This window comes from Photobacterium ganghwense, assembly GCF_003025595.1.
Taxonomy (GTDB): Bacteria; Pseudomonadota; Gammaproteobacteria; order Enterobacterales; family Vibrionaceae; genus Photobacterium; species Photobacterium ganghwense.
Genome location: NZ_PYMI01000004.1, coordinates 57672 through 115051, shown reverse-complemented (window position 1 = coordinate 115051; position 57380 = coordinate 57672). Strand labels below are relative to the sequence as shown.

General features: G+C 48.2%; 55 protein-coding genes. 23 read left to right on the top strand and 32 right to left on the bottom strand.

Features of this window, described 5'->3' with window-relative positions; genetic code table 11:
* Positions 1–8: 8 nt before the first annotated feature.
* From C9I92_RS14855 to C9I92_RS25590, 6 genes are all read right to left on the bottom strand, one after another.
* Positions 9–1415, bottom strand: a complete 1407-nt coding sequence (locus C9I92_RS14855; RefSeq protein WP_047885818.1) for an amidohydrolase — start codon at positions 1413–1415, stop codon at positions 9–11.
* A 198-nt stretch (positions 1416–1613) separates the two neighbouring features.
* The gene (locus tag C9I92_RS14850) at positions 1614–2975 is read right to left on the bottom strand and encodes an MATE family efflux transporter (protein WP_047885817.1); all 1362 of its coding nucleotides are present in this window, start codon (positions 2973–2975) and stop codon (positions 1614–1616) included.
* Between the two features lie 8 nt (positions 2976–2983).
* Positions 2984–3712, bottom strand: a complete 729-nt coding sequence (locus C9I92_RS14845) for a hypothetical protein (RefSeq protein WP_047885816.1) — start codon at positions 3710–3712, stop codon at positions 2984–2986.
* A gap of 281 nt (positions 3713–3993) precedes the next feature.
* A complete protein-coding gene (gene msrQ, locus C9I92_RS14840) occupies positions 3994–4623 on the bottom strand; it encodes a protein-methionine-sulfoxide reductase heme-binding subunit MsrQ (protein WP_273859680.1) in 630 nt (209 codons plus the stop codon).
* Positions 4623–5636 carry a protein-methionine-sulfoxide reductase catalytic subunit MsrP gene (msrP, locus tag C9I92_RS14835; RefSeq protein WP_047885815.1) on the bottom strand — a complete coding sequence of 338 codons (1014 nt, stop codon included), beginning with the start codon at positions 5634–5636 and terminating at the stop codon, positions 4623–4625. The genes msrQ and msrP overlap by 1 nt, the downstream gene beginning before the upstream one ends.
* A complete protein-coding gene (locus tag C9I92_RS25590; protein WP_146149696.1) occupies positions 5599–5949 on the bottom strand; it encodes a hypothetical protein in 351 nt (116 codons plus the stop codon). The genes msrP and C9I92_RS25590 overlap by 38 nt, the downstream gene beginning before the upstream one ends.
* A 22-nt stretch (positions 5950–5971) precedes the next feature.
* Here C9I92_RS25590 and C9I92_RS14830 point away from each other — a divergent pair, with 22 nt between their 5' ends.
* The 3 genes from C9I92_RS14830 to C9I92_RS14820 all read left to right on the top strand — a co-directional run bounded on the left by C9I92_RS14830 (position 5972) and on the right by C9I92_RS14820 (position 8420).
* A complete protein-coding gene (locus C9I92_RS14830; RefSeq protein WP_242551903.1) occupies positions 5972–6610 on the top strand; it encodes a hypothetical protein in 639 nt (212 codons plus the stop codon).
* 121 nt (positions 6611–6731) lie between these two features.
* On the top strand, positions 6732–7580 hold the full coding sequence (locus C9I92_RS14825; RefSeq protein ID WP_047886320.1) for a patatin-like phospholipase family protein: 849 nt from the start codon (positions 6732–6734) through the stop codon (positions 7578–7580).
* 132 nt (positions 7581–7712) lie between these two features.
* A complete protein-coding gene (locus tag C9I92_RS14820) occupies positions 7713–8420 on the top strand; it encodes a peptide-methionine (S)-S-oxide reductase (protein ID WP_047885814.1) in 708 nt (235 codons plus the stop codon).
* 85 nt (positions 8421–8505) lie between these two features.
* On the opposite strand, the gene C9I92_RS14815 is transcribed toward C9I92_RS14820, so the two are convergent.
* A complete protein-coding gene (locus C9I92_RS14815) occupies positions 8506–10377 on the bottom strand; it encodes a PhoX family protein (RefSeq protein WP_047885813.1) in 1872 nt (623 codons plus the stop codon).
* A gap of 663 nt (positions 10378–11040) precedes the next feature.
* Here C9I92_RS14815 and C9I92_RS14810 point away from each other — a divergent pair.
* A complete protein-coding gene (locus C9I92_RS14810) occupies positions 11041–12618 on the top strand; it encodes a BCCT family transporter (protein WP_047885812.1) in 1578 nt (525 codons plus the stop codon).
* Positions 12619–12719: 101 nt separating this feature from the next.
* Here C9I92_RS14810 and C9I92_RS14805 read toward each other — a convergent pair whose 3' ends face one another.
* Entirely contained in the window at positions 12720–13472 is a 753-nt protein-coding gene (locus C9I92_RS14805) for a 3'-5' exonuclease (RefSeq protein WP_047885811.1), read from the bottom strand.
* A complete protein-coding gene (locus C9I92_RS14800; RefSeq protein ID WP_047885810.1) occupies positions 13472–15352 on the bottom strand; it encodes a DUF294 nucleotidyltransferase-like domain-containing protein in 1881 nt (626 codons plus the stop codon). The genes C9I92_RS14805 and C9I92_RS14800 overlap by 1 nt, the downstream gene beginning before the upstream one ends.
* A 100-nt stretch (positions 15353–15452) precedes the next feature.
* Here C9I92_RS14800 and C9I92_RS14795 point away from each other — a divergent pair, with 100 nt between their 5' ends.
* Both C9I92_RS14795 and C9I92_RS14790 read left to right on the top strand, forming a co-directional pair.
* A complete protein-coding gene (locus tag C9I92_RS14795) occupies positions 15453–15947 on the top strand; it encodes a GNAT family N-acetyltransferase (RefSeq protein ID WP_107193897.1) in 495 nt (164 codons plus the stop codon).
* 230 nt (positions 15948–16177) lie between these two features.
* Entirely contained in the window at positions 16178–16933 is a 756-nt protein-coding gene (locus C9I92_RS14790; RefSeq protein WP_047885808.1) for a metal-dependent hydrolase, read from the top strand.
* A 384-nt stretch (positions 16934–17317) separates the two neighbouring features.
* Here the strand turns inward: C9I92_RS14790 and C9I92_RS14785 are convergent, their stop codons facing one another.
* The gene (locus C9I92_RS14785) at positions 17318–18235 is read right to left on the bottom strand and encodes a GGDEF domain-containing protein (RefSeq protein WP_053061864.1); all 918 of its coding nucleotides are present in this window, start codon (positions 18233–18235) and stop codon (positions 17318–17320) included.
* A gap of 304 nt (positions 18236–18539) precedes the next feature.
* Between C9I92_RS14785 and C9I92_RS14780 the strand changes: the two genes are divergently transcribed.
* Positions 18540–19574, top strand: coding sequence for an AbrB family transcriptional regulator (locus C9I92_RS14780; protein ID WP_047886318.1), 1035 nt, complete (start codon positions 18540–18542; stop codon positions 19572–19574).
* 304 nt (positions 19575–19878) lie between these two features.
* Here the strand turns inward: C9I92_RS14780 and C9I92_RS14775 are convergent, their stop codons facing one another.
* Both C9I92_RS14775 and C9I92_RS14770 read right to left on the bottom strand, forming a co-directional pair.
* Positions 19879–20178, bottom strand: a complete 300-nt coding sequence (locus C9I92_RS14775) for a putative quinol monooxygenase (RefSeq protein ID WP_047885807.1) — start codon at positions 20176–20178, stop codon at positions 19879–19881.
* Positions 20179–20222: 44 nt separating this feature from the next.
* Complete coding sequence (locus tag C9I92_RS14770; RefSeq protein WP_047885806.1) at positions 20223–20585, bottom strand: MerR family transcriptional regulator; 363 nt, start codon at positions 20583–20585, stop codon at positions 20223–20225.
* Positions 20586–20814: 229 nt separating this feature from the next.
* On the opposite strand from C9I92_RS14770, the gene C9I92_RS14765 reads away from it, so the two are divergent.
* Entirely contained in the window at positions 20815–21771 is a 957-nt protein-coding gene (locus C9I92_RS14765; RefSeq protein WP_047885805.1) for an IS110 family RNA-guided transposase, read from the top strand.
* Between the two features lie 59 nt (positions 21772–21830).
* Here the strand turns inward: C9I92_RS14765 and C9I92_RS14760 are convergent, their stop codons facing one another.
* The 5 genes from C9I92_RS14760 to C9I92_RS25585 form a co-directional block, all read right to left on the bottom strand.
* Positions 21831–22214 carry a phosphotransferase gene (locus tag C9I92_RS14760; RefSeq protein ID WP_107193876.1) on the bottom strand — a complete coding sequence of 128 codons (384 nt, stop codon included), beginning with the start codon at positions 22212–22214 and terminating at the stop codon, positions 21831–21833.
* 6 nt (positions 22215–22220) lie between these two features.
* Positions 22221–22796 (bottom strand): hypothetical protein, encoded by a 576-nt coding sequence (locus tag C9I92_RS14755; RefSeq protein ID WP_047885804.1) that lies wholly within the window; start codon positions 22794–22796, stop codon positions 22221–22223.
* Between the two features lie 158 nt (positions 22797–22954).
* Positions 22955–23185 (bottom strand): hypothetical protein, encoded by a 231-nt coding sequence (locus C9I92_RS14750; protein ID WP_207104245.1) that lies wholly within the window; start codon positions 23183–23185, stop codon positions 22955–22957.
* A 175-nt stretch (positions 23186–23360) separates the two neighbouring features.
* Positions 23361–23819, bottom strand: coding sequence for a GNAT family N-acetyltransferase (locus C9I92_RS14740; protein WP_047886317.1), 459 nt, complete (start codon positions 23817–23819; stop codon positions 23361–23363).
* A gap of 61 nt (positions 23820–23880) precedes the next feature.
* Complete coding sequence (locus C9I92_RS25585; RefSeq protein WP_053061862.1) at positions 23881–24411, bottom strand: hypothetical protein; 531 nt, start codon at positions 24409–24411, stop codon at positions 23881–23883.
* 95 nt (positions 24412–24506) lie between these two features.
* Between C9I92_RS25585 and C9I92_RS14730 the strand changes: the two genes are divergently transcribed.
* Positions 24507–25520 carry an IS110 family RNA-guided transposase gene (locus tag C9I92_RS14730; RefSeq protein WP_047885803.1) on the top strand — a complete coding sequence of 338 codons (1014 nt, stop codon included), beginning with the start codon at positions 24507–24509 and terminating at the stop codon, positions 25518–25520.
* Positions 25521–25894: 374 nt separating this feature from the next.
* Here C9I92_RS14730 and C9I92_RS14720 read toward each other — a convergent pair whose 3' ends face one another.
* On the bottom strand, positions 25895–26968 hold the full coding sequence (locus tag C9I92_RS14720) for a hypothetical protein (protein ID WP_047885802.1): 1074 nt from the start codon (positions 26966–26968) through the stop codon (positions 25895–25897).
* Positions 26969–27578: 610 nt separating this feature from the next.
* Here C9I92_RS14720 and C9I92_RS14715 point away from each other — a divergent pair.
* Positions 27579–28478, top strand: coding sequence for a VirK/YbjX family protein (locus C9I92_RS14715; protein WP_047885801.1), 900 nt, complete (start codon positions 27579–27581; stop codon positions 28476–28478).
* Positions 28479–28744: 266 nt separating this feature from the next.
* Here C9I92_RS14715 and C9I92_RS14710 read toward each other — a convergent pair whose 3' ends face one another.
* The gene (locus C9I92_RS14710) at positions 28745–29650 is read right to left on the bottom strand and encodes a hypothetical protein (RefSeq protein ID WP_169776038.1); all 906 of its coding nucleotides are present in this window, start codon (positions 29648–29650) and stop codon (positions 28745–28747) included.
* Between the two features lie 577 nt (positions 29651–30227).
* Here C9I92_RS14710 and C9I92_RS14705 point away from each other — a divergent pair.
* On the top strand, positions 30228–30506 hold the full coding sequence (locus tag C9I92_RS14705) for a hypothetical protein (protein WP_047885800.1): 279 nt from the start codon (positions 30228–30230) through the stop codon (positions 30504–30506).
* A gap of 144 nt (positions 30507–30650) precedes the next feature.
* Here C9I92_RS14705 and C9I92_RS14700 read toward each other — a convergent pair whose 3' ends face one another.
* The 5 genes from C9I92_RS14700 to C9I92_RS14680 all read right to left on the bottom strand — a co-directional run bounded on the left by C9I92_RS14700 (position 30651) and on the right by C9I92_RS14680 (position 35851).
* Entirely contained in the window at positions 30651–31589 is a 939-nt protein-coding gene (locus C9I92_RS14700; RefSeq protein ID WP_047886314.1) for a hydroxymethylglutaryl-CoA lyase, read from the bottom strand.
* 7 nt (positions 31590–31596) lie between these two features.
* Complete coding sequence (locus C9I92_RS14695) at positions 31597–32448, bottom strand: enoyl-CoA hydratase-related protein (RefSeq protein ID WP_053061860.1); 852 nt, start codon at positions 32446–32448, stop codon at positions 31597–31599.
* An 11-nt stretch (positions 32449–32459) separates the two neighbouring features.
* Positions 32460–34091, bottom strand: coding sequence for a carboxyl transferase domain-containing protein (locus tag C9I92_RS14690; RefSeq protein ID WP_373689512.1), 1632 nt, complete (start codon positions 34089–34091; stop codon positions 32460–32462).
* 72 nt (positions 34092–34163) lie between these two features.
* The gene (locus tag C9I92_RS14685; protein WP_047885798.1) at positions 34164–35333 is read right to left on the bottom strand and encodes an isovaleryl-CoA dehydrogenase; all 1170 of its coding nucleotides are present in this window, start codon (positions 35331–35333) and stop codon (positions 34164–34166) included.
* A 131-nt stretch (positions 35334–35464) separates the two neighbouring features.
* The gene (locus C9I92_RS14680) at positions 35465–35851 is read right to left on the bottom strand and encodes a MerR family transcriptional regulator (protein WP_047885797.1); all 387 of its coding nucleotides are present in this window, start codon (positions 35849–35851) and stop codon (positions 35465–35467) included.
* Positions 35852–36123: 272 nt separating this feature from the next.
* Between C9I92_RS14680 and C9I92_RS14675 the strand changes: the two genes are divergently transcribed.
* The 7 genes from C9I92_RS14675 to C9I92_RS14645 all read left to right on the top strand — a co-directional run bounded on the left by C9I92_RS14675 (position 36124) and on the right by C9I92_RS14645 (position 44233).
* Entirely contained in the window at positions 36124–37332 is a 1209-nt protein-coding gene (locus C9I92_RS14675; protein WP_047885796.1) for a thiolase family protein, read from the top strand.
* A 112-nt stretch (positions 37333–37444) separates the two neighbouring features.
* Positions 37445–38947, top strand: coding sequence for a CoA-acylating methylmalonate-semialdehyde dehydrogenase (locus C9I92_RS14670; RefSeq protein WP_047885795.1), 1503 nt, complete (start codon positions 37445–37447; stop codon positions 38945–38947).
* Between the two features lie 155 nt (positions 38948–39102).
* Positions 39103–40263 carry an acyl-CoA dehydrogenase family protein gene (locus C9I92_RS14665; RefSeq protein ID WP_047885794.1) on the top strand — a complete coding sequence of 387 codons (1161 nt, stop codon included), beginning with the start codon at positions 39103–39105 and terminating at the stop codon, positions 40261–40263.
* A 150-nt stretch (positions 40264–40413) separates the two neighbouring features.
* On the top strand, positions 40414–41196 hold the full coding sequence (locus C9I92_RS14660; RefSeq protein ID WP_047885793.1) for an enoyl-CoA hydratase: 783 nt from the start codon (positions 40414–40416) through the stop codon (positions 41194–41196).
* A gap of 33 nt (positions 41197–41229) precedes the next feature.
* Positions 41230–42528, top strand: coding sequence for an enoyl-CoA hydratase/isomerase family protein (locus tag C9I92_RS14655; protein WP_047885792.1), 1299 nt, complete (start codon positions 41230–41232; stop codon positions 42526–42528).
* A gap of 11 nt (positions 42529–42539) precedes the next feature.
* On the top strand, positions 42540–43442 hold the full coding sequence (gene mmsB, locus C9I92_RS14650; RefSeq protein WP_047885791.1) for a 3-hydroxyisobutyrate dehydrogenase: 903 nt from the start codon (positions 42540–42542) through the stop codon (positions 43440–43442).
* Between the two features lie 32 nt (positions 43443–43474).
* On the top strand, positions 43475–44233 hold the full coding sequence (locus C9I92_RS14645; protein WP_047885790.1) for an SDR family oxidoreductase: 759 nt from the start codon (positions 43475–43477) through the stop codon (positions 44231–44233).
* A gap of 26 nt (positions 44234–44259) precedes the next feature.
* Here C9I92_RS14645 and C9I92_RS14640 read toward each other — a convergent pair whose 3' ends face one another.
* The 3 genes from C9I92_RS14640 to C9I92_RS14630 form a co-directional block, all read right to left on the bottom strand.
* Positions 44260–44367, bottom strand: a complete 108-nt coding sequence (locus C9I92_RS14640) for a hypothetical protein (protein ID WP_047885789.1) — start codon at positions 44365–44367, stop codon at positions 44260–44262.
* 303 nt (positions 44368–44670) lie between these two features.
* Positions 44671–45186 (bottom strand): NUDIX hydrolase, encoded by a 516-nt coding sequence (locus tag C9I92_RS14635; protein WP_047885788.1) that lies wholly within the window; start codon positions 45184–45186, stop codon positions 44671–44673.
* A 57-nt stretch (positions 45187–45243) separates the two neighbouring features.
* Entirely contained in the window at positions 45244–46170 is a 927-nt protein-coding gene (locus tag C9I92_RS14630; protein WP_047885787.1) for an alpha/beta fold hydrolase, read from the bottom strand.
* 202 nt (positions 46171–46372) lie between these two features.
* On the opposite strand from C9I92_RS14630, the gene galE reads away from it, so the two are divergent.
* On the top strand, positions 46373–47389 hold the full coding sequence (gene galE / locus C9I92_RS14625; RefSeq protein ID WP_047885786.1) for a UDP-glucose 4-epimerase GalE: 1017 nt from the start codon (positions 46373–46375) through the stop codon (positions 47387–47389).
* 194 nt (positions 47390–47583) lie between these two features.
* Here galE and C9I92_RS14620 read toward each other — a convergent pair whose 3' ends face one another.
* The gene (locus tag C9I92_RS14620) at positions 47584–48195 is read right to left on the bottom strand and encodes a DUF2238 domain-containing protein (RefSeq protein ID WP_242551902.1); all 612 of its coding nucleotides are present in this window, start codon (positions 48193–48195) and stop codon (positions 47584–47586) included.
* Positions 48196–48670: 475 nt separating this feature from the next.
* On the opposite strand from C9I92_RS14620, the gene C9I92_RS14615 reads away from it, so the two are divergent.
* Positions 48671–50017, top strand: coding sequence for a DEAD/DEAH box helicase (locus C9I92_RS14615; RefSeq protein ID WP_047885785.1), 1347 nt, complete (start codon positions 48671–48673; stop codon positions 50015–50017).
* Positions 50018–50099: 82 nt separating this feature from the next.
* On the opposite strand, the gene C9I92_RS14610 is transcribed toward C9I92_RS14615, so the two are convergent.
* Genes C9I92_RS14610 through pdhA form a run of 3 tightly spaced genes read right to left on the bottom strand, consistent with a single transcriptional unit; the run spans position 50100 to position 53333 of the window.
* Complete coding sequence (locus C9I92_RS14610; protein ID WP_047885784.1) at positions 50100–51272, bottom strand: dihydrolipoamide acetyltransferase family protein; 1173 nt, start codon at positions 51270–51272, stop codon at positions 50100–50102.
* Entirely contained in the window at positions 51269–52252 is a 984-nt protein-coding gene (locus C9I92_RS14605; RefSeq protein ID WP_047885783.1) for an alpha-ketoacid dehydrogenase subunit beta, read from the bottom strand. Before C9I92_RS14605 ends, C9I92_RS14610 begins: the two co-directional genes overlap by 4 nt.
* Positions 52245–53333, bottom strand: a complete 1089-nt coding sequence (gene pdhA, locus C9I92_RS14600) for a pyruvate dehydrogenase (acetyl-transferring) E1 component subunit alpha (RefSeq protein WP_047885782.1) — start codon at positions 53331–53333, stop codon at positions 52245–52247. Before pdhA ends, C9I92_RS14605 begins: the two co-directional genes overlap by 8 nt.
* A 397-nt stretch (positions 53334–53730) precedes the next feature.
* Here pdhA and C9I92_RS14595 point away from each other — a divergent pair, with 397 nt between their 5' ends.
* From C9I92_RS14595 to C9I92_RS14585, 3 genes are all read left to right on the top strand, one after another.
* Positions 53731–54189 carry a hypothetical protein gene (locus C9I92_RS14595; RefSeq protein ID WP_047885781.1) on the top strand — a complete coding sequence of 153 codons (459 nt, stop codon included), beginning with the start codon at positions 53731–53733 and terminating at the stop codon, positions 54187–54189.
* 372 nt (positions 54190–54561) lie between these two features.
* On the top strand, positions 54562–54996 hold the full coding sequence (gene trxC, locus C9I92_RS14590) for a thioredoxin TrxC (RefSeq protein WP_047885780.1): 435 nt from the start codon (positions 54562–54564) through the stop codon (positions 54994–54996).
* Between the two features lie 71 nt (positions 54997–55067).
* Positions 55068–56045: a cation diffusion facilitator family transporter gene (locus tag C9I92_RS14585; protein ID WP_242551900.1), complete on the top strand. Its 978-nt coding sequence runs from the start codon at positions 55068–55070 to the stop codon at positions 56043–56045.
* Positions 56046–56223: 178 nt separating this feature from the next.
* Here C9I92_RS14585 and C9I92_RS14580 read toward each other — a convergent pair whose 3' ends face one another.
* Positions 56224–56499 carry a nitrogenase-stabilizing/protective protein NifW gene (locus C9I92_RS14580; RefSeq protein ID WP_047885778.1) on the bottom strand — a complete coding sequence of 92 codons (276 nt, stop codon included), beginning with the start codon at positions 56497–56499 and terminating at the stop codon, positions 56224–56226.
* Positions 56500–57380 lie beyond the last annotated feature (881 nt).

The following is a 57380-nucleotide window of genomic DNA, read 5'->3' as shown; positions in this document are numbered from 1 at the left end:
GCTGCGAATTACTGAACGACTTCGCCGCTTTCAATCACAGTTTTACGTACGGTATCTGCAAACTTAAGTGCTTCATCGCGAATCGCTTTTTCATCTGCTGTCAGCAACTGGCGATCCTGCATCAGTACTTTCCCGTCAACGATGGTGTGTTTAACATTCGTCGCGTAGGCGGAATACACCAGTGCAGAATACGGGTTGTAAACCGGCACCATGTTCGGTGCTTTGGTGTCCACCACAATGATGTCAGCCAGTTTGCCTGGCTCCAGAGAGCCAATCTTGTCTTCCATGTGCAGTGCACGTGCTGCGCCTATGGTTGCCATCTCAATGACTTTTACCGGCGGCATGGCTGCCCGATCTTTGTTTACCAGCTTGTGGACTTTTGCCACTTGGTTAAATTCGTCAATGGTGCTGATTGTATTTCCGGACATTGGCCCATCCGTCCCCAGACCAATACGCAGTCCATCATCAAACATCTTCAGTGCTGGTGAAACACCTTTGGCAGATTTAATATTGGCACTCATATTGTGAGCCACGCCAACATCATGCTGTTTAAGCAGAGCAATATCGCTGTCGCTGACGTTGATAACATGCGCACCCACCAGGTTAGGTGTCAGTGCGCCAATGTCAGCCATGTACTCAACCGGTGATTTGCCGCCGCTGCGCTCTGCAATCACCTGATTTTCACGCTCAGACTCTGCCAGGTGGATCAGCACTGGCACGTCATATTTTTTCGACAGCTCAGTGATTTTCTTCAGCGTTTCTGTGGTGTTAGTGTAGGGTGCGTGAGGAGCAAACGCCGGTGTAATACGCGGGTGATCTTTGTAGGACTCAATAAAATTGACCGCGTACTGAATGCCTTCATCTGCATTGGCGGCATCAGCAACCGGGAATTTAATCACCGTTTCACCGAGAACTGCCCGCATGCCAATCTTGTCGACAGTCTTGGCAACCTCATCCTCGAAATAGTACATGTCGGCGTAAGTGGTGACACCACCTTTGACCATTTCCACGTTGCCTAATTGAGCACCGATTCGCACCATATCACGTGACACCAGTTTGCTTTCCAGCGGGAAAATATAACGGTGCAGGCGATCTGGCACATCATCCGCCATTGAACGGAAAACGGTCATTGATACATGGGTGTGAGTATTGATCAGGCCGGGCATGACAATATCGCCATCGGCATCAATCGTTTGGCTGGCTTCATACTCTTTGAGATCACTACCGTCGGTAACGGCTACGATCTTATTGTCTTTTACGGCAACCAGACCATGTTCAAAGACGTTCTTCTTCTGATCCATGGTAAGTACCGTGGCGTTTTTAATCAGAAGATCGACTTGTTCGACGGCGAAAGCAGAGGCACTAGACAGGGATGTCGCGGCGAGAGAAACAGCAAGCAGGGTTTTCTTGAACATGAATGACTTTCCAGACATTGATTAGCTTGCGCAGCATGATACCTGATGTCACTAACTTGAAAATCAGTATTCAGTAAAGGCAAGTCATTCTGTGATTGAGGTCACTGGATATTAAGAAGGTGGTCAATAGTTAAACTACAGACCACCATTTTCAACATGGCAAACGTTTACCTGTGGTTAAGCCGTCAATAATTGCTTTTAACCCATCGACAAAGCCGGTTGAGGGCGAGCCTGTTGCCTTAGCTGAAAAAGCATCCAGACAGCCAGTGTGGTACTGCACAGTGGCAGGGCTATCCAGACACCATTGACTCCCCAGACTCCGGCCAATGCGAAAATAAACAAAGTGATCAGGATGAGTTTTCCGCCAGTCAACATTGTGGCCGTTTTAGCCTGATTGATTGACTGGAAGTAAGTCGCGCCGACCAGCAACATGCCTTCCATTGGTAACCCCCAGAAATAGAGTTGCATGCCTTCGATAGCGACTGGTTGCAGGGCAGCGTTATCACCGGCAAACAGGTAAACCACCCATTCCGGCATGCTGTACAGGAAGATGACTCCCAGCAAAGCAAAAGTGATGGTCGTACCAAAAGCCAGATTACGGGTTTTTGTGACGCGATCATGCAGTCCGGCCCCGGTGTTGTAGCTGGTAATTGGCTGAGTGCCGAGCGCAATCCCTTCAAAAATCAGGTAAAAGAATGCTTCGGTGTAACTGATCACCCCGTAAGCGGCCACATGGATGGGTTTCCCAACCCAGAGCAGTGCTTTGTTATGAAGGGTCAGGACCACGGACAGATAGAGGTACATCAGAAGGCTGGAAAAACCCAGTCGTACAATCTGCGTACAATGTTGCCAGCGCAAACGCAGGGTATCCCAGCCAATTCGCAGTTCGCTTTTTTCAGAAAAGAAATGTTGTAAGCACAACCAGGCAGTAGCCAACTGCGAGAGCATGGTCGCGATGGCAGCACCGGTCAGCGCCCAGGGGATCACGACAATGAACAACCAGTCGAGTATGACATTCAGTACCCCGCCAAAAATCATGATCAGCGTAACCCGGTTTGGCTGGCCGTCGTTTCGTAATAGTGCGGAGAAGGCCATCGACAGAATGGCAAAGGCTCCCATGGCGAAATACCAGAACAGGTAATCCTGCGCCATTTGCAGAATTTCCCCTTCGGCACCCAGCCAGATGAGTATCGGTTTGCTGAACATCATGCCAAGGCTACAGGTCAGGACAGAGACAATAAGACACAGCGTGAAGGCATTGCCAACAATTTGTCGGGCTTGTGCTTTTTGTTCCTGACCCAGCTTGATGGAGACCAGTGCAGAGGCTCCCATGCCTATCATGGCACCCAGCGCATACAAAATGGATCCTATCGGGTAGCCAAGCATAATACCGGCAAGGCCGTTTTCACCGATGAAATGGCCGACAAACATGCCGTCAATTGCCACATAAACACCGGTGACCAGCATGGCGGCAATGGTCGGCAACGTGTAGCGGATAAACAGGCGATAAACTGAATCGTGCTTGAGCGGCAAATATGCGCTCGGGGAATCCTTTTCCATAGGGTCTTTCACGTCAATGTGTAATGAGCCGTCAGAAGCAGGTATTTGTAGACAGTGCGTGAACCGTGATCCCTTGTGAGGGGATGATGGATGGTATGCTGACCGGGCTGAAGGCCCAGTTGCTGCAATTGCGCCGGTAAGGACGTTTCAGGTACCAATAGTCGAACACCATCTTTCAAATATGCTTCTGTGTTTTCTGGCAGTTGCCCCAGCCACCAGGCAGGGATTTCCTTACTGGCTTTACTGCGATCAAACCAGTGGTCTGCTACTAATACCAGATGTTGTGGCAGATGGGTATCCGGTTGTGTGCCGAGATTGGTTGTTGTGGCAGCCGTACTGCTGCCTGCCTGTGCTTCTGTGTGTTGCTCAGATGCTGAGTGTGTTTCTGAATCTGCATTGGCCTGAGAAATGTCTCTTGTCTGCACAATCGCTTTGATGAGCGCCTGACGACGGGCAAGGTTTGCACTGAGCAGACGGTGTGCAATTACCCAAACCGCAAATTCATCAGACTGAATGCAGAATACCGGCTGCGATAATTGCTCTTCATTTTGCCGCTGAATCAACTCGGCAGAGAATCCGGCTTCTTTCAGGGTAGCGATGATTCGACGACACAGCGCTTTTCCGAGGTGATTTTCACGCATACCGCGGTTGTGAACAGTGGGATAGTGCTGTTCACACAACTGCAGACAATCAGACTGAAAGCGTTGAATGCTGGTTGAAAGGTAGTCAGAAACCAAATGAAATTCCGCCGATAAAAACCATGGTACAAAGAGAACCGGCTCCGGGATGAGGAGCCGGCTCTGAATCTTCAGTTTATCGTATCAGAAAAAATCGTATCTTCTATGTTATTTCAGGTGGTTAGACGGGATGAATGTTGCAGAATCACTATCTTCTCTACGCTTACACAACCTGAGGAACAGCCTTCGCATTTTTAGTTCCGGGGCGTACGACGGAAAAATCGGAAACAGAGCTTAATGATCAGGCGATAACCATTGCTGTCGACCAGAGGCTTCTCGTTTTACGGTGTCGCTCCGGCGGGTAGCCAGCGCTTAAAAGTGCGATAACGGCAAGCCAGAAGTACGAAAGCAAACAGCAGGTAGAGCAGGGGCTCGACGACACCAGATTTGACTGACCAGTAATAGTGCACCGGAGCCAGTACAACAGCAAGATACACCCAGTTGTGCAGTTTTTGCCAGCGAGTCCCCAAGCGTCGCTGCATACGTTGGGGTGACGTTGCAGCAAGTGCGCACAGAATCAGCCAGCACGCCGCGCCTACAGTCAGGTATGGACGTTCTGTGATTTCAGAGAGCAGCAGTGACCAGTCCAACCCCAAATCGAGAACAAGGTAAGCGGTCAGATGCAGAACCGCCCACGAAAAACTGTATAACCCGAGCAGTCGCCGTACCCGTACTAATAACCCTTGCTTCAGCCAACGGGCAACCGGCGATACACACAGGGTTAAAAGCAGGGTATTGAGCGCGGCTTTGCCGGTAAAATGGCTGATGCCTTGAACCGGGTCGGCCCCGAATCCACCGGTTAGCGTCAGTAAAACCAATTGCGCCACAAAGAGCAGAGACACAACATGAATCAGCGTTTTCAGCACGGTAATATGTCGGGGAGACAATTTGAGACGGTGCGGCATCGGCATCAGTAGTTCCTTTTCAAATCCATACCTTTATACAATCCGGCCACCTCACTGGCGTAACCATTAAACATTTGCGTTGGCTGGCGACGGCTGCTGAATAAGCTGCCTTCGCCGATAAAGCGCTCGCTGGCCTGGCTCCATCGAGGGTGATCCACCTTAGGATTAACATTGGCGTAGAAACCGTATTCATTAGGTGCCAGCAGGTTCCAGGTGGTCGGCGGCTGTTTGTCTGTCAGGGTAATATTGACGACAGACTTGATACTTTTAAACCCGTATTTCCAAGGCACAACAAGGCGGATTGGGGCGCCATTCTGGGGTGCCAGCGTTTTGCCATACAGGCCAACTGCGAGCAGCGTCAGCGGGTGCATGGCTTCGTCAAGACGAAGTCCTTCCACATACGGGTAGTCAATTCCACCGCCGAGGCGGCGTGAGGCTTGGCCCGGCATTTGTTTCGGGTCATAGAGGGTCTGAAAGGCAACGTATTTGGCGCCACTGGTTGGTGAGGCTTTTTTCAGCAGTGAAGCCAGTGGAAAGCCTATCCAGGGAACGTTCATCGACCATGCCTCAACACAACGCAGGCGGTAGATACGCTCTTCAAGAGGGAAGTGCTTATAAAGGTCTTCATAACCCAGTGTCGTTGGGTTCCGAACCATGCCTCCAACCTGAATATTCCACGGATTGGTGCGAAATTGCTGTGAATTGGCTGCCGGGTCAGATTTGTCTGTGCCGAATTCGTAGAAATTGTTGTACTTCAGAATCTTATCTTCGGGCGTCAGTGCCAGCTGCCGGTTAGAATATGAAGACGAGCGGGTGGCCAGAGCCCTGCGGTTATCCGGCGCGGGTTTTTTATCGCCTTCGAACAGGTCGAACAGACCGGCTTGAGCCTGACTCGCTAATGGAAGACCAACCATAGTGATCCCCAGCTTTTTCAGGATATCGCGGCGTTGCCGGTAGACGGTTTCCGGTGTAGCTTCATTTTCACTGAGTGACCAGCGGTTGGATTTTTTGATTAACATAGTGTCCTTTTCCCGTCGTTACGTTGAGCCATGCAGGCTCATCTCCGTGGCTGATAAGTGAGGTGACGAACCAGATCTCCACTGCCAAAAGAACAAGAAGTGCTCTGCTCAGTAGCATTGGGTAATGGGCAATGAAAAATACGGTTCCATCAGTCTGATTGATAAGACCTGAGCAGCGCAGAAAAAATTTCAAATAAATCGTGGCGATTAAGCCGTAACATTGCAGAGCGTTTCCAGACAACCTATCGTTGAAGCAGAACTTGTCAGAATATGGACTTGAAATTAACAGGAAAGGCGATACTGTTGCGGGCATCCGTCGTATCCATAAGAACAACATGAAAAAGCCTAAGCCAGCCTCCCCAAACATCAGTATTAATCGCCAAGGTTCCAGTTGTAACAGCCAAGGTATTGGAGCCTACCAACATGACATTTCAGATCGTCGACCAGTCATGAGTGAGGAAACGACTGGTTGTACGCATGACATCCAGAGTCAACACCGTGAGTTACTGGATTACTACGCAGGCATTGAGCTTCAGCATATCTATCTGGAAGTGTATGCCGAGCGGTATCACTCACTGCGGCAGTATTTTGAAGCGTATTACTGCTACCGGCACGGTCTGGTTACCCGACAGAATAAACCTGACTGGGCGCAGATTTTACCTCATGCGATGCCTTCAAAAGCCGCCAGAGCAACAGGCTATCTAAAGCTGTGTGTCAGCGAGTTAAAATTGCCGCTGGAAGTCATGGTCGGGAAGCTGAAAACGCTGGTCAGGGATGATGAATTGTCCGTCGCGGCCATTCAGCATTTATTGGAGCAAGAGTTAGCTTATGTACGTATCACCCGAGAAGAATGGAAGCGATTAAAAGACAAGGGGCTGCTGACGGCGATGCCTGCTGATTATTATCGCCCGGATGCGCAGTGCTATCAGGATGCAGACAGCCGATTCCAGCGAGCAGCAATTAGCTTTAGTTGAGTCTGGCTCCGTCAATGGATGTGCTGATGGGAGTATTCCTTGTCTGTTCAGGAAATGTTCAGGATGGTCTTACCTTTATTTCCTAACATACTGACAAAACAGGACTCACAGGATGACCAACATGGAAAAGACAACACAGGATAGCACGCAGCAGGAAAGAAAGTCGGCATTGATTGTGGAAGGCGGTGCCATGCGGGGAATTTTTGCTGCAGGTGTACTGGATCAGTATCTGGCGGCCAACTACCGCCCGTTTGATTTTTGTCTGGGCGTTTCTGCCGGTTCAACCAATATTGCGGCCTGGCTGGCCAATCAGTCCGGACGTTCCTATCGGGTGATTACCGATTACTCCTGTCGGCCTGAGTTCATTGACTTACTGCGGTTTGTGAAAGGTGGCCACTGGCTGGATTTGGATTGGCTGTGGGACATTACATTGAGAGAAATTGCGCTCGATACCGAAACGTTGTTTAGCCAGCATATTCCTTTCTATATTGTGACGACAGTGATTGAAACGGGTGAAGCTGCCTATATTAAGGCAACGGCGGAAAACCTTAATCAATTGCTCAAAGCCTCCTGTTCTGTGCCGATTGCGTACCGCGACTATCCTGAAATTAACGGCATTGCGATGACCGATGGTGGCGTAGCGGATTCTATCCCGGTGAAAAAGGCGTATGAAATGGGTGCCAGAGATATTACCGTGATCCTGTCACGTCCCCGTGGATACCGCAAAACGCCGTCACGCAGCCCCTGGCTGGTGCGCCATACGCTGGCTCAGACTCCTAAATTAGCGGATGCCATATTGAACAGGGCAGAGAGCTATAATCAGGCCATTGATTTTATCGATAATCCACCCGAAGACTGTAACATGACAGTGATTGCACCGCCTGCGGATTTTCTCGTTGGTCGCCTGACAACAGACAAGAAAAAGTTGGAGACGGGCTATCAGCAAGGTCTGGTAGCCGCAGGCATCTAGTATTGAGCCTGACCGCATCATGTTTGAAAGTACCGCATCATGTTTGAAAATGTGGTTTGAAAATGTGGCTTGATAGTGGGGTCGGGGTGCTGACTTTAACATATTCTGTTGCGCGATGTGAGGATAGCCACAATGCGAACTGAAATTCTGGGCTTTTCAGGTGGCTGTTACTGGTGTATGGAGGCAGTATTTCGGTCATTACGGGGTGTGATGAAAGTCTTACCGGGCTGGATTACGCCACGTGACCGTGTAATGGTTGATAGTGTCTTGGTTAATGGTGTTTTGACCGAGAGTGTGTTGGTCTGGTTTGACCCCGATGTGATTCCGATTGAAAGTCTGGTTGCCATTCACCAGCTTACACATAACAGCTCTTCCTCCCATGTCCGGCGTTCCCGTTATCCATCAGCAGTGTATGTCTATCACGGAGAACAATACTGTGCGGTTGAGAAGGCGCTGAATGAGTTAGCGTTGCAGAACGATAATCGTAATCACGTTCAGGCTTTGCAACATCGACAGGCCTCGCTATCCCAGCCTACGGCTATTTCAGCGCCAGTCACGCATTCACCGCAGATAGCTTCTTCGACTCGAATGGTTTCTCCAACTCGAATGGCTTCTCCAGCTCGAATGCTTTCGATGACACAAATCTTGATGATTCGTCGATTCACCTCCAGTGACCCGGGTATGCACGATTATTATTATGCCAACCCGGATCGCCCCTTTTGCAATGCTTACATCACACCCAAACTTTCCCGGTTACTAACGCACTATCGGGAGTTGGTGCCCGATGATAAGCAAACTGTGATTGCTGCACAGCAAGCCATTAAAAACCCCAAAAAATAAATGAATTGAAAAGGCATGAAAAAAGACGGGCCAAATGGCCCGTCAAAAGAGTGCAAGGAGCGTTAAGGTTCAGATATCGGCCACGTTAGGCGCCGATAATACCGCCGTCTTTACGGGTAATGCGGATAACGGATGAGCGAGGAATGGTGTTGCCGCCGTCAGGGAAGTGTGACGGTGCCAGTTCTTCGCCCGGATGCTGAACCCCGATGAACATGGTTTTCTGATCCGGACTGAATGTCAGGCCAGTGATCTCACAGGCGACAGGGCCAGTCAGGAAGCGTCGCACTTCACCGCTTTCCGGATCGCCACACAGCATCTGGTTGTTGCCCATGCCAGAGAAATCCCCTTCGTTGGTGTATTTACCGTCGGTTTGGATCCAAAGGCGACCAGCATTGTCGAAGCCGATACCGTCAGGGCTGTTAAACATATTGTCTTTATTGATGTTGTCGCTACCGCCCATCAGTCCTGTATGGACAGTCGGGTTACCGGCAATCAGGTACAGATCCCAGCTGAAGCGTTTTGCCGTATGATCTTTGCCAGAAGGTGCCCAGCGAACGATGTGGCCATAGGGGTTTTTGGCGCGCGGGTTAACACCGTCAACCGGCTGATTGTCTTTCACACCACGGTTTTTGTTGTTGGTCAGGGTACAGAATACGTGCTGGCTCTTTGGATTAACCGCGACCCATTCAGGACGGTCCATTGTTGTCGCGCCAACTTGAGTTGCTGCCTGACGGGCAAAAATCAGTATGTCTGCTTGGCTGGCAAAACCGTTCTCAGGTGTCAGACCATTTTTACCGAATGTCAGCTCAACCCACTCACCATCGCCTTTCAGCTCTCCGTCTTTCGCATCGAACTTAGCAACGAACAGTGTACCTTCATCTAGCAGATCACGGTTAGCGGCTGGATTGGAAGCGTTGTATTTGTTCTTAGACACAAAACGGTACAGGTGCTCGCCTCGTTCATCATCACCCATGTAAACCACGACATGACCGTCGTTATTGATTGTCAGTGCCGCATTTTCATGTTTGAAACGGCCCAGCGCAGTGCGTTTTTTAGGCGTGGCGTTCGGATTCATCGGGTCAATTTCAACAACCCAGCCATGGCGATGTGGTTCGTTTGGCGTCTTTGCTAAATCAAAGCGTGGATCATGCTTGTACCATTCGTAGCCGGCATCCTGCTCAGACAGGCCGTAACGGGCATAGGTACTGCTCAGGGCAACAGACGAGTTGGCACCAAAAACGCTGTTGAAGTTTTCTTCACAGGTCAGGTAAGTTCCCCATGGCGTCTGGCCGTTTGCGCAGTTATTGAATGTCCCCAGTGCTTTTTTGCCAGTTGGATCTGCCTCTGTTTTCAACAGGTCGTGACCGGCGGCAGGGCCTGTCATCATCATCTCTGTGTTGGCGGTGATACGGCGGTTTAGGCGGCCTGATTGATTGAACACCCACTGACCGTCTTTTTTCATCAGTTCGATCACCGAGATTCCGTGTGCAGCCTGAGATTTTTTCACGTCATCAGCAGACATGTTTTTGCCCTGATGAGCAAACAGGTATTCGTGATTGGTGTATTCGTTGTTTATCGCCATGACTGCACGATCGTCGCTGATCTGGAAGAAGGTCATGCCGTCATTGTTATCGCCAAACTGTTGTTCCTGCGCCTGACTGTCTGCCCCCTGACTAAAGGCCGGAGCACCTTTAAATAGTGGGTCGCCCCATGAGATGAGTACGTCAGCCTGATAGCCTTCCGGAACGATAATCGTATCTGATGTTGAGGCTGGAATGCCTTTAAAACCCAGAAGCTTACTGTTGCTTTCAGCAGCAACAGCCGTTGCAACCGGTGTCGCTGCAAAAAATGCCACAGTACCGGCGGCCGTCGTCGCCTGCAGGAACTGCCTGCGGTTCAGCCCCTTGCTGATAATTTGATTAAATCTTGGTTCATCGTGGCGCTCAACACTGCTCATACTGTCTTCCTTTCGAAAATCTGATTTGAAGATTGTTATGTTTATTTGATGCGGCCACATGCTATATGCCAACTATGGCACTTAAGTGACTGGTGTGTGACAGAAATCTTACAAATGTGCCGATAAAACAGACATGAAAGGCATTTTGTTTTGAATGTGACTCAAAGAGATTGTGACCCATCGCCAATGTGACTTAGAGATTTGCTCTAAGACTCGGCCAGCAACGCGCTGAATGACCAATAATAATTAATACAAGCCCGCTTAATCACTGCTGAGAGATCACGACTGCGGATTTCAACGTATGCTTATTAATGGCGGTTAAACGTGGATATTAAGGCAACGACTCAAAGCATTCATTTGAAGATAAATTGGCTATTGATTAGTGTGCAAACTATTTTTTGTGTGACTTAATTTCATTGAATCTTGATGTTGTAGGATTAACTTAAGATTAAATGATCATTTTTTGCCTAAATTACATTGATCTTGACTTTTATTGTCTAAAAATGGTTATATATTTTCATCGTGTTGATTATTACAGGGCTAAATATTCTTGCTGAGAGTGTTTGTCAGGATCATCATCTGACTTTTTAACGGGTGGAAAAACTCGCTCACTGGTCAAATAATGCTTCTGTAGAACATCCCTTCTGTAAGTTGGATGACAGTATGAGTAAACGTATAGACAAATACAGTATCGACAATACCGATTACACCGTAGGGCAGGACAACATCCAGAAATGGGGATTTGATGTCCATAACCCTGTGTTTGGAACCAGTGCTGGTCTGATCCTGCTGTTCCTGGTTGCAGTGCTGGTCAGTGACCCGGCAGCAGCTAAGTCGGTACTGAATGGTGTTAAAAACAGCATTATCAATGGGTTAGACGCATTGTTTATCTGGGCTGGTAACATTTTTGTGCTCTTTTGCCTGGCCTTGATTGTGTCGCCATACGGTAAGATCCGTATCGGTGGTAAAGATGCCGAAGCGGATTATTCCCGTACTTCATGGCTGGCAATGTTGTTTGCGGCCGGTATGGGTATCGGTTTGATGTTCTGGAGTGTGGCTGAGCCAGTTGCTTACTACACCGGCTGGTATGAAACCCCATTGAATGTCACGCCGAACACGCCTGAAGCTTTTGAAGTGGCAATGGGCGCAACTATGTACCACTGGGGTCTGCACCCGTGGGCAATTTATGGCGTGGTGGCATTATCCCTGGCATTTTTTGCTTTCAATAAAGGCTTGCCACTTTCTATTCGCTCGATTTTTTACCCGATGCTGGGGGATCGCGTTTGGGGCTGGCCGGGTCATATCATTGATATCTTCGCGGTGCTTGCCACGATGTTTGGTCTGGCTACGTCGCTCGGTCTGGGGGCTCAACAGGCGGCAAGCGGTATCGAACATGTGTTCGGTATTGATGGCGGCATTGGTCTTCAGGTGGCAGTGATTACGGTTGTGACCTTGCTGGCTATCTTTTCCGTTGCTCGCGGGATCGATGGTGGTGTGAAACTGCTGAGTAACATCAATATGCTGGTTGCACTGGCACTGTTAGTGTTTGTTGCGCTGGTGGGCTTTTCTGTTTCGATGAGCACAGTGCCGACGACGGTTGCTGGTTATGTGAAAAACTTTGTAGCGTTGAGTAACCCTCATGGCCGTGAAGATCAGGCTTGGATGCACGGCTGGACGGTGTTTTACTGGGCTTGGTGGGTGTCATGGTCACCATTTGTGGGGATGTTTATCGCACGAGTGTCGAAAGGCCGTACTATTCGCGAGTTCATGATCGCGGTGCTGATTGTTCCTACACTGGTAACAACACTGTGGATGTCCGTTTTTGGCGGTCAAGCGATTGATCAGGTCATGAATGGAATTGGTGTTCTGGGTGAGAAAGGTTTGACAGCGGTACCGCTGGCGATGTTTGAGATGTTTGAGTCATTGCCAATGAGCACGCTGCTGTCGGTTATCGCTATTATTCTGGTGATGGTGTTCTTTATTACCTCTTCAGATTCCGGCTCGTTGGTTATTGATAACATTACCGCAGGCGGTAAGATGGACTCTCCTATGCCGCAGCGTATTTTCTGGGCAAGTATGGAAGGGGCTGTTGCTGCTGTACTGTTGTATGTCGGTGGTACCGAAGCGATTGAAGCACTGCAGGCCGGTGCAATATCCACTGCCTTACCATTTGTCTTCATCCTGCTGCTGATGTGCGTCAGTCTGGTTATGGGCTTCCGCACTGAGCGCTTCCGCGACTGATTCATTCGACAAGCTTTTCAACAAAAACGCCGTCAGTTATGACGGCGTTTTTTTATGGGCTGTTTTTATGGTCTGTTTTTATGGATATAGATGAATTGTGACTATAGCCAGATTTCTGACAACGGTGTATCCGGCGAAAAGTGATAGGCAATTTGCGCTTGCAGCAATTCCGCAGTGGCCAGTGCATCGGTCAGTGCGTGATGGGGATGATAGGCCGGCAACCCATAACGCGTTCGGCTTCGTCCCAAACGAACCGAGTTGGGGCGGATGCCCCGCATACGTTTCAGGAAACCGCCGTGATCCCGTTGTTGAATCGCGGACTCAATCGCCATGGTATCGACCACCGGAAAATGAATGCGTTCGCCCAGCCGGGATTGCAATGCTGCAGCCATGAATTCGCGTTCAATCTTATGGTAGTGGACCACGACCACTTTTCCGGCCAACGCGTTGAGCACTTCTTCCAGTATTTTCAATAAATCCGGTGCATTTTCCAGAGTGGAGTGGGTGATGCCATGAATGACCACGGATTCTTCGTTGAGCGGGCGCTTCGGGTTAACAAACCATTCTGCCGATTCCCGGCAGCGAATACGCTGTAACGTGAATGGCACCAGCCCGATACTGATGATTTCATGTTTCTTCGGATCTAAGCCGGTAGTTTCAAAATCCAGCGCGACAAAAGGAACATCACAGAGTGGAGTATCGCCACTCACCATCGGCGCAGCGTAATACGCTTTCAGTCGTTCATCCTGCGCATTTTCTTGCAGGGTTCTGAAAAAGGTCGGCCAGTCAGGGGTGGCTCGGGTGTTGAGCAGCGGGCGACGCATTTGTTCGCGGGTGAAGGTAAAAATGCTCATTAGCGACGATTACCCTGATAACGGAATTTAATAAAGTTCTGGGCGTTGCTCAGAATCTGAAACGCGTCTTTCAGGTTTCGACGTTCGAAATCAGACATGTTTTCCGGCTCAATGCTGTTATCCGCCTCAATGCCGGCTTCAATGTCCAGCGCCTGATGGCGGATTCGGACCATGTAGATGAACTCCATCGCATCACGTAAATCCTGTCCCCGGCCTTTAGGTAAAATGCCGGCGTCAATGATGTCATCAAGACGTTCAAACGAGTTTTGCGAACGTGAACCAACGGCCAGCGCATGCACCCGAATCAAATCCGCCAGCGGAGCAGTCCCACGCCGTTTAAGGTTGATGGAATTGTTGTGTCGGCCATCTTTTTCCATCACAAAATCTTTAAAGAAACCCAGTGGCGGGGTACGGCTGATGGCATTTCGTGCCAGACAGGCCAGAAAACGGTTATTTTTTCGTGCCCGACGAACAATGAAGCTATTGAGTTGCTCTGCCCATTTGACCCGGCCGTATATACCGTCCAGATCGAAGAAAATGGAGCTGTTCAGCAAAGCCTGGGGTTTAGGATTATCAATCCATTCTGCAAAACAGGCTTCCCACTGCGAGCGGGTTTTACGCCATTCAGCATTGGTTGCCATGATATCGCCGTCACAGTAGCTGTAACCACAGGCGGCCAGACCGTCACAAATGAAGGTAGCCAGTTTTTCGAAGTAAGCACCGTGTTTGGCTTCGTCATAACGATCATCGAGGATCAGTGCGTTGTCCTGATCGGTCACAATCAGCTGCTCGTCACGGGCCATCGAACCCAGAGCCAACAGGCAGTAGGGCACTGGTGGCGGGCCAAACTCCTCCTCAGCCAGTTCAGCCAGGCGCTGTTTGAAACTGCGACCTATTACTGACATGGCGCTGCCGACCATGTGAGCGTTGGCGTCTTCGTTAACCATACGCACAAAGCAATCTTTGACCTGCTCAGATAACACCCGCAGGTCATGAACGGTTTTCTGCTGATAAATCGAGCTGACTAAGAGCAGGCTGTTCTGGGATTCGTAGCGGACAATGTCTGTCATGCCAATAATACCAATGGGATCGCCTTTGCGAATCACTGGCAGATGGTGCACGTTGTAGCGCAGCATGGTCAGCATGGCTTCGAACACATAAGCGTTGTGATCAAGAGTGATCACATCGGTGCTCATCACATCTTCAATCGGGCTGGTTGGATCAAGTCCCTTTGCCAGCACACGTGAGCATAAGTCGCGGTCAGTCAGTATGCCAACCAGCGGCTCAATGTCATCGTCCTCACCGGCAGGCATGGGGTTAACGACCAGAATGGCAGAGACATTTTCTTCTGCCATGGTCATGGCGGCTGCCTGGATAGTAGTATCGGCACCAACCTTCACGGGTTCACGGGCGAGGAGTGTGCGGACTTTCGATGTGGTGAGATCATTTTCCTCAGACTGGTTGGAAATGGCATTCCGCAGGCGGGCACTGTCTTCCACTTCGACAAAGTCAGCAAAGGAATCATACGATTCGCACAGCGAATTAAATACAGCTTCTGGAATGCAATAAACCAGTGTATCTTCAATAGCGCGGGCGGGCATGCGGACACGGTTATTCATCAGAAGGCCCATTTGTCCAAACAGGGCCCCCTCATCAATGCGGTTGTAAAGCTCACCTTTTCGACGATAAATCTCTACGGCACCGCTGCGGATCATATATAAGTCGTGAATGTCATCGCCAAAATTCACGATCATGGTATCTGCACGGTAGTATGCGACCTCGACGTTCAGGGCAACGTCCCGAAGGCTCTCCTCTGGGAGCTGGTTAAATGGCGGATACTGACTGATGAAATTCAGTATTTCGATTTGTTCGGCTTCCATGGTATGGCCTGTGTTGCTTGAGTGTTGCTAACCAGTATACATGAAACCGCATCAACTTGCTTTAAATTCAACCTGTTAGAAGGAAATGACAGTGACTTTGATGAAGAACTGCACCTATTGCGAACACGGCGATGAAATCCTTACGATTTTCAACTATGCCATTGAACATACAACGGCATTATATGAATACGAGCCCAGAACGGATGCGGTTATCAAAGCCTGGTTCGAGGGAAAAACAGAGCAAAATTACCCGGTGATCGGCGCGTTTACCCCAGATGGCACCCTGATGGGGTTCGCTACCTATGGTCGATTCCGTCCTCAGCCCGCTTTTCAGTACACGGTAGAGCACAGCGTATACCTTAACCCTGATTATTTCGGGCAGGGTATTGCTGCGCTACTGATGGAAGAGATTATCAGACAGGCTAAAGAGCAGGGCTATCACGTGATGGTTGGCGCCATTGATGCCGAGAATAGCGCCAGCATTCGTCTGCATGAAAAACTGGGATTTAACGCCGCAGGGCTAATCACGCAGTCTGGTTATAAGTTTGATCGCTGGCTTGATCTGGCCTTTTACCAGTTGTTGTTAACGGAGTGATCTCTTGTCTGTTAACGTCAGGTGATGGTCAATTATGACGAAAATCTGATCAATTATGCGACGATAAACACTAAAACCCTGTTTTTTATTGAAGTCCTGGTTAATTGATACATAATACTGTTCATATATCCAGTTTATGAGACGAGGCTGTCCGGTCTGGTCATACGCGGAAGGTACAAATTCCATCTGCGTGTACGCCGGTAACTGGTACAGCCTGGTATGTGATTACAGTGGCTAATTTCAAAACACACCTTGGAACGGCCGCGCTAACCAGTAGTTTGGCGGCCACCGCTCTGCTTTCTGCAGGGCATGTTGTGCCGATCACCGCACTTTGGCTGATGTTGCTCGGCACCATCGGCGGATTACTGCCCGATATTGATTCTGACAATTCCACATCCATGGCGACTCTGTTTCGGTTGTTTGGAGGGTTAATCACATTCAGTGTGGTCGGTCACATCTATCAAATGGTGTCGATGCTTGAGCTGATTATTTACGGCACCTTCTGTTACTTCACCATTCGTTACAACTTTAAAGCAACTCTTGAGAAGCTGACCGTGCACCGTGGTTGCTGCCATTCGGTCGCTTTTATCATGCTGGCCGGACTGTTTGTCGTCTGGCTACTGCACTTGCTGGGCTATCAGGAGGTAACGGCGTGGTTATCCGGACTGTTTATTTTCAGTGGCGGAGCCGTTCACCTGCTATTGGATGAAATCTACAGCGTAGATTTAGCCAACCGGCGGCTAAAAATGTCATTCGGATCTGCGTTGAAGATTTTTTCGCCACGAAATCCGTTCCTGAGTGCCTTACAGTGCCTGTTAATTGCGGCACTGTATGTGCATAGTCCACCGCTGGAGAAAACCTGGCAGACACTTTCTCATTGGAGTGACTTTCGGTTTAAGCCAGATTGGCTGAACAGGAAAGATGTTGTCGGATTTTTTGATAGTTTGTTGGCTTCGACACGTGACAGTATTCATCATGGTCAGTAACGAGTCCATGTCGTGGCGGGGGATTTGCAGTTGTTGCTGACGAAGTGCGCATGCTGGCTGCCCGAACACAAGATTCAATCCGTGAAAAACAGGTGCTCTGTGATGATTAACCACTAAACATCATTGCAGGGTGTTCATTCAAAAGGGAGCTTTGGCTCCCTTTTGTGATTGAACGGTTGTTGTCGTTATGACAGTAAAACAGTGAGGAAATCTAAGTCGTTTAAAGGTCGGGGAGTTATAAGGATAAAGCCCTGAAGCCTTGCAGAAAAACACCAGAGAATCATGGCACTAAAGTCACTGTGTTCATTAATGATCGTAACAGCGGGATGTGCATGACAGGTCAGGGGGCTTTTTAATAATCGGCTTTCATTTAGGTTAGGGGAGTTACTTATCGGCCTTTTGCCTGCAAATGTCGTGAAAAGCGACGACTTGGTTCTTACCATGTTTTTTGGCGTGATTCAGCGCAATGTCTGCCTGACGGACTAATTGCTGAGCATGGTAATTGCCGTCCTGCTGCGTTTGTGTGCCGATACTGATGGTAAAGGACAGGCATTTGTCATCCTGAACCGTGACAGAATGATGCGCCACATCCTGACGCAAGCGCTCAGCCAGCATGTGGCAGTATTGTTGCGGCGTATTGGGTAACAGGATCAGAAATTCCTCGCCGCCCCAGCGCCCGATGAAATCTGTCTGTCGGAAACTGTTTTTACAGCTTTGGGCAAACAACGTAATGACATCATCGCCGACATGATGGCCATAGGTGTCATTGATGGTTTTAAAATTGTCGATGTCAATAAACAGACAGGAAATCGGATAACCATACTTGCGGGCACGGCTGATTTCACATTCCAGAATGCGCTCAAATCCATGCCGGTTTGTCAGCCCTGACAATGAATCAATGTAGGCTTTTTTCTCTAATGAACTAAAGTCGTTGTATTTTTCGGTAATGTCGATGACCGAAAGTTGGACCGCCATCTTGTCTTTCCAGTGAATGATAGACTCGGCAATCAGAACATGAACGACTTCTCCAGAAGGTTTGGTCAGGCGGAAGGTCATAATACGTGGTGATGCCTGGCCACTCATCAGTTCAGCGTAAAATGCCCGTTCGGCTTGAGGGTCACAATCACACAGAACGCTGAGCAGGTCGGGTAAGTTAAGCAGGGTGTCTGGATTTTCGGCACCAAAAATTCGGCATAAGTTGTCGTCAACATACTCAATGTTGAAATGGTCATGAATCAAAATCCCGAATGTCGACGCAAACGCATTATCCTGATCTTGTTGTAATCGTGGGTATTTCGCCATCAATTGTACTACTTTTCGTGGCCTGTCTGAGAATCGTTTTTTATGCCTCTACGGCATCATTAATAACACAGGTATCAATATCATTAATATGTGATGTTGATTCCAAAAATTCAAGGGTAATCGCATTTTAAACGTTAATTACTTTTAAGAATCAGACCTCTGTCATCTTTTTAAATCATGCATACGGTTCGTAAAGAATGCACATGAGTGTAAAGAAAGTTAGACGTTATTTGTCTGATGAAAACTTGTTGTTATGAAATTGTTGTGTTCCAATGTTTTCAACAAAAATACTCAGGACAACAAGATGTTAATGACATTTGGCTATATGTTTGGTGGCGCATGGCTAGGCACCTTGAGCGGGGTCCCTATGGGCGGGATGTTTGGTGCAATGATTGCTGTATTAATGGGCGGCAAACTACATCGGCCAATGATATTGCCAAATGTAACATTAATAATTATCCAGATTGTACTGGGTGTTAGTGTCGGCAGCCTGCTTGAAGTGAAGCAGTGGCAGGAAACGTTCACTTTTGAGTTAGGTGTCGGGCTAGTGTTTTGCTTGTCATTACAAATGCTGACAGGGTATTGGTGGCTGAGAAAAATGGCTAATTGGGGCAAAGACGAAAGTTTGCTCGGCTGTTTTCCCGGTGCAATGGGCGCGGTACTGGCCATTGCCGACAGCCAGAAAGCGCCGTCACAGCGTGTAGTTTTCACCCATACTGTCCGGCTCGTTACCCTGATGTTGTTGGCCACGGCCATTGCTATGTACGGTTTACCCGAGGTCACGCAGGCCGCTCAGGCGGCGGAGGTCGTTGATGTCGCGCCACCTGTGGACATGGTGATATTGGGCGCAGTAATGCTGGTGTCCTACGTGGCTGGATTCGGACTGGGGAAATGGGGGTTGCCCGCAGCTTATATGGTCACCAGCCTGGTTGTCACAGCTGGTGCTCGTTACTGGTGGCCGGACGCAAATGTAAGGCTGCCGGAGGCAACCGGGATGATAGCCATGGTACTGCTCGGGGGGCTGGTTGCTGTGCGAATTCAGACGGTCACATTTCGGCAGATGCTCAGCTATATGGCTGCAGGCGTGGCGGTAATGTCACTGGGACTGTTGGTGACCCTGTTGGTGGCATTGGTGTTCAGCTCGCTGACCGAAAAATCGTTTCTTGTGCTGGTGATGTCCTGGGTGCCGGGAAGTGTCGAAGCCATGACGGCAACTGCGTTGATGTTGGGGTTGGAACCGGCTTTTGTGATGCTGAGTCATGTGATTCGTTTATTGGTATTGCACATATTGCCGGTCATTTGGATGTGTAAAAACAAGTGGGCGGCCAACAGGGTCTGAAGGCTGACATCGATTCAGAGACGACGTCTGACATGACTTTGGGTATGGCATCTGGCTCATTCGTTGAAAATTATAAGAAGTAGTGAAGAATCTTGGTTCCTCGCAATGTCGTTCTTTGTACGATCAAAGTAGGGTGCATACACCGAAAGGGTGGCGAAGCGTTGCCCTTGGTGTCAGTTGCTCTTGGTGTAGGTTGCCTTGGCCGTAAATGGGGGGCGTGATACTCAATTCCATGCCCCAAGATGGCGTGAGGTGTGATGAAAACAGCGCCAAACATTAACACTATTGACGCCATAGGCTCTTGTTAAGCGTTTTTAGCTACATCACTGGCAAAATACTGTACCACCTCAGTCAAATCATGCTTCAAATATTCTAATGTGTGAGGTTGAACGAAATGAAATTTGAAATCTTCCTCACTATCAAACCTTTCCCACAATAAAAAGCGACTCTTATCATTGATGCATTGATGAAGTGTAAAAATTGAGCATCCTGGCTCTTTTAATGTCTCATCGCAAAGTTTCTTAAGGTGTTGAAATGCTATATTGATGTCCACAGATTCTTTGACTTTTAACTCTGCTGTAATGTAATAACCTTTGTTAAACATGAATGACTCCTTTTTAGTGAAGTCAGTACACTAACTCCTAGAGTTCACTCTAGGTCAAGTATTTTTTCGTCATACGCGTTTATTTTGTAGCGTACTATTTCTAACTCATCATTCAGTCGTTCTATCTCGCGTTCTAAATTGACCTTATGAGTTAAAAGTAATAATTTTCTATCATGCAATGTATTAGTGCCGGCTAAGCGTAGTTTCGCAAACGTTTTGATTTCCGCTAGTGGCATGCCTGTAGATTTTAATCGCTTAATCCAAGTCAACCATTCGATATCTGTTTGATCGAATATGCGTTGTCCAGAAACATTTCTACGAATATTCAGTAATAGTCCTTCTTTTTCATAGTACCGTAGCGTATGAATTGAAATATTTGTTTTTTCTGATACTTCAGAAATTTTCATATTAACTCCCTATTAAACGCTTGTATGGATAATAAGCTTGTCATTTGGGTAATGTGAGACCCAAGCTTTAGCTGCAACTAAAGCTTCTTATGCGGTAGTTCGTTTAAACGCTGGCTCCTCTGTCGAGAGACCGATAACAAACATGAACGCCGCATAGGACTCCAAGCATCAACCTCGAATAGTCGACTGGGTCTCGAACCCGCATTTCGCAAGCAAGAGTTAGCTTATTATGAATACAAGCACACATCAAAACATTCATGTAGGTGTTGATACAGGTAAGTCACAACTAGACATTTTTATTCGCCCAATTGATATCTTTTTTACTGTTAACAACGACGAGAAAGGTATCAAAGAGGCCATCAAAACAATCAAACAACATGTCCCACAGCGTGTTGTTGTCGAAGCAACTGGACGTCTAGAAATGCCGTTCATCATTGCTTGTTCAGAAGCAAAACTTCCCTTTGTTATTGCCAACCCCATACATATAAAACGGTTCGCCGGAGCCATTGGTCAACGAGCTAAAACAGACAAATTAGATGCTAGACTCATTGCTCACTATAGCGAGGCCATTCAACCTAATCTGACGCAACTGAAACCTGAAAATATGCGTTTAATGAGTGATTTAGTCGCTCGCCGTCATCAACTGCTGGCCATGCAAACCATGGAGAAAAACCGATTACAATCATTACCAAAACATCTGGCTGGCACCATCAAACCCGTGCTCACGACCTTTAAAAATCAGATAGAAAAAACTGAGCAAAAAATCCTATCTCTCATTGAATCATGCCCCGAGTATCAAAACAAAAATCGTCTTCTGCAGAGCGTTCCCGGCATCGGAAAAGTCGCAGCTGCATCCATCATTAGCAACGTTCCTGAGCTTGGGCTTATTACCAACAAACAAGCCGCTGCACTCATTGGTGTTGCCCCCATCAATCGAGAAAGTGGACGCTATAAAGGCAAGCGAGTCATTCAGGGGGGACGAGCACAAGTACGCACCGTGCTCTACATGGCTATGATGTCTGCAATGCAGTGTAACTCTGTTTTTAAAGATACTTACCAGCGACTTTTAGATGCAGGGAAACCGAAAAAAGTCGCCATTATTGCGTGTGTAAGGAAGATGGTTGTGATCTTAAATTCGATGCTTCGAGATGGCGTCATGTGGAACGAAAACATAGCCAGAAATTAGCTATTGACGCCATAGTCGTTTGTTATGTGCACTTTAGAGTTTTTGTGAATAATTAAGTTCTATTTCTTGTGTCGAATTGAATTGGTTAAACATGACAAATATCTTGTAAATGATTCTGTAAAATCACCTACGTCATCTTCATTACCGTCTATAGCATTCAGAACAATAGATGCATAACTTAAAGTATGATGTGCATAGCAAACTGGTTCTGCAGTTTCCCAAGCTCTTTGCAATTCTGATTCAGGTAAATAATGGCGCCAATTTGACAAATAATTCTTGATTAGCTTCTGCTTCAAACTCGTTTCTGAAAACTGATAAATGAAATTACCGTCCATAAATGGATGAGTAATGCAAGCATCGCTCCAATCAAAAAACAAATAAGATTCGGCAGTTCTTGCCATGTTACCTTCATGTAAATCGCCATGAACAAGACAATCTGGCAAAGAATATTATTTAAGATTGTGAACTGCTATTTCTAATTTCGACAAAAGGTTACTATCAAAAACAATATTTTTATCGTTTAAAATCGCTGCAATTTTGGGTTGGTTAAAATGCCAAATGAGTTGTGTTGCTAAATTTTCGATACTTCGTGATTGGCACCCTGATTGTTGTAACTTATTAACATGCTCAACAGATAAACTCTGTGCCTCCCCCCATATCTGGTATGCGTCATTCCACACCGTCAAATCTACATCTTCATCCAGCGGCTCCCCAAAATCACTAGTTAGTTGCCAACGTCGATCTTTATCAATAGCTAAAACATCCGGCACTTTATCCTTGAAAATATGAGCAAGAAGGTTACAGACACCCGCTTCATTAGAGAACAGTGGCAATGATGCTGTTGCTTTAAAATATACATTTCCTTTTTCTGTTGGAATGCGCCACACATCACCTAAAAACCAATCTTCGACAATGATTAATTCATCAACTTTCTTGTAATTTAGTTGTTTAAGTGTATTCTCGATCCAGTATTTGTCATCAAGCTTCCAATCAGAAAGGTGTTTAGAACACGGTTGAGTACTCATTCAAAGTTTGCCTTTAACTATGCGCTTGTCAATATGCGCTATCCCAATGGTATGGTGCATTATGTCCAAATTTTCTATCGAGCGTTTAAAGTCATCACTCTTAAACAGCTTGTTAGTTGCGTAGCTTGCCACTGGCAGAGTAATAGAGATACTGAACCTCAATCTAAATTATCTGGTGTATGAAGATTGGTACCGCATACTGTACATTTGTAATCACCAGTTGCTTCACCTTCCATTAATGCACCAACTATTGCAGCAAATAGACCCGAGAAGAAACCTTTAGCTTTTTTCTCAGTTACTTCCTTTGGCTTAGAGAAACTTACGTACCTATGCAGCGTAACTTCTTTACAATTACAACAAAACGCCCTTGTCTCTTCAGAACCGTACATTTTTACCAATCTGATTACTCCCTGTAAGCTAATTTTCCCCAAGCAACTAACGCCCAATTAAGGTGTGAGGCACGCAATACCGAAGCTTCCGCATAACACCGTAACCACTAAAACTAACGCATAGTAAAAATGCCACGCGTGCCGAATCCCTCTTGAACAGTTTGTTATGTGCGTGCTAATTGAGGTACTTTTGCCAATGTTGCTGACCTTTCAAAACTACTCTGTAATCTTCGTAGTCCAATGAACAGTAGAGCTTTTTAGCTGCAACATTATCATCACCGACTTCTAGTGTGATTTTGAGGTAATCATTATCACGACAATACTGTTCGATACCATTCAGTTGCGCCCTGCCAACACCTTTACTGCGAAAGCTATCCGACACCATAAAGTCATGGATATTCATCACTCTTTGCGCACGATAAGTTGAGAACGATTCAAAACAAACCGCAAAACCGGCAGGCTTGTTGTCGACAAAACTGATAAATCCGTGGAAATAAGGCAGCGCAAACAGCTGAGCAATAACAGAGGGATCTAGTTCAACCGAGAATCCAGATAGGTACTCTCTGAACAAAGTCTCGAATATACCTTTATCCTCAATGCTTTCTGTTTCGATACGCCTAATTGTAATTTCCATATTCATTTCCACCAAAGCAACGGAGTGTTGGACGTCCCTCTTAATGGCCTTGTTAGGTGCATTATTCACACCAAACATCACAAGTTTCGCCTCTATTTAAGTTTAATAGCTTCGCGCTAGCACATGCACCATATGGACTACCTTCTATAAATTTTACTTGCTCACCTGTTTCCCAACCGAGACAATAAGTTTGTGCCTTAAAGGTTTCGCCATTAATGATAAATAACTCGTCATTATTAGCAATTTCGATTGGATAGCCTTGAACGCTAGGAGCTTTGGGTTTAGTAGTATCAGTTTTAGCATTAAGGTCTACAGTTCCTAAATGGTCTTCTACAGACCACTTTATTTCACCTTTGCCTTCTATATACATTTTTACCCAAAGAGGGCTGATATCTGCGGGAAATATTTTGCCTTCGAATAAGAGCGGCGATAACTTCATAGTCCACTTTTCGAGTAACAGCCTATCTCCCTTAGCTGTTACAACGATAATATTGTCATCATCTATTTCCTTTTCAATATAAACGTTCATTACGTCTGCGAACGTAGAAAAGGAAATGAATATCCCTATGATAGCAACAAGGCTTTTGAACATACTCCGATCCTTCTGTGCACCTAACGAATGACATGGACTCCCCCTCATCAGGCTCTGCCACACTAGGTAAGTCTGACTACCGCCTGGAGGCCACCATGTCACTATCAATTTATGGCATTGATTTAGCCAAACATTCGTTCAGTATCCACGGCGAAGATGAGCAAGGCAAGATACTGATCCATAAAACAATAACTCGGTCTAAAGTCCTTTCCACCTTTGCCAATATCCCGCCAGCTATTGTCGGGATGGAAGCCTGTGGAGCCTCTCACTATTGGGCTCGAGAGCTCACTAAACTTGGGCATACCGTTAGGATAATGGCGTCAAAATATGTGACGCCTTTCAGGACGGGGGCCAAAAATGACCTCAACGATGCCGTCGCTATCTGCGTGGCTGTCACCCGTCCTTCAACGCGCTTCGTTAAAATCAAATCACCTGACCAGCAAGCTATTTTGCTGCTACATCGAGCCCGTGATAACTGGGTTCATGAGCGAACAGCCTTACTTAACCAACTGCGAGCAATGCTGGCCGAGTTTGGTATTATCGCCCCAAAGGGTCGTCATGCTATACAAAAAGCCATTCCCGAAGCACTTGAAGATGCTGAAAACCAACTGCCCGACTTAGCAAGAGCTATCCTCTCCGATAGTTACGAGCACTTACTCAATATCAATAAGCGAATCGCTGACCAAGAACGCTGCTTTGATATGCTGGTTTCACGTAGCCATAATGCACAGAAAATCATGAAAGTGGCTGGCATTGGCCCTATTACCGCCACCGCCGTCATAGCAAGCATCGGTAAAGGTGAGCAGTTCGACAAAGGGCGCGACTTTGCTGCTTGGCTCGGGCTGGTTCCGTCACAATACTCAACCGGAGGTAAGCCCCGGCTTGGCCGAATAACCAAAAAAGGCGATAAGTACCTCAGGACATTATTGGTTCATGGTGCCAGAGCTGTTATCTCCGCCATCGGTAACAAGACTGACCGCTTGAGTTTATGGTGTAAAAACTTGGTCGAACGGCGAGGCTTCAAGCGGGCCATTGTGGCACTGGCCGCCAAAAATGCTCGGATAATATGGTCGCTACTCAGTAACGGCACCGAATACCAACCAATATAAAAGCCAAACTGTTTTCTAAAGGAATAAATAGCTTCACCGGGTCATGGCAATAGCCAATGATGATGTAAGGTTCAGACCTTTTGCGGGAAAACCTGATAATGCGGCGGGCACTGTAGATGCCTTCTAACGAATGAGGACCCGCAACCGCGTAGTGTCATCAGGGTCATGGCGTTGAACGCCAGTAAACAGACCGAATGTAGAGCGGCAGTCCCAAATCTTGCATCACCTGACGCTGTTGTTGACAACCGGGGGAGTCCATGTAGCTCGTTAAGGGGTGAGCAACGCAATACCTAAGCCGCCACATACCACCTTAAACACTAAAACCAACGCATAGTTAAAATGCCACGCGTTGCGAATCCCTCTTGAACAGTTTGTTAGGCGATTGTTGCTCGCATATACTCCTCGTGCACTGACTCCCTCAAAGCCAACATATACTCAGATGTCCTATTTTCAGGAAGATTAGTTTTTCTTTTTGGGCTGTCTGCGTTTTCCTGCCAGTAACGAAGCCTTTGGAAAAGTTTACTACCATAACCATACTTCTTCCCCCACATAGTAGAGAATGTATGCTCAAGCCTACCAAAGTACTCTTCTGGCTCTTCAGTAGATCTAGGAAGCATCATATCTGCTATTTTGGCAATGGCTTTGTCCATACTAGCCAGTAGCCACAATTGGTCAGTGTCTTTGTTAGCTAATGTTAGCCAGTGCTGAAGTAATGCCAAATCCCACCCCGCATTCCTGACGCTTTTCATTGAGCTAGACTTGAGCATTTTAGGTATTTTCTCGCCACTAAAGTAAATCGCCATGAAGTAAAATGCAGGAGCACAAAAAACATACTCCTCAAACATCCACTCTAATAACGACTTCACAGCTTCGTAATCGTTGTTACACTTGGAGCGAATGCTCAACCCTTTTTTGATGACAACTATATTAAACTCGAAGGCTTTGACACGGTATTCCGTGTCAAAGTTAATTAACTCGCCTGCTTGATAACGAGGGACAACTTCAAAGGGGATAGAATTAATGTTATTTAATGCTATATCCAAATATATATTTGCGTCCAAATTATCCGCTGAACGGAAATAACTCAGCTCTTCATCTGCACGTTCAACAGAAGAGTTTTCAATGTATTCATGGTATGAAAGACCCGGTTCCGATTTGATACTTGAAGCATTAAAAAAGGCTTGAAGAGCTGCGGTCAGCCTATGGCAACGGCTCACTTCAAACTCTGGCGATAGATCAACACCTTTAACCAAGTCAATAAGATATGAGACGATGTTTCTATCAAGCAAACAGCTAACCTGTTGGTTACTGTTCAACAAATAATTTTCAAGTTTATACGCATGGTCAGTGTCAATTCCATAAGGATTCAACAAGATTTTTGACTCAATCAAAGGCTTTTCGATCTCTTTAAAGTCGCTGAGCCTTTCTTGGTATATTAGTACTTCCATGCTTTCCTCAAATCGCCTAACAATTTATTATAAGGCTCTGCGCCTGTTTAGTCCGTTTCTAGGCTGCCGTTTAGTTCCAGAACGACTGACGTTCAATCCATGACAAATCAATGTGACAGGGCAGGGATAGTTCGCTTAACTGCATATATTCCGGATGTTTGCCCGATAGTCTTCCCAAAACTGACTATACCGTTAACCTGTGTATATACTCAGTATTTTAATCTGGTCACGATAACGATTTCATCATTGCCAATGTTAACCTTGGTTCCAATTTCGATGAATGTACCGCATCACAATATTGTTTGATTATGTGATGAAATACTTATCAATCTAATGCGCATTATGTGCATCTGAGTAATGAAAGAGCGGTGTCTCACTTAAGCAGATAGTGGCGTGTAGGTGAATTGCGGAAACCCAGCGTCTAAAAATAACAAAACGGTATGAAATTAGAGCACTTATAATGAGGTTTTTAATCAATTCTGAGAATTGCAAGTGTGATGAATGTTGTTCTGACAATTGCATACAATAAAGTACAAAGTCCAGATTGCTAACTCGTATGACGACGACTAGCCTAGCACCAAATTTGAACACTGTATCATTGGTGCAATCTATGAACTTGTGGACGGCAGCCCAAGACACCTATGCCAAGCGTGTCGTAGTTAAAAATATAAAGAATGCAACCTGGCAGAAAAAGTCGGCGTATATCGGCAAATATATTGTTCGCGGTATGCTGGCTTACCGTCAGTTACAAAGCCTGTATGACCAGTTTTCATTTGGCGAAAGGCAAATGTTGCTGGAGAAGCAGCCTGAATTCTTCTTAAAGTGTATGCGACCATACTTGCGTGACGGTCTGTCAAAACAGCAGACAGTTGATGTGATTTTGCAGCATTATGGCTGGTTTGAATCCACATTTTCACACTCAGTGCGTCGTGCCGTGTATCAGGACGGTTTTGTCCTCAAATCCATTCCACTGGAAGCGTCCACTCTTCAGCTTCGGTTAATTCACGACAGCAAATTTCATCGCGAAGGGGAACTGACACTTGTTCTTTGTGATGAACAAGGCACCAAATATTACATGGTGACGTTTATTGTTGTCGGAAACAAAGCCTATATTGGTGGGCTTCAGGGTGGTAGAGACATGCAGGATTTCAGTCGCATGTTTACCAAAGGGTTATACGGCCAGAGACCGAAGTCGTTTGTGGTTGAAGCCCTGCGCATGGTATTAGAGCTGTTAGGGATTAAGCAGTTGTTTGCGGTAAAGAATGACGCTCATGCTTATTCGTCTAAGCGTTATCGCAAGAAGCCGGTTATGATGGACTACGATGCATTATGGGCAGAGCTGGGCGGTACAGAACATAACCGATGGTACTATGAACTGCCGGTAGTGGCTGAGCGCCGTCAGCTGGAAGAGATTAAACGACCGAAGCGTAAAATGTATCGTGAGCGCTATGAATGGCTCGACCAATGCCGAGATGACCTTGCTTCACAGCTTTTGCAGGCGGCTCGCTGAACCTGTTATCACTCATCAGATAGCACTTCTTCGTTAGCAGGGACGCTAACGGCAGAGTGTCCACTTTTTTGATTGTTTGTTCTCATTCCTTTTTATTTTTCTCACTCTTTCTAGTGTTCTTTCATCTCGATGTTCAGCTTAAGACATTTTATCAATGTCAGTATTGGCGAGAGCTATAGCCACCATAATCATTTACTACTCGCTACCCACTCCCAGCAATAAAAAATAAACCCAACCAGAGAGGATGATTTTAAGCCCGTTCCGTTTTAATCCGGGGTGGGAATTTTGCGTGATAAGCGGTCAATACCGCCAATGGTGGTAAAGAACAGTTCCAATTCCATCATGATGCCGGGATTGAGTTTGTAATCAAACTCATCCTGAAAATTTAATTCCGGTGTTACTGCCAGATAGAGCCAGTCTTTATACAGCCGATGTTTCCAGGACATGGAAACCCAGGAGTTGGTGATAGAGTAGTTGGGGCGAGAGTCTGCACTAACGCCAAGCGAATATTGCATCAGGTTACTTTCGTTGATTCGGTCGAAGATCTCTGCCTGATTAACAAACTCCCAATTATCATCGTCATCCAGAAACTGGGCGCTGGTGCTCAGTTTCAAAATAGTGGTGGGATCTGTGGGACTGGCGAAATAGAAGTTCAGCGACGTTAATGATCCCGGCCCTTTTGAATGGTAGTAAAAGAGTTCCTGCTTGATTCGGGTCGTCCAGTTATCACTAACCTGATCAACGCGCCAAATCTCTGCCCGGGTAAAGGGATCAAGGGGAAGTTTGATCTTCAGACCTAAATCAAGGTTTGTTTTCCAGTTTCCCCAATTACGACCTTGTGCACGAAAGCCGCCAATCGCCCCATTGCTGCTGTCGCCATTACTGATACCGCGTTGTTTGTCTTCAAGGCGGTCAAAATCATCCGGGTCTGTGTCAAAAATCAGCTTCCAGTTTTTTTCTGTGTGGGGGAGATCCAGCTTCAGTCGAACACTGGCATCACCGTCAAAGTACTCGCGGTGGCTGTAACGGGGCTTGAAGCGAATTTTCAGATAGCTACGGTTTTCCATCGGCTCTTCACCGTCCTTTTTCGAAAGGTAATGGTCGAATGCAGTGCTGTAGTCATGGATGCTATCTGATATGGAGTCCTGAGTTTCGTTTAACCAGTCTTCCAAATCCGAATCGTCCTCCGCATCTTCATCCGTTTCAGCAACAGCAGTAAGGCTGGCGTGATTGACGGAGGTTGTATATGGGTTCGCGGAGGTTGTATAAGGATTTAGGTGGGTGTCGGTTTTCTCCTCGTTTAACGCTTTATTGCCAGTCTCAGTATAAAGACTATCAGCCGCGTTAGAAGGCAGTGAAAAGGTTAACGTAACGGCTGGAATCACACACCGCCAACAATTAAACGAGAACAAAAATAAGGGTTGGAACCGTTTGTTCATTTTCCCTCCTGTTATTATTCTCACGTTAACCAAACAATCTGTTTAATTATAGTTTTTGTGCCACACCTGATAGTTAATCAAATCTGGAGTTATAAAATGAGATCTTATTCCAACTTTTAAAAAGAGACTTCTGCAACATTCCGGTGTATCACTCAGGATTATTGGATAAATATAGCCTAAACAAGAGTTTATTTCCGTCATATTTCATTACACTCTGACAGGCCAATTTACTGGGCGTTACTGGCTCTTCGACTATCCTTTACTTGTATGCAAAATGTGACATGCAAGTATGGCTAATTGGAGTACGCCTATGGACACTGTAGATTTTGACGGAATCAAGCGTGATATTTCTGATAAAGTTTCCTCGATTTTTGAAAACTTCGAAGAAAGCAACAGCCGTTTACCTACCATGGAAGAATTCAGGGCTTTATTTGATAGTCAGGCAGAACAGTATATCGGGCCATTAGATAAACTGACCGTAGAACAGGGAGGAGCGAAATATGAACGATTCCTCGAAAGAGAACAGAAGCTTTGGCGTGCAGTAAATGAACTGGAGGCTGAACAACGGTGCTTGCGCTCTGACAGCTGATAACGAGTGTCAATACGCTTTGTGAAGACCACGTGTTTTTCTGGTACACACTCACAGACAAAAACGAAGGAAATCGCGAGATTCCCTTCGTTTATTTTTGTTCCGGTATAGTTAGCTGATTCGTAAAGACAAACTATAAAATTATTACATACACTGATTACGCTCCTGAGCACTGCGAAGCGCCAGTGACACATTGGAGCGTGGTGCAATCCCCAGCGACTGACAGATCATCCATCCGGCTTCGGCCAACTTGTTGAGGTCGATGCCTGTATTGATCCCCATCTGCTGGCACAGATAAACAACATCTTCTGTGGCGACGTTGCCGCTGGCACCCGGAGCATACGGGCAGCCACCTAATCCAGCGGTACTGCTGTCAATGGTGCTGATGCCCATTTGCAGAGCCTGGTAGATATTGGGGAGTGCCTGACCCCAGGTATTGTGGAAATGAACAGCCAGCAGGGAGGGGGGCACAAGCCTGCTCACGGCTTCCAGCATACGCGCTACCCGCAAAGGGGTGCCTGTGCCTACGGTATCTCCCAGTGAAATTTCATGGCAGCCCATTTCCAGCAGCGTTTGAGCAATCAGGGCGACTTTGTTGGGATCGGTTTCACCGTCATATGGACAGTCAATCACACACGATAGATAGCCCCGAACCGGTATCTCATGAAGCTTGGCCAGCGCCATAACAGATTCAAAGCGTTGCAGGCTTCCACTGATTGAGCAGTTGATGTTGTGCTGACTGAAGCCTTCTGAAGCCGAACCAAAGATGGCAACTTCGCTGGCTTCAGCGGCAAGCGCCATTTCAAAGCCCTGAATGTTCGGGGTCAGGGCGGAGTAGGTTACCCCCGAGTGACGTTCAATGCCTTGCATGACCGACATGGAATCGGCCATTTGAGGAACACGTTTAGCTGAAACAAACGACCCCGCTTCAATATGGCGAACACCGCAGGCAGAAAGTGAATTGATAAACGCAATTTTGGCTTCTGTACTGACCTGTTTTTCATTTTGAAGGCCATCACGGGCACCCACCTCGACAATTTTCACTTGCTTTGGTAGATCCTTTGCCAGGGCGTCAGCGGTCATCATGAAATTACTCATGTGGCACGCTCCATACTGGCCGTCGCTTCTCGAAGAAGGCGTGCAGACCTTCCTGACCTTCAGACGAGGTGCGTATCTCTGCAATCAGCTGACTGGTATGTTGTCTCAGCTCGTCGTCGAGTGGCATCAGTTCGCAGGTTTTACACAGGGCTTTTGCAGCCTGCAGTGCGGCCGGGCCGTTTGCCAGAATCTGCCCGGTTAATTGCGCCAGCAACTCGTCCCGTTCTTCTGCCGTGACCACCAACTGATGAACCAGTCCCATGGTTTGGGCCTGATAGCCGGAGAATCGCTCAGCGGTCAGCATAAAACGCCGGGCCTGACGTTGTCCCAGAGTCCGGCAGACATAAGGACCAATAGTGGCAGGGATCAGCCCCAGTTTGACTTCGCTCAGGCAGAACGAGCTCTCCTTCATCGCAATAACGATATCGCAGCAACATACCAGACCCACTGCGCCGCCGAATGCACTGCCCTGTACCAGTGCCAGCGTTGGCGTCGGGAAAGTATCAAGTTGATGAAGTAATTCAGCCAGTTTGGCGGCATCCTGTTCGTTTTCCTCCTGGCTGAGGTTAACCATCGACTGCATCCAGTTCAGATCCGCCCCGGCGCTGAAATGTTGCCCGTTTGCAGTGAGGGTCAACATGCGAACGTCACCTGACTCGCGTAACTGAGTCAGGTAGCGAAGCAGATCAGCAATACAGCGATCGTCAAAGGCATTGTGTTTGTGAGGACGATTCAACGTAAGGGTGGCGACTCCATTGGTCGCCAGAGTACAAAGAACAGGATCGTCATCTTGATGGTGGAAAATCTGTTCAGCGCTCGGCGCCGGATGTGTTTCGACTGTCATTTGACTCTCCTTTACATCCTGAAAATACCGAAGGTGCTTTCTTCTATCGGGGCGCGCAAACTGGCCAGCAGCGCCTGACCCACCACTTCGCGGGTCTTGCGCGGATCCAAAATGCCGTCGTCCCACAGTCGGGCACTGGCATAGTAGGGTGACCCCTGATTGTCGTAGAGCTCGCGGATGGGTTGCTTGAAGGCTTCTTCTTCGTACTTCGTCCAGGTTTCACCGTTACGACGCTTATTATCACGGTTCACCTGTGCCAGAACCCCCGCCGCCTGCTCGCCGCCCATGACCGAAATACGGGCATTCGGCCACATCCACATCATCGTCGGGCTGTAGGCGCGACCACACATGCCATAGTTACCGGCGCCGTAAGACCCCCCGATGATGACGGTAAATTTCGGCACATCGGCACAGGCCACAGCCATCACCATTTTGGCACCGTGTTTGGCAATACCTTCTGACTCGTATTTTTTGCCGACCATAAATCCGGTGATGTTCTGTAAAAACAGAAGCGGGATCTTACGTTTGCAGCATAGCTCAATGAAATGCGCCCCTTTCTGAGCAGATTCAGAAAACAAAATGCCGTTATTGGCGACAATACCTATGGTTTGTCCGTACAACCGGGCAAAGCCACAAACCAGTGAGGCACCGTACATTGCTTTGAATTCATCAAATTCCGAATCGTCGACGAGGCGGGCGATCACTTCCCGAATCTTAATAGGCTTGCGCAGATCGGTACCGACTATGCCGAGCAGATCATCGATTGGGTACAGCGGTTCTTTGTACTCAAGCGGTTGGAAATCAAAGTGCGAGTAATCCGGCGTTTTGTAGTCAGCATCGTGCAACCCCGATGGACTGTTCGCCATGGATGTTCTCTTCGGCGGGATCGTCGGAATCGGCGACATGCCGCAGTTACTCACAGCCTGACGAGCCAGGCTGATCGCGTGCTTTTCGTCTTCAGCAAAATAGTCAGCGACTCCGGACGTTTTACAGTGGACATACGCCCCGCCCAGCTCTTCTGCTGTAACAATCTCACCTGTCGCGGCTTTCACCAAAGGGGGGCCGGCGAGGAAAATGGTGCCTTGTTCTTTGATAATGATTGATACATCGGCCATCGCCGGTACATAAGCCCCGCCAGCAGTACAGGAGCCCATCACGACCGCGATTTGCGGAATGCCCTTGGCTGACATACGAGCTTGATTAAAGAAAATACGGCCGAAGTGATCCCTGTCTGGAAAAACGTCTGCCTGATGGGGCAGGTTCGCCCCGCCGGAGTCCACCAGATAAATACACGGCAGGTGACAGCGCTCAGCAATTTCCTGCGCTCTAAGGTGTTTCTTCACCGTCAGGGGGTAATAGGTTCCGCCTTTTACCGACGGGTCGTTGGCGACGATCATGCAATCTATGCCATGTACGCGTCCGATACCGGCAACCACACCGGCACAGGGAATGTTGTCATCGTACACTTTCCAGGCCGCAAACTGGCCGATCTCGAGGAAACGAGAATCCTGGTCGATCAGCATCTCGATACGGGTTCGGACCGGGAGCTTTCCTTTCTTACGTTGTTTCTCAATCAGTGCAGGGCCACCGCCTTGTTTAATAGTGGCAATATGGGTGTCCAGCTGATCGATCAACGCCGCCATATCCCGATAGTTATCGGTAAAGTATTTGTCATCGCGATTGATGGCAGTTTGAATAGTCGCCATGGTCTGTCCTTACTTAGATTCTTCAAACAACTCACGGCCAATCAGCATCCGTCTGATTTCCGATGTTCCTGCACCAATTTCATACAGCTTGGCATCACGCAATAAGCGGCCGGCAGGGAATTCATTGATGTAGCCGTTACCGCCCAGCAATTGGATGGCATCGAGTGCCAGTTGGGTAGCGAGTTCAGCCGCATACAGAATGACCCCAGCCGCATCTTTACGGGTGGTTTCACCGCGATCACAGGCTGCCGCTACCGCATACACGTACGCACGTGCCGCATTGGTACGGGTGTACATGTCGGCCACTTTGGCCTGTACCAGCTGGAATTCACCGATGGATTTCCCAAATTGATGGCGATCGTGAATATACGGCAGAACCAAATCCATACAGGCACGCATGATGCCCAAAGGCCCACCGGCCAGCACGACGCGTTCATAGTCCAGGCCACTCATCAGCACCTTGACGCCTTCATTCAGCGGGCCAAGCACGTTTTCAACCGGTACTTCGCAGTGCTCGAACACCAGCTCACAGGTGTTTGACCCACGCATGCCAAGCTTGTCGAGTTTCTGGGCGGTGCTGAACCCCTTAAAGCCTTTCTCTATGATGAACGCGGTGATTCCGCGGGAACCGGCGCTGGGCTCCGTCTTGGCGTACACCACCAGAGTGTCGGCATCAGGCCCGTTGGTGATCCACATTTTGTTGCCGTTCAGAATGTAGTGATCACCGCGTCGTTCTGCTCGTAGCTGCATGCTGACGACATCGGATCCTGCATTGGGCTCACTCATGGCCAACGCACCAATATGCTCGCCGCTGACCAGTTTTGGCAGATAGCGTGCTTTCTGGGCATCTGTACCATGACGGTGAATCTGATTAACACACAGATTGGAATGCGCACCGTAACTCAGGGCAACCGACGCGGAGGCACGGCTGATCTCTTCCATGGCAATCACATGGGCCAGATAACCCATATCGGCACCACCGTATTCTTCGCTGACGGTGACACCAAGCAGACCCATTTCACCCAGTATTGGCCACAGGTGATTCGGAAACTGATTGTCGCGGTCAATTTGTTCAGCCAGTGGGGCAATCGTCTGTTCGGCAAAGCCGTTTATTTGCTCCCGCAGCATGTCAATTGTTTCGCCTAAGCCAAAATTCAGCGGTGTAAACCTGTCTTTCATAGCCACTCCCGATTAGGTATTGCGGCAACAACAAACTTCTGCCGATAGATAACTGTTTGGTTAATTACACGATGCGTTTCAAGGTGTTGGTCTTAATTCTTTGCTTTGTTGAATCTCTTGTAATGAACCCACTACAGCGCCTTGCGCTCACGGTGCTCGTTTAAGGCCTGAACACAGCGCTCACGTGCGGTTTGCAGTTCATTCATAACGACACTGATGTCTTCAAGCTGGCGTTTCAGAACGGCTTCCTTGTCATCAATGATACTCAGCATCTTGTTCAGCTGGGTCTGACTCTGTTTGGTGTCATACAACTCAAACAACTCTTTGATTTCGGCCAGGGAAAAACCCAGGCGTTTTCCCCGAAGAATCAGCTTGAGGCGAGTTTTGTCTCTTCGTTGGTAAACCCGAATACTGCCTTGCCGCTGTGGTTGAAGCAGCCCGACATCCTCATAGAACCGAATGCTGCGGGTCGTGATATCAAACTCTTTGGCAAGTTCACTTATTTTGAACGTCTCCACTGGCTTACCTCCCTGCGTCAGATTTCGACGAACAGCCTGAATATCAAAGCCTTAGAGTTGCTATGGCGAGCCGTGACATCGTGCTGATTCGATAGTTGGAACATCAAAGTCAGAGGAAAGAAATCAGTACAGCTTTGACAAAACCCAATGCATGTATCTAATTTGTTTCTTAACGTTTACGTAAATGTTAGTGCTATGCTTACGTAAACGTCAAGAAAACAGCTGCTGATTCAGTAGCAAACCAACCGCTATAGGATTTGAGGGCAAAACTGATGGATAGAGAAGTCTGGGTGATTGCTGCAACTCGAACACCCATAGGCAGTTTTCAGGGTGTACTGTCGGGAAAAACAGCAACTCAACTAGGTAGCGATGCCATTGCCGGCGCGCTGAACAAGGCCGAAATGACGGCTGATGGTGTCAATGAAGTGATCATGGGAAATGTGCTGACGGCAGGGTGTGGTCAGGCGCCGGCAAGGCAGGCCTCACTGGGCGCCGGTATTCCTCAGTCCGTAGGTTGTACCACGATTAACAAAGTCTGCGGTTCGGGCATGAAGGCCGTCATGCTGGGGGCAGACTCTATCTTGTTGGGCCGTAATCAGACGGTCGTCGCAGGTGGCATGGAGAGCATGTCGAATGCACCTTATCTTCAGACTAAGGCCCGCACCGGACTTCGCCTTGGTCATGCGACGTTACACGACCACATGTTTCTGGATGGTTTGCAGGATGCTTATGAAGGCAAGCTGATGGGTGTCTATGCCCAGCGTGTTGCCGACGAACTGCATTACAGTCGCGCCAGTATGGATAAGTGGGCGCTGAAATCGGTGGAGCGCGCGTTGGTCGCGCAGGAAATGGGCTGGTTCGACGAAGAAATTGTGCCGGTAACCATTGAGACGCGTCAGGGCAGTCATCAGGTCAGTACGGACGAGCACCCTAATGAAATCAATGTCGAAAAAATTTCTCAGCTTAAGCCGGCGTTTGATCCGCAAGGTACAGTGACGGCGGCTAATTCCAGCTCTATTTCTGACGGCGCTGCAGCACTGATTCTGATGGACAGCGAAGCTGCTAAGCAACAGGGTTTCCGACCGCTGGCGGTTATTAAAGGTCACAGTACCTCGGCGCGTTCACCTGCGGAATTTACCATTGCGCCAGTTGATGCGGTGAAGCAGCTTCTGACTGATTTGAAATGGTCTGCTGGTGAAGTCGACAGCTGGGAAATCAATGAAGCGTTTGCGGTCGTCACTCAGATTGCCGTGAATGAACTGTCACTGGCACCGGAGCGGGTTAATCCGGATGGCGGCGCCTGTGCGCTGGGGCACCCGATTGGTGCCAGTGGTGCACGTATTCTGGTTACTCTGATCCATCGTCTTCTGCGGCAGAGCAAAAACGATGGCAGAACGGTAAAAGGGATTGCCACCTGTTGTATCGGCGGCGGTGAAGCGACAGCCATTGCTGTGGAAGTGTCACCTCAGCCCGCTGACTGAGTGAAGCGCACAGAACATATACATGAAATCGGGCGGCACGGACCGTGATAGGTAGTTTGGATGTGCACGGAAAAGCCGCAACAAATCAGGGTAGGATCCCAGGGAGCAAGCAATGATTGATTCAATGCCACACGTACCACTGTATATCGACGGTGAATGGACAAAATCGACGTCTGAACAGTGGATTGATGTTACGAATCCGGCTACCAACCAGCCAATCGCCCGCGTGCCAATGGCGACAGATGATGAAATGGCCGCGGCAATTGCCAGTGCCGCCGACACTTTCCAGCGCTGGAAAGAGGTAGCGGTGCCGGAGCGTGCGCGTCTGATGCTGGAATACCAGCACCTGCTAAAAGCGCATCACGATGAACTGGCAGAGTTGCTGTCGAGTGAAACCGGTAAAAACTTTGCGGATGCCAAAGGCGACGTCTGGCGCGGTATCGAAGTGGTTGAGCAGGCTGCCAACATTTCCAGCATGATGATGGGCGAAATTGTTGAGAACGTCGCCACGGACATTGACTGTTACTCCATGACGCAACCGCTCGGCGTGTGTTGCGGTATCACGCCATTTAACTTCCCGGCCATGATTCCACTGTGGATGTTCCCGATGGCGATTGCGGCGGGTAACACGTTTGTGCTTAAGCCTTCTGAGCAAGTGCCGTTGACAGCGATCCGCTTGGTGGAACTGTTTGAGCAGGCTGGTGCGCCCAAAGGCGTGCTGCAAATAGTGCATGGCGGTAAGCCACAGGTTGATTTCCTGTTGCATCATCCGGAAATCCGCGCGATTTCGTTTGTCGGCTCTGTGCCGGTTGCCCGCTACATCTACCAGACCGGGACCCACAACCTGAAACGTGTTCAGGCGTTTGCCGGCGCGAAAAACCACATGGTGGTGATGCCTGACGCCAATAAAGATCAGGTCGTCAATAATCTGGTCGGGGCATCAGTGGGGGCTGCCGGTCAGCGTTGTATGGCTATTTCGGTGGCGGTGCTGGTGGGCTCAGCGAAAGAGATCCTGCCTGAACTGAAAGAAGCCATGAGCAAAGTGAAGCCGGGCATCTGGAATGACAGCAATGCAGGCTATGGCCCATTGATCAGCCCGCAGGCCAAAGCCCGTGTTCTTTCGCTAATTCAGGAAGGGAAAGACGAAGGTGCCCGCTGTGAACTGGATGGTTCCGAGTGCACCGTTGACGGATATCCGGAAGGGAACTGGGTCGGTCCGACGCTGTTTAGCGGCGTAACGACTGAGATGTCGATTTATCAGCAGGAAATTTTTGGTCCGGTATTGATCTGTCTGGAAGTAGATACACTGGATGAAGCGATCGAACTGATCAATAACAACCCGTACGGTAACGGTACGTCTATTTTCACGGCCTGCGGTGCGGCGGCTCGCAAATTCCAGCATCACATTCAGGTGGGTCAGGTAGGTATTAACGTACCGATTCCTGTGCCTCTGCCATTCTTCTCTTTCACCGGCTGGCGTGGCAGCTTCTATGGCGATCTGCATGCTTACGGGAAACAAGCCATTCGTTTCTATACCGAAACGAAGACAGTCACTTCGCGTTGGTTCTACGACGATATCCCTGATGGCCCGAACATGACTATTCACCTGCGCTAAAACGTAGTTGAAATAGAACGTGGTAAGTGGGCAATAACGAAAGACGAAAGACGAAAGACGAAAGACGAAAGACGAAAGACGAAAGCGGTCTGCGAGTCATGGTTACGCAGGCGGCTTTCGTCATCAGGGATGCGGAACAATTGAAGGAGTAATGAATGGATTTTTCACTGAATGAAGATCAGCGGGCGTTTGCAGATGCCGCTCGCCAGTTTGCTGAAGAGCGTCTGGCACCCAATGCCGCCGAATGGGATGAAAAACATATTTTCCCGAAAGACGTGCTGAAAGAAGCCGGAGAAATGGGGTTTCTCAGCTTGTATGTACCGGAAGAGCAGGGTGGCCTGGGTTTACCACGTCTGGATGCGTCAATTGTGTTCGAGCAGCTGTCAATGGGATGTACCTCAACCACAGCCTTTATGACGATTCACAATATGGTGAGCTGGATGATTGCCTCATTCGGTACAGATGACGTGAAGCAGGCTTTTTGTCCGTCATTGGTGACGGGTGAGATGCTGGGGTCTTACTGCCTGACAGAGCCCAATGCGGGGTCTGATGCGGCATCATTGACGACGTCGGCTGTGCTTCAGGGCGAACACTATGTCATCAATGGGGCGAAAGCCTTTATTTCCGGTGCCGGTGATACAGATGTGCTGGTGGTGATGGCCCGAACATCTGCCACGGCCAATAAAGCACAGGGCGTGAGTGCTTTCGTGGTACCGGCCAATGCGCCCGGCGTCAGTTATGGTCGCCGCGAACCAAAAATGGGCTGGAACAGCCAGCCGACCCGTTCCGTCACCTTTGATGATGTCAGGGTTCCGGTCAGTTACCGGCTGGGTGAGGAAGGTGAAGGATTCAAATTCGCCATGAAAGGGCTTGATGGCGGACGTCTGAATATTGCGTCCTGTTCACTGGGAACGGCCCAGCAGGCGATCAACAATGCCAAACAATATGTCGCCGAGCGTCGTCAGTTCGGACAATCACTGTCTCAGTTCCAGTCCGTGCAGTTTAAGTTGGCAGATATGGTGACTGAGCTGGTGGCAGCGCGTCAGTTAGTGCGTTATGCCGCGTTTAAACTGGATAACGGCGATACGGATGCAACGGCGTATTGTGCCATGGCTAAACGCTTTGCGACCGATGTGGGCTTCAAAGTGTGTGATGAAGCACTGCAGTTGTATGGCGGCTACGGCTACATCAAAGAATACCCCATGGAACGCCATTTCCGTGACGTACGCGTGCACCAGATCCTGGAAGGCACTAACGAGATCATGCGTCTGATCATCTCTCGCCGCGTTCTGGCTGAAGGGGCTGAATTGCTGTGATCACCTCTGTGATCTCTGCAGCATCAACATCACTACAGCCAAGCAGTAAGGCTGGACTAATCAAACAACGAAGCAATCACTAAACACAAGGCTTCGAAAAACGCTGTCGGAATGTGAGTGAAACTCACCGGCAGCATAGGGAGAGATTCCATGTCGAATGAAAGTGCGATTTTGCTCACGATTGAAGGTCATATTGCCGTACTGACCATGAATAACCCGCCAGCCAACACCTGGACAGCGGAAAGTCTTCACCAGTTGAAAGAAACGGTGGAAGCGCTGAACAAAAATCCTTCTATCTATGCGTTGGTGCTGACCGGACAGGGTGAGAAATTTTTCTCAGCCGGCGCGGATCTTAATCTGTTTGCCAGCGGTGACAAAGGCGTGGCGGTCAGCATGGCACAGGCATTTGGCGAAGCGTTCGAAACTTTATCTGCCTTTCGTGGGGTGTCGATTGCGGCAATTAATGGGTACGCCATGGGTGGCGGCCTTGAAGTTGCACTGGCATGTGATATTCGAATTGCTGAAGCGCATGCCGAACTGGCACTGCCCGAAGCAAAAGTGGGCCTACTGCCTTGTGCGGGGGGTACCCAGAACCTGACCTGGTTGGTGGGTGAAGGCTGGGCGAAGCGGATGATCCTGTGCGGTGAGCGCGTGACCGCGTCACGTGCATTGGAAATTGGATTGGTTGAAGAGGTGGTGGCGACCGGACAAAGCCTGGAAGCGGCAATGTCAATGGCGCAGTCCGTGGCTAACCAATCTCCGTCATCAGTAGCAGCGTGCAAGATCCTGATTCAAAACTGCCGTTCAGAGCCGCACAACCATGGTTTGATGCGTGAGCGTGAGCTGTTTGTCAAACTGTTCGATACCGCTGATCAGACGGAAGGGGTCACGGCGTTTCTTGAGAAACGACGTCCGGAATGGAAAAACCAGTAAGCCGCGCAGCAAGCAGAATAAGGAGCGAACCGCATGGCGGGACAAGTAAATATTCAAGAGTTGCCTTGTAAGAACGGCCGTAAAATTGGCATCGCGGAGCTGGATAATCCATCGTCACTGAATGCGCTGAGCTATGACATGCTGGTTCAGCTGCATGAGGCACTGCTGCATTGGCAGGATGATGACGATGTGGTTTGCGTATTTCTTCATGGCGTGGGTGAAAAAGCGTTTTGCGCTGGTGGCGATGTCCGATCCATGTATCAGGTGATGGATGAAGCTCGACATCAGAGTGACGGTGTCACAGATGGCGGCAAAGCAAAATCTGGCCAGAATGGTGCGAGCAGCCAATTCTTAGGTGATGTTGCAACTTGTCACTCTATGCACAGCGACAAACCGCATCCAGGCTGTCGAACCACAGGTTTTTTAACCGATTACTTCGCACTGGAATACACCACGGATTACATGATTCATACCTATCCCAAGCCAGTGGTTGTGTGGGGGCAAGGGATTGTAATGGGAGGCGGTATCGGCCTCTACATTGGTGCCAGCCATCGTATTTCGACACCATCAACCCGTCTTGCAATGCCGGAAATCACCATCGGCCTGTATCCGGATGTCGGAGGGACCTGGTTCCTCAATCGGTTGCCGCAAGGCGTGGGATTGTTCCTTGGGCTGACGGGCGCACAGGTGAATGCAACCGATGCTTTGGCACTGTCAATGACTGAGCATGTGTTGCTGCCAGAGCAGAAGTCTCAGCTACTGAGCGGTTTGCAACACTATGACTGGGATGAGTCGGAAGTCTATGCCGGCGTGACAGAAGTACTGGATACTTTGGGGAGTGCGGCCACATCCTCCCACCCGGACAGTCAGCTGATACCTCACTTACCTGCGATTCAGGCAGCTTGTCAGTATGGCTCTCTAAGTGAAATCTGCCGCAATATTCAGGCAATGCCTGAGATTGTCAGCAATCATGCCGAACCGGATAAATGGTTGCAGCAGGCGAAATCCTCGCTCGCTGCCGGGAGTCCGATTACGGCGCACATTTGTTATCGCCAGATCACGCAGTTCCATGAGGAGTCTCTGGCGGACTGTTTCCGTATGGAGCTGACCCTTTCGGTACGTTGCGGGTTGCTTGGCGAGTTTTATGAAGGGGTGAAAGCGCGCCTGATTGAGAAAACCGGACAACCAAACTGGCGATTTAAAGACGTTGACAGTGTTGATATTGCAGTCATCGAGCAATTGTTCACCCCGCTTTGGGCGGATAACGAGCATCCTTTGCAGCAACTGGGACTCATCAGCAAGGGGCAACCAGCCTCAGCCCATTACAACTAAAGGAGAAAGTCATGAAAATTGCATTTATCGGTTTAGGAAATATGGGCTCACCCATGGCTGCCAATTTGCTGAAAGCAGGCTGTGAAGTCACGGTGTTTGATATCGACCCGACACATACCAAAGCGCTGGAATCGCAGGGGGCGACCGCGGCACGTTCGTTAGAAGAAGCGGTTTCCGGTGTGGATACCGTTGTGACTATGTTGCCGGCCGGTCAGCATGTTCGCGCTGTGTATCTGGGGGATCATCAGGGAGGCAGTGGTTTGCTAAAAATGATTGCGCCGGGCACCTTCCTGATTGATTCATCCACAATTGATCCTGATTCTGCACGAATCGTGGCGGCAGAAGCAGAAAAACTAGGATTCGAATTTGTGGATGCGCCGGTATCGGGTGGGGTTGCCGGTGCGCAGGCCGGTACACTGACATTCATTGTCGGCGGTTCAGACAGCGCATTCGAGAAAGCCCGGAGTGTGCTTCAGCACATGGGGAAAAATATTTTCCATGCAGGTAAAGCCGGTGATGGCCAGATGGCTAAAATCTGTAACAACCTGATGCTGGGGATTTTAATGTCTGGTACTTGTGAGGCTCTGAGCCTCGGCATCGATAATGGCCTGGATCCGAAAGTACTGTCAGACATCATGATGCAGAGTTCCGGTCGCAACTGGGCTTTGGAATTGTATAACCCATGCCCGGGTATCATGGCGTCTGTGCCGTCATCCAATGACTACAAACCTGGCTTCATGACTAAGCTGATGCTCAAAGACCTCGGATTGGGGCTGGAAGCGGCAACCCGGAGCCAGTCTGCGATACCTATGGGGATGCTCGCCCGTAACCTTTACGCTTTCCATAACGCTGCTGGTCATGACCAACAGGACTTTTCAAGCTTGTTCCAGTTCTACCGCAAAAAGAACCAGTAATTCGTTATGACTCAGTGCAAAGGAGATAACAAATGGATTTAACAAACGCGACAATTGCGATTACCGGTGCCGGGCAAGGTCTGGGTCAGATGATGGCAGTCACTTTGGCCAAAGCCGGTGCAGAGTTAGCCTTGATTGACCTGAATGTGGATGCTCTTAAAGAGACCCAGCGCCAGTGCCATATGCTCAGTGCAAAAGCACAAATTTATGCGGCTGATGTGACCAATGAAGCTCAGGTTGAAGAGACGTTCTCAGCCATTGTGGCTGATTTTGGAAAACTGAATGGGCTGGTGAACAATGCCGGAATTATCCGTGACGGGCTGTTGGTCAAGCCGGGCTCGGAAGGGATGAGCAAAATGTCACTGGAACAATTTAGCTCTGTCATGACGGTAAATACGACCGGCACGTTCTTGTGTGGCCGAGAGGCCGCCGCGAGCATGATTCAAACCGGAAGCAAAGGCGTCATCATCAATATTTCCAGCGTTGCACGAGCCGGGAATATGGGGCAAACCAACTATGCGGCCTCGAAGGCAGCGGTTGCGACCATGGCGGTATGCTGGGCAAAAGAACTGTCACGTTACGGTATTCGGGCTGCGGCTGTGGCACCTGGCGTGGTGGAAACGGCTATGGCCAGCCAAATTAAGCCGGAAGCCATTGAGCGGCTGAAAACTATGATTCCGGTTGGCCGTATTGCAGAACCTGCAGAAATTGCCCACGCGGTAAAATACATTTTTGAAAATGAGTACTTTACCGGTCGTGTACTGGAAGTGGACGGGGGGATGCGAATGTAACCCGGCGATGGCCGATAACCTGAGGGTTATTGGCCATATACCATGGCATACAGAGCCAATCCGCCACCGATAACAAACATCAGCATGGCAACGAAAGCGGCAATTTTATTGAGAATGGTAAACAAGGTATCCATAGTTAATATCTGAGTTACTCTTGGTATCAATGATAATGAGAGCCTGAAAGGGCTGCAAAGACAGCATCTTGCCCGTATTAACGGTGATGTTATTTCGGGGCACGATGTTCACATCGCCATTTCAGTCATCGAGCGGAACGATGCCACAGTTTTAGTCAAAAGGCGAACCCGATGCCCGCCTATTTCACGTTTACTTACAACTCTGGTTTCATTTGCTCAAGAAACTCTCTGCGCTAACCGGTTGTCGCAGACTTAGAGACGTGAGGAGCATACATAACTTGATGAGCAGTACGCAAAACAAAGTTACAAGAGATCTTTCGCCTGAATTTTCAGAAATGAAGCCAGTGTTTTGGCATCTTTAATTTCGTCGTTGGCAACTTTTGCCAGGAATTCGGATTGTGTCATAGTTACAACATCAATGATTTCATCGTCATCCTGCTCCCCGGAACAAGACGTTAGGTCTTTTGCCAAAAACAGATGCTGGATCTCATCGCAAAAACCCGGCACCGGAAACAATTCACCTAAGCTCTGCCAATGGTCGGCGGACAACTGTACCTCCTCCGCCAATTCGCGCTTTGCGCATTCCAGAATGTTTTCCTTATCTTCAAGTGTTCCGGCAGGAAACTCAAAGATCCAGTCTCCAATGGCAGGGCGATACTGGCGGATCATGACGAGCTCTCCGTGCTGATTAACCGGAACAATAATAACAGCGCCAGGGTGGCGCACTGTGGTGAATTCGATTTTACGCCCATCCGGTAATGTATGCGGAGACTGTTCAACTGAGAAGCACTTCCATTGGCAGAGTGTTTTGGTGTTCATAAGTGGTTCACCCGTTGTGCGTTAAGTGATTTTACATTTGCCCGTGATCAGAGCCGGTTATCCAAGAAAACTCTTGAGTAAGCGAACGACAGTCTGTGGTTGCTCATTCGTGACACCGTGACCGGTATCAGGAAGAACAACCAGGGTCGTCGACAGGTAGTGGCTGAGGGCAATCCCATTACGTAGCGGGAAGATCTGATCGCTGTCGCCCCATATTAACAGGCTTGGTGGTAGGTTATCCGTCGGCAAATTTGCAATACGCGTCCTGTCATGAACCAGCGAGCGAATCAAGTCCGCTTTTTCCTGTCGATATGGCGAAAAATAGCTGTTGTAAATGTCTGTAGCAACGAAATCCGGCATGGATTTCGGCTCAAAGAAAACATGATCAAACAAGCGTCTGACCTCATTCCCGTTTTGCGGAACAAACAGTTGCTCGGGATGTTCCACTCCTGCGCGCAGGCAAAGCGCCTGAAGATCTGCATCACTGAACAGGGGACCGGGACTGGCGATGATAATGCTTTTATCAATGCGTTCGGGGTTAAGCATCATGTTGTAAGTAATAAAACCACCGTAGGAAATACCGGCAACAGCGACTTTCTCAATATTCATGGCGTCCAGAATTTGCCAGACAGCGTTTGTCTGCGTGGTGAGGTTTGGAGTGCCTTCACTGAACGAATCACCAAACCACGCTAAGTCCGGAGCAATGACCTGATAATCCTGATTCAGTGCCAGCATTTCACGTTTCCATGTGGAGATGGCGGTGCCCCCGAAACCGTGCAGCAGCAGAAGCGGCTTACCTTTACCGCCAACCCAGTATTTGATTCGTCCGCCTTCCTGCAGTGTCAGGTAATGTTCTTCAAAACCGGCATCCGTTAAAGTGTCGTGATCCTGACGTGCTTTCCAGTCAACCAGCTCGCAACCGGTAAGACTCAACAACAGAAAAATAGCGATAAGGACAAAGTGAAAAGGTCGCGTGGTAGTCATAATAGCTCCTCCGATGAGTTAACTATTATACGGCGTTCGATTTTTTCCTGCAGCTATTTATAACTAATGAGATATTGTGGCTTGAAATTATACGAATGTTCATATTAGGCCTGTATTTTGCCTTGTCATATGATAGTTTTACGTTTTCTCAAACCCACTTATACAATTGTTTGAGTAATGAAAAGATGACAGGGAGAGATACATGCATGTTTTGGTAACGGGTGGTATGGGTTACATTGGTAGCCACACTTGCGTACAAATGATTGAAGCGGGCCTGACCCCAATTATTGTTGATAATCTCTACAACAGTAAGAAGTCGGTACTGGCTCGTATCGAAAAGCTGACAGGCGTATCACCGGCCTTTTTTGAAGGCGATATCCGGGACCGTGCTTTTCTTGATAGCGTCTTTGCTGAAAACCAAATTGAAGCGGTTATTCATTTTGCCGGTCTGAAAGCGGTTGGCGAATCGGTGGAAAAACCACTGGAATATTACGACAACAACGTTCACGGTACACTGGTACTGGTTGAAGCAATGCGAGCGGCAGGCGTGAACAGTCTGATCTTCAGTTCTTCTGCCACGGTTTACGGTGATCCGGCGTCCGTACCTATCATGGAAAACTTTCCGACCAGCGCAACCAATCCTTACGGCCGCAGTAAGCTCATGGTGGAAGAGTGCCTGACTGATATTCAGAAAGCCCACCCGGAAATGAGCATTACGCTGCTGCGTTATTTCAACCCGGTGGGTTCTCATCAGTCGGGTGAAATGGGCGAAGATCCGCAGGGTATTCCTAATAATCTGATGCCATTTATTTCGCAGGTTGCTGTTGGTCGTCGTGAGTTTCTGTCTGTCTTCGGTGATGATTACCCAACGGTGGACGGTACAGGTGTGCGTGATTACATTCATGTACTGGATCTGGCCGATGGCCACTTAGCCGCACTGAAATACAAAGGCCGTGAGCCTGGGCTACATGTGTATAACCTGGGAACCGGTAACGGTTACAGTGTGTTGCAGATGGTCGAAGCTTTCTCGAAAGCATCTGGCGTTGATGTCGCCTATAAAATTGCACCACGTCGCCCGGGCGACATTGCAGAATGCTGGGCTGACCCAACCAAAGCCAAAGCAGAGCTGCACTGGGAAGCGACCCGTACGATTGATGATATGACAGCGGATACCTGGCGCTGGCAGTCAGCGAACCCGACCGGCTATCCGGATTTGTAACCCCGTTTCTTCTGCTCTGAAATGGGTTGATACAGCTAAATGTATCAGTGTTTATATTGAAAAAGCCCGCGCAGTTTTGCGCGGGCTTTTTTGCTTTATTTTGCTCTCAGATTTTATAAACCAGCGTGGCCTGAATTAATGCATCTTTATAAAGATGCTCTTCTTTCCGATAAGCGAAAGGAGAGGCACTGAGCTCACTTCTGGTAAGGCTTGATAAGTGCAAAAGCGATCAGGCTGGTAAGGGCGCCTAATGTATCAGCCAGCATATCTTGCTGAGCATCCCAGATATCGCCCTGACTGCCAAGAAATTCAATCCCTGCGTCACCACCGGCCAGAATGGCGTACCACCATTCGATGATTTCATATCCTGCAGCAACAGCCATAATGGCAGTCAGGCCAAACAAACCGGCCAGCCAGGGTTTGCAATGTTCTTTACGGGTCAGAAATTCAGCAATAGGAAATGCATAAAAACCAATAGAAAAGTGGGCTATACGGTCGAAGTGATTGCGCTCGGAACCAACCAGGTTGTTAAACCAGTCGAATGGCACGTTAGCAAACGTGTAGTGGGCTCCAATGGTATGCATAATGAGCCAGATCGACATAAAACAATACGCAGTATGCGAAAAAGAAAAACGGCGGTAGGTCAGTACCAGTGGAATAAAAATGAGTAAGACCGGAATAATTTCCGCGATCCATACTTGCGGAAAGACGGGATTGATACCAGACCAAATAATGGTTGAGGTAATCAGCAATGCCAGAAGCAAAGGGAATCCGATACTTTCAGAGGTCATTGTTTTTGTTGTCATATAAGACATCCTGTTCTTCGTAAGATGAATAAATAATACAGTGTTTTATTTGTTGTTCAACCCTCAATCTGATTTTACTATAAGCGCTTTCAGGGTTTTTAAATGAATCGCAATATGAGGTTGAGTGCATATACGCTGGCATTGCTTTGTCAGAAAATGATGGTCAGAAACTGATTCCTAATAAAAAATTTGCCAGAATCGGATGCAGAGAGCAGGGCTGGTCAAGGAAATCAGACCCAATCAAAACGAAAGTGGAGATCTCCGGACAGCCCTCTGTTACTGACTCTGGGTATAAAATAGCCCTTGTCAGGTTATGTTCATGAAATCCCGCTAGATATGGACGTTTTTCGTGTCTCACATCAGAATTATGGTATAATTCCCTGCTTAATAAATTTACTCTGGCGTGATTGTTATCACGTCTTGCATCACTGTATTGTTTTTGTTCATCTGAGAGCATCTTAACCGGAGCACCATTTTGCAATTTAACGATCTTGGATTAGACCAGCGCCTGATTTCAAAACTGAACCACCTGGCGTTCTATAAACCAACTGAAATTCAACAAGCTGCGATTCCTGTCGGTATCCTCGGCAAGGACGTGCTGGCTTCGTCTAAAACGGGCTCCGGTAAAACCCTGGCATTCTTGTTGCCAGCTATGCAGCGTATGTACCGCTGTAAGCCATTCACTCGTCGTGATCCTCGAGTGCTGGTTCTGACGCCAACCCGTGAACTGGCGAAGCAGGTTTTTGCTCAGCTGAAAACGCTAAACGCTGGTACACCGTATGACGGTGCTTTGATTGTTGGGGGTGAAAACTTCAATGATCAGGTTAAAGCTCTGCGTAAAGACCCGATGTTTGTTATTGCCACCCCGGGTCGTCTGGCTGACCACCTTGAGCACCGCAGCACACATCTGGATGGCCTGGAAATGCTGATTCTGGATGAAGCGGACCGTATGCTTGATCTGGGTTTTGAAGCGCAGTTGCGTCGTATTCACGAAGCTGCAAATCACCGTCGCCGTCAGACACTGATGTTCTCCGCGACACTGGATCATGCCGATGTGGTCAGCATCGCGAGTGATATGCTGAATGCACCAAAACGCATTTCTGTCGGCCACTCTGCCGAAGCGCATACCGACATTGCTCAGCGTTTCATGCTGTGTGATCACCTTGATCACAAGCAAGCGCTGTTAGATAAGTTGCTGGAAACAGAAGATTACGATCAGATGATCATCTTCACGGCGACACGAGCAGATACTGATCGTCTGACAACACTGCTGAACGAGCGCAAACTTAAAGCGGTAGCGTTGAGTGGTGAGATGAACCAGACTCAGCGTAACAACATCATGAGCCAGTTTGAGCGTGACTGTCATAAAATTCTGGTGACGACGGATGTTGCATCACGTGGCTTGGACATCAGCAAGGTTTCACACGTTATCAACTTTGACATGCCTAAACATGCTGAAGAGTATGTTCACCGAATTGGTCGTACGGGCCGCGCCGGTAACAAAGGTGATGCGATTTCTCTGGTTGGTCCGAAAGACTGGAAGAGCTTTAAAAATGTAGAAGCTTTCCTGCAGCAATCGATTGAATTCACAACACTGGAAGGTCTGGAAGGCAAGTTCAAAGGCTTGAAACCGGCACCGAAGAAGAAGTTTGTGAAGAAGAAGCCGGGACCAAAAGTTCAGGCACCTAAGAGCGACAAACCAGCTGCTGACAAACCGAAGAAGAAGATGGATAAGCGCTTCTACGACAACATGGCTGTGGGTGATAACGTGTTTGTGCCTAAAAAGCGCAAGCCTGAAACACCGTCTGCTGACGAAGAGTAATACAGCGTCAATCAAAGACCACTCAATGAAAAATGCCAGTCAAGTGACTGGCATTTTTTTGTGTTTTGCTTGAGTGTCTCGGTTAAGCGTATGGTTGCTCAAGGTGTTTAGCCAGCGCCCTCATAAAGCGCGCTGCTTCACCGCCGGTACAGGCTCGGTGATCGAAGGTCATCGACAGCGGCAAGACTTTCACCATGACCGGTTTGCCGTTTTTCAATGCGACGCGTTCAATAATGCGTCCGGCACCAACAATGGCGACCTGAGGTGGCGTCACAACCGGTGTGGCATAAATACCGGCGATAGCGCCAAAATTCGACAGGGTGATTGTCGCATGTTGAAGTTGATCACGGCCAATCTTGCGCTCACGAATACCTTTGACGGTTTCGTCCACCCACTGACGAATAGCGTTAGCCTTGTACTCATCCGCATTTCTCAGCACGGGTACATATAAGCCGTGTTTGCTGTCAACGGCTACACCAATGTTGACGGTCTGATGTACACAACGGGTCATGGTTTCAGCATCGAACCAGGCATTGAGTGCCGGCTCTTGCTGACAGGCATCAACAATGGCTAATACCAGACGAGCTGTAATATCTTCTCCCGGCTTCCATTGTTCCAGCGTGGCATCTTCAGTAATGGTTACCGCTGCAATCTGCTTGTGCGATTCCGCCATGGCGCCCACCATTGTGCGACGGGCACCTTTGAGGACTTCAGTACCAGGCAATTGTTTGTCGCAGGCGTTATACACGTCAGCATCAATAATCACACCCGAAGGGCCTGTTCCTTTAATGGCATTCAGATCCACGCCCAGCTTTTGTGCCAGTAAACGTGCAGAAGGCATAGCTGTAAGCTGGTGAACAGCAGCCGATTCACGCTCATTACCAACCCAGAACTCATCGACATTCACCGCGTGTGCATGACTGGCGACACTGCCGACAACGGTAGCGGCATCCGCTTTTTTCGCAGTTGCGTGTGTAGCAGCCTGGCTGGCTTTCTGTTTCACAGTTGCGGAAGCTGCTGTTGCATCATCAATTTCCAGCAACAGACTGCCGATATTGATCACATCACCTTCTTCCCCGTGACGGTTGACAATTTTGCCGCTGTATGGGGCAGGGACATCAACGGTGGCTTTAGCGGTTTCAACGGTTAGCACGATTTGATCAACTTCGACGATGTCACCGACTTTGACGTGCCATTCAACAATTTCAGACTCTGCCAGACCTTCCCCTAAGTCAGGGAGCATAAATGTTTTCATTTCCAACCCTCCACCAGCTCGCGCGCCGCTGCAACAATATCTTCTTCCTGAATCATGAAATAATCTTCGTTTCGGTAATAAGGCATGATGGTATCCGGCCCGGTCACCCGCTTAGGTGGGGCTTTCAGCAGGCACATGTCATGTTCTGCAATACGGGCGAGGATCTCAGCGCCGACACCACATGTCTGGCAGGCCTCATGCACAACCAGTAAGCGTCCAGTCCGCGCCAGTGACGCCGTAATGGTTGCCATATCGAGAGGTTTAATTGTGGCTACATCAATCACTTCAGCTTCAATGCCTACATTGGACAAGGCACTGGCAGCTTTCAGTGATTCCACTACGCAGGCCCCCCAGGTCACCAGTGTCAAATCGCGGCCTTTACGCAGCGTAAAACAGGTATTGAGTGGTAAAGCCTGACCGTTATCGATCACTTCGGATTTCACCGTGCGATAGATACGTTTTGGCTCAAAGAACATGATTGGATCGTTACTGCGAATTGCCGCCAGCAATAACCCGTAAGCACGCTGAGGTGAAGAGGGGATAACCACACTCATGCCGGGAGTATGAGCAAATATAGTTTCCACGCTCTCAGAGTGATGCTCCGGTGCATGAATGCCCCCACCATAAGGGGCACGAAAAACTGCCGGGCAAGTCAGACGACCACGGGTACGGTTACGCATTCGCGCCGCATGGCAAATCAGATGTTCCATTGCCGGAAAAACAAAACCCTGGAACTGAAACTCAGCGACCGGGCGTAGCCCTTGTGTGGCCATACCGACAGCTACGCCGCCAATCAGGGCTTCGGCTAACGGTGTATCAATGACGCGTTTCACGCCAAACTTATCTTTCAGGCCAACGGTAGCTCGGAATACCCCACCGTTATCGCCCACGTCTTCCCCAAGCACAACAACATTCGGGTCGTGTGTCATTTCATGATGGAGCGCGAGGTTGACCGCTTCCAGTAGAGTAATTTCAGCCATGCTGGCCTCCCTGCATGCGCATTGCTTTATTAATGATGAGATCCCGTTGTTTGAGAAGTTCTGAGTCTAACGATTCGTAAAGGAAATCAAAGGCAGACTCAGGCGGCTGAGGGATAATCGCCAGGTATTTTTCGACAACATTTTCGATGACATCCTTGCAATGCTGTTGCCATTGTTTGTCTTCTTCATCTGACCACGCTGATTGCGAAACCAGGTACTTTCTCAGACGGGAGATAGGTTCGTACTGCCAGGCTTGCTGGAGTTCATCTTCACTGCGATAGCGGGTGGCATCATCAGCCGTGGTGTGATCACTGAGGCGGTAACTGACCGCTTCAACCAGAGTGGCTCCTTTTCCTTTCCGAGCTTTGTCCAGTTTTTTCAGCAACACGTCATACATGGCAACAATGTCGTTACCATCGACGGTGATCCCTTCAATACCTGCACCTTTGGCTTTATCAGACAGGAATTCAGCACCGCACTGAATAGTACGGGGAACGGAAATGGCCCATTGGTTGTTGTTGATGACAAATACCAGAGGGATGTTCCATGCGCCCGCACAGTTTAAAGATTCCAGAAAATCCCCTTTGGACGTTGCGCCGTCACCACAGGTAACAAGTGCAGCATGATGTTGACCCTGAATTTTCAGGGCAGCGGCAACGCCGACAGCATGTGTACATTGGGTTGCAATTGGAACGCAGTATGGCAGATCCCGGCAATGTTGATCGTTGGGAGAGAAGTCGCTGCCGCGTTCATCGCCGCCCCAATATTGAAGGTTTTTTTCCATACCAATGCCGCGTGCCCACATAGCAGGCAAGTCACGATAGTAAGGAATGAAAACGTCGGTGGATTTCAGTGCGCGACCTACCGCAATACCGATCGCCTCCGCACCCAGACCTGATGGGTAAGTACCCAATTTCCCGGTGCGTTGCAAAGCAACAGCTTTGTTGTCATAGGTGCGCGCCAGCACCATATCACAATAGAATCCTTTCAATGTGGCAATATCAGCCCACGCTGGCAGGGGATTTACCAGTTGACCCTCATGGTCAATAAAGCGATGCATAGGCATAGCCTGGACATTCATTGTTAGCTCCTTCTGTAGCTGCCTCAAAGAGGCGGACAGCAATGCAAAGAGCGCGCCGGGGTAGACAATAATTAGTTTGGGCACTGCATGGCGCACTCGATAGTAGTAATTGTAATCAAAATGTTAACGCCTGCTTTCAGTTGTTAAATTAAAATGAGTAAATAATTCTGTACACTTTGCTTTTTGGCAGCAGAATTGAATAAGCCATGCGACAGTTGTCTGACTCTTGAGACTTAGCGTTGTTACCCGGCGGTATCCGTCCGGATGGCGCATAATTACTGGCAGTCTAGGTAAAATGTGGGCACATTTCGGACAGGGTAAGACAGGATGTTGAAAGTCGATAAAAAAGGGTGACAGGTGTGCCTTGATTACCTGAAATCAGTCGTTTAGGTGTGCTATGAAAGGGTTCAGTTGTTTTGGGTTGTTATTCCTGGTTGCAGCCTGTACTTCTCAGGATAATATAGGTGATGTTGCAAATCAGAAAGCACAATATGTTAACGGAGAGTGTTACCATACCGGTGCGATGCAATCATTAACCGCATCCTTTGATCAGTATATGGATGAGCGAAATAGTGAGCTGAAATCGCTTCAGCCTGAATTAAGCGCAGAAAATTATGAACAGCTGGATTATGCGCTGAAACACTTTGTTAACTATTGGCATCAGTTGGAGCAGGAGCGTAATCAGGCTTGCGAGCTGCATGCCACCTGTCAGTTTGTCTGGCTAAAAAGTCCGGATTTACAGCGTGACAATGATTTTTGTGACGGGACAGATTTTGAATACAGTGTCAGCAGAGCGAAGCTGATTAATTTCTTTAATGACATCGAAAGGCTGCAACTTGAAAAAGCCGTGCCGTAAATTACCGTTATCTGGTCACGCTCTCGGGTAAATCGGTCTCTGGATTTGGCTGTAACGACGTGCATTCCGGGTCAGATTGGTCCCGGCAAAGCCGGGTTACAGCAAAGCCGGGCTACAGACTGCAGGCTTACTGAATGCACTATACAGAATTACGGCATTCAGAAAACTTCTTACAGAAGAAGCGTAACAAAGCGTTGGGATGACGTTAGACGGGCGCAAAAACGCAAATTAAGCGAAAATTGTGGGTGTTCAGTCAGGGCTTAGGACAGGCCGTCGAGACGGTGAAGGCAAAACACAGCCAACAACCTTGGGCAGTGTTGCTTTATTGGTATTTCTGGTACAATCAGGCGTCTTTGGTCAGTTTCATCTTTTATGTCTTCATTCTCGGTAACCTGTCCGCATTGCGGGCGCTCTGCGGCATTAATGCCGAACTCTTTGTCAAACACACCTGATTGTCAGGGCTGTCAGAAACCACTTCTTGATGGTAAACCCGTTGAGGCTGATGCAAACCAGTTAACGCGTTTAATCCAATCGCCCAAACCGGTTGTGGTTGTTTTCTGGGGGAATCAATGCACCCCGTGTCAGACATTTAAACCCATTGTTGATCAGGTCGCGGCTCAACATCGTAATCATTACCGCTTTGTTCGTGTTAATTTAAATAAAAACAAAGTGTTGGCACAAAAGTACCGAATTCGTGGTGTACCGACTATTCTGATATTTAAGAAAGGTAAACAGCAGGCCGCATTACACACCGCGTTGCGAAAAAATGAATTTATTCGCTGGCTGAAGGATGCGATCCCTGCTTGATGGCATGTAAGCCATTGTGCTAATAGTATTAATGTAACAATCCTTTCGGATACTTACATCAAAGAAATTCAATGAATTATTCATCATTAACCCAGGGCTTATCCGGCCCAATCAAGATAAATGAGGAGGAGATTATGGCTACTAGCCGTAAATTTAGTAAGGAGCGTCTGGCGCTTAAAATGTCCCTGGCTGGTACTGTTGTTTTAGCCAGTCTCGGGGTGGGGTATGGATTGTATGTCGGATCCAATGCCATTCTTCTCGACGGCATGTTTTCACTTATGAGTATGGGGATGACAGGCCTTAGCCTGTATACCGCCTATCTCGTTGCAAAGCCTGACGATCATCACTTTCAGTTTGGTTATGCTCATATTGAACCGCTTATTAACGTCGTCAATGGCTTGCTCATCTTAGTGACCTGTTTGTTCGCGTTTATTAATGGTGTGCAAACCATTGTCAGCGGAGGACATGATATTGTCCTCGAACATGCGTTGATTTATGCGGTTATGTCGACTTTCTGTTGTTTTGGTATCTACTTTGCTGAAACGCATATTGCCAAAAAAGTGCAATCTGAGTTGGTGCGAGTAGACTCACAGGAATGGCTGATTGACGGTATACTCAGTGCGGCAATTTTAGTCGGCTTCTTACTTGTAATGGCCCTGGATTCGTTGGGATATTCTCAATGGAACCGCTATGTGGACCCCATTCTGGTATCTGCGCTGTCTCTGGCGGCTGCAGTACTGCCAATTACTGTTTTACGTCGTAACCTGAAAGAAGTGCTTCTGGTTGCCCCGCAAGACGGTGTCCAGAAGAAAGTTGACCGTGTGATCGAAAAACTGGCGGAAGACTACCATTTCGAAGATTACACGCATCACTTTGCCAAGACAGGTCGTCAGTACGATCTGGAAGTGAATATCTTGGTTAAAGATGAAAAATATTGGACAACCACAAGACAGGATCAGGTTCGTCAAGTGCTTTGGGATGCTCTGCATGATCAACTCGGAGACACCTGGTTATCTGTGACCTTTACGGGACAGGCTCGTTGGCTCTAAAACTAACTTGTCTCATATAGTCAGTGATTGGTAGTGATAAAAAGGGCGGAAACGCCCTTTTTTAATGCGCTTGCATTATGTGCGTTATGTCGATTTAACGGTACGTGTTAAGTGGACAACATATATTACTGAAGCAAACATCTGCTAATGAAGGGGATGGGCGAAACCCAATGCTTAATCAGCGTCGTTGGCAAGATGTACATCCCCGACATGCCTGCCGTGTATGTTTGTCCAACCGAGATCGCTGAATTTTGCAGTAGGCATTTTTCAGGGCACGACGCGCAGCAAACCAGTCTTTAGGTTTTTCCAGTATCAGATAGCCATTAAATGACTTCACCAATTGGATTCGGTACTCATTGATAAACTTGCTATCGTAGCCAATGTCAAAGTAATCGAGGGCTTGCTCGATAGACGTAAAATTAGCAACGACGCTTTGAATGTCAGTTTTACTCATATTTGGCGCATAGAGTCAGTTCAGGCAGAGAAACTATCATAGGGGGAATGAATCGGCTTTGATTTAGTTCCTATTATTGTGTATTTTCTTGGGTATGTATTCAGCTGCTAAAGCGTCTCTCGAACACGGTGAGAGGATTTCCTCTTGATTGCTTACTGTCCGTTGCTGTTGCCGGGCGGAAACGGTGGTTGAAATGACGGCAATTTTCGTAAAATTAGATTATCTAATTTGAGACACTAAGAATAATCACTCATTCTTATCTGGTTATTTTTTCTCAATCAGAACAGAATATATAGGTAAGTTATCTGCCTGACAGTTACCCATTTTTACATGCTGTTTTGTGCCTTGTGACACGTTATTTTGGTACGCATACCAAGTGCTTTTATCGCTATTCTGGAAATTGTGCAATAACGTAAAATTATTGTTCATTGTGTCACAGTGCGATAACAATTCAGTAGATCTTTTGTTCGGTTCAGGTATCTTATTTCACGTCTAAAAATTGGCTTTGATGTGTGGGAGAGGCAATTTTTAGACCTTTGGTTTGATGTGTTGGCAGCTCTATTAAGAGCATAATCTCAAAGGTTTAAGGTATTCTCATGGAAACCCTGTTAGTTGTAGCATTCATCGTCGGTGCAGTATTCATCATTTTGAAAGAAAAACGTTGCACCAAAGATTTGGATTACTCTCGGGACTCCCTGTAATCGAACACGCTCGACATTGCAGTTAACCGTTAAAGCGCCTGAGGGCGCTTTTTGTTTTTATATTGCTTTGTAACGAGCATGTGTGGTTTACGTCTTTGCCGTACATAGCTGAAAGCTGTTAGACACGATAGATGATTTTGTATTAGCCATTGTGGTGAAGCAGGCAAAATCATCTGGCGT

Excerpts from the sequence above, each read along its gene's own strand:
- C9I92_RS14855 (WP_047885818.1), bottom strand. The coding sequence starts at position 1,415 with ATGTTCAAGAAAACCCTGCTTGCTGTTTCTCTCGCCGCGACATCCCTG.
- C9I92_RS14850 (WP_047885817.1), bottom strand. The coding sequence starts at position 2,975 with ATGGAAAAGGATTCCCCGAGCGCATATTTGCCGCTCAAGCACGATTCA.
- msrQ (WP_273859680.1), bottom strand. The coding sequence starts at position 4,623 with ATGCCGATGCCGCACCGTCTCAAATTGTCTCCCCGACATATTACCGTG.
- msrP (WP_047885815.1), bottom strand. The coding sequence starts at position 5,636 with ATGTTAATCAAAAAATCCAACCGCTGGTCACTCAGTGAAAATGAAGCT.
- C9I92_RS25590 (WP_146149696.1), bottom strand. The coding sequence starts at position 5,949 with ATGCCCGCAACAGTATCGCCTTTCCTGTTAATTTCAAGTCCATATTCT.
- C9I92_RS14830 (WP_242551903.1), top strand. The coding sequence starts at position 5,972 with ATGAAAAAGCCTAAGCCAGCCTCCCCAAACATCAGTATTAATCGCCAA.
- C9I92_RS14825 (WP_047886320.1), top strand. The coding sequence starts at position 6,732 with ATGGAAAAGACAACACAGGATAGCACGCAGCAGGAAAGAAAGTCGGCA.
- C9I92_RS14820 (WP_047885814.1), top strand. The coding sequence starts at position 7,713 with ATGCGAACTGAAATTCTGGGCTTTTCAGGTGGCTGTTACTGGTGTATG.
- C9I92_RS14815 (WP_047885813.1), bottom strand. The coding sequence starts at position 10,377 with ATGAGCAGTGTTGAGCGCCACGATGAACCAAGATTTAATCAAATTATC.
- C9I92_RS14810 (WP_047885812.1), top strand. The coding sequence starts at position 11,041 with ATGAGTAAACGTATAGACAAATACAGTATCGACAATACCGATTACACC.
- C9I92_RS14805 (WP_047885811.1), bottom strand. The coding sequence starts at position 13,472 with ATGAGCATTTTTACCTTCACCCGCGAACAAATGCGTCGCCCGCTGCTC.
- C9I92_RS14800 (WP_047885810.1), bottom strand. The coding sequence starts at position 15,352 with ATGGAAGCCGAACAAATCGAAATACTGAATTTCATCAGTCAGTATCCG.
- C9I92_RS14795 (WP_107193897.1), top strand. The coding sequence starts at position 15,453 with ATGAAGAACTGCACCTATTGCGAACACGGCGATGAAATCCTTACGATT.
- C9I92_RS14785 (WP_053061864.1), bottom strand. The coding sequence starts at position 18,235 with ATGGCGAAATACCCACGATTACAACAAGATCAGGATAATGCGTTTGCG.
- C9I92_RS14780 (WP_047886318.1), top strand. The coding sequence starts at position 18,540 with ATGTTAATGACATTTGGCTATATGTTTGGTGGCGCATGGCTAGGCACC.
- C9I92_RS14775 (WP_047885807.1), bottom strand. The coding sequence starts at position 20,178 with ATGTTTAACAAAGGTTATTACATTACAGCAGAGTTAAAAGTCAAAGAA.
- C9I92_RS14770 (WP_047885806.1), bottom strand. The coding sequence starts at position 20,585 with ATGAAAATTTCTGAAGTATCAGAAAAAACAAATATTTCAATTCATACG.
- C9I92_RS14765 (WP_047885805.1), top strand. The coding sequence starts at position 20,815 with ATGAATACAAGCACACATCAAAACATTCATGTAGGTGTTGATACAGGT.
- C9I92_RS14755 (WP_047885804.1), bottom strand. The coding sequence starts at position 22,796 with ATGAGTACTCAACCGTGTTCTAAACACCTTTCTGATTGGAAGCTTGAT.
- C9I92_RS14750 (WP_207104245.1), bottom strand. The coding sequence starts at position 23,185 with ATGTACGGTTCTGAAGAGACAAGGGCGTTTTGTTGTAATTGTAAAGAA.
- C9I92_RS14740 (WP_047886317.1), bottom strand. The coding sequence starts at position 23,819 with ATGGAAATTACAATTAGGCGTATCGAAACAGAAAGCATTGAGGATAAA.
- C9I92_RS25585 (WP_053061862.1), bottom strand. The coding sequence starts at position 24,411 with ATGTTCAAAAGCCTTGTTGCTATCATAGGGATATTCATTTCCTTTTCT.
- C9I92_RS14730 (WP_047885803.1), top strand. The coding sequence starts at position 24,507 with ATGTCACTATCAATTTATGGCATTGATTTAGCCAAACATTCGTTCAGT.
- C9I92_RS14720 (WP_047885802.1), bottom strand. The coding sequence starts at position 26,968 with ATGGAAGTACTAATATACCAAGAAAGGCTCAGCGACTTTAAAGAGATC.
- C9I92_RS14715 (WP_047885801.1), top strand. The coding sequence starts at position 27,579 with ATGAACTTGTGGACGGCAGCCCAAGACACCTATGCCAAGCGTGTCGTA.
- C9I92_RS14705 (WP_047885800.1), top strand. The coding sequence starts at position 30,228 with ATGGACACTGTAGATTTTGACGGAATCAAGCGTGATATTTCTGATAAA.
- C9I92_RS14700 (WP_047886314.1), bottom strand. The coding sequence starts at position 31,589 with ATGACCGCTGACGCCCTGGCAAAGGATCTACCAAAGCAAGTGAAAATT.
- C9I92_RS14695 (WP_053061860.1), bottom strand. The coding sequence starts at position 32,448 with ATGACAGTCGAAACACATCCGGCGCCGAGCGCTGAACAGATTTTCCAC.
- C9I92_RS14690 (WP_373689512.1), bottom strand. The coding sequence starts at position 34,091 with ATGGCGGCGTTGATCGATCAGCTGGACACCCATATTGCCACTATTAAA.
- C9I92_RS14685 (WP_047885798.1), bottom strand. The coding sequence starts at position 35,333 with ATGAAAGACAGGTTTACACCGCTGAATTTTGGCTTAGGCGAAACAATT.
- C9I92_RS14675 (WP_047885796.1), top strand. The coding sequence starts at position 36,124 with ATGGATAGAGAAGTCTGGGTGATTGCTGCAACTCGAACACCCATAGGC.
- C9I92_RS14670 (WP_047885795.1), top strand. The coding sequence starts at position 37,445 with ATGATTGATTCAATGCCACACGTACCACTGTATATCGACGGTGAATGG.
- C9I92_RS14665 (WP_047885794.1), top strand. The coding sequence starts at position 39,103 with ATGGATTTTTCACTGAATGAAGATCAGCGGGCGTTTGCAGATGCCGCT.
- C9I92_RS14660 (WP_047885793.1), top strand. The coding sequence starts at position 40,414 with ATGTCGAATGAAAGTGCGATTTTGCTCACGATTGAAGGTCATATTGCC.
- C9I92_RS14655 (WP_047885792.1), top strand. The coding sequence starts at position 41,230 with ATGGCGGGACAAGTAAATATTCAAGAGTTGCCTTGTAAGAACGGCCGT.
- mmsB (WP_047885791.1), top strand. The coding sequence starts at position 42,540 with ATGAAAATTGCATTTATCGGTTTAGGAAATATGGGCTCACCCATGGCT.
- C9I92_RS14645 (WP_047885790.1), top strand. The coding sequence starts at position 43,475 with ATGGATTTAACAAACGCGACAATTGCGATTACCGGTGCCGGGCAAGGT.
- C9I92_RS14640 (WP_047885789.1), bottom strand. The coding sequence starts at position 44,367 with ATGGATACCTTGTTTACCATTCTCAATAAAATTGCCGCTTTCGTTGCC.
- C9I92_RS14635 (WP_047885788.1), bottom strand. The coding sequence starts at position 45,186 with ATGAACACCAAAACACTCTGCCAATGGAAGTGCTTCTCAGTTGAACAG.
- C9I92_RS14630 (WP_047885787.1), bottom strand. The coding sequence starts at position 46,170 with ATGACTACCACGCGACCTTTTCACTTTGTCCTTATCGCTATTTTTCTG.
- galE (WP_047885786.1), top strand. The coding sequence starts at position 46,373 with ATGCATGTTTTGGTAACGGGTGGTATGGGTTACATTGGTAGCCACACT.
- C9I92_RS14620 (WP_242551902.1), bottom strand. The coding sequence starts at position 48,195 with ATGACAACAAAAACAATGACCTCTGAAAGTATCGGATTCCCTTTGCTT.
- C9I92_RS14610 (WP_047885784.1), bottom strand. The coding sequence starts at position 51,272 with ATGAAAACATTTATGCTCCCTGACTTAGGGGAAGGTCTGGCAGAGTCT.
- C9I92_RS14605 (WP_047885783.1), bottom strand. The coding sequence starts at position 52,252 with ATGGCTGAAATTACTCTACTGGAAGCGGTCAACCTCGCGCTCCATCAT.
- pdhA (WP_047885782.1), bottom strand. The coding sequence starts at position 53,333 with ATGAATGTCCAGGCTATGCCTATGCATCGCTTTATTGACCATGAGGGT.
- C9I92_RS14595 (WP_047885781.1), top strand. The coding sequence starts at position 53,731 with ATGAAAGGGTTCAGTTGTTTTGGGTTGTTATTCCTGGTTGCAGCCTGT.
- trxC (WP_047885780.1), top strand. The coding sequence starts at position 54,562 with ATGTCTTCATTCTCGGTAACCTGTCCGCATTGCGGGCGCTCTGCGGCA.
- C9I92_RS14585 (WP_242551900.1), top strand. The coding sequence starts at position 55,068 with ATGAATTATTCATCATTAACCCAGGGCTTATCCGGCCCAATCAAGATA.
- C9I92_RS14580 (WP_047885778.1), bottom strand. The coding sequence starts at position 56,499 with ATGAGTAAAACTGACATTCAAAGCGTCGTTGCTAATTTTACGTCTATC.